Origin of the sequence: Pseudoalteromonas undina (assembly GCF_000238275.3) — a bacterium.
Taxonomy (GTDB): domain Bacteria; phylum Pseudomonadota; class Gammaproteobacteria; order Enterobacterales; family Alteromonadaceae; genus Pseudoalteromonas; species Pseudoalteromonas undina.
Window position 1 is genome coordinate 2,232,501 of the sequence record NZ_AHCF03000003.1, and the last position, 56,855, is coordinate 2,289,355.

A 56,855-nucleotide genomic window follows, 5' to 3' on the forward strand; every position below is an offset into this window, starting at 1 on the left:
CTAATATAGTGATTTAGATTATTCAGCTAGGCTTGCAGGCGGCCAATTTTCTAGGCGCATGCCTAGAGAAAGACCACGTGAAGCTAGCACGTCTTTTATTTCAGTTAGAGACTTCTTACCTAGATTAGGCGTTTTAAGAAGCTCAACTTCAGTGCGCTGAACTAAATCACCGATATATTGAATTTGCTCGGCTTTCAAACAGTTTGCTGAACGTACTGTTAATTCAAGATCATCAACTGGACGAAGTAGAATAGGATCGAATTCTGGCTTCTCTTCTTTCTCTTCTGGCTCAGTTACATCACGTAAATCTACGAATGCATCTAATTGCTCAGCTAAGATAGTAGACGCACGGCGGATCGCTTCTTCAGGATCTAAGGTGCCGTTTGTTTCCATATCAATGATTAACTTGTCTAAATCTGTACGTTGCTCAACACGGGCTGATTCAACCGAGTACGCAATACGTTCAACTGGGCTGAATGATGCATCAAGCAGCAATCGACCAATTGGACGCTCATCGTCATCAGAGGATAAACGACTAGATGCCGGCACATAACCACGACCACGCTCAACACGAATACGCATGCTGATCTCGCTGTTATTTGTTGTTAAATTACAAATAACATGATCTGGGTTAGCAATTGTTACATCGCCATCGTGCTGAATATCTGCCGCAGTCACAGGGCCTACACCAGATTTAGTCAGGGTCAGAAAAACTTCATCTTTGCCTTCTAACGTTACCGCTAGACCTTTAAGGTTTAGTAGTATTTCAATGATGTCTTCTTGTACGCCTTCTTTCGCGCTGTACTCATGCAATACACCGTCGATTTCAACTTCAGTTACTGCACATCCAGGCATAGATGATAACAGTATACGGCGTAAGGCATTACCCAAAGTGTGACCAAAGCCACGCTCGAGTGGTTCTAAAACTACTTTAGAACGCGTTGGGTTGATAGCGTCGATATCGACTAACCTTGGTTTTAGAAATTCTGTAACAGAACCCTGCATTTTATCCTCTCTTAACTCTTAACTTTACTTAGAGTAAAGTTCGACGATTAGTTGTTCATTAATGTCCGCAGACAGATCTGAACGCTCAGGTAGGCGCTTGAAGCTACCTTCCAATTTCTTACCGTCAACTTCAACCCAAGTCGGCTTTTCACGTTGCTCAGCCAACTCTAGAGCAGCGATGATACGTGCTTGTGTTTTAGACTTCTCACGGATTACAACAGTATCTTCTGGAGTAATTACGTATGAAGGAATATTCACAACACGACCATTAACTAGAATCGCTTTGTGGCTTACTAACTGACGTGCTTCAGCGCGTGTGCTAGCAAAACCCATGCGATATACAACATTGTCTAAACGTTGCTCTAAAAGCTGTAACAAGTTTTCACCTGTGTTGCCTTTAAGGCGAGCAGCTTCTTTGTAGTAGTTACGGAATTGCTTTTCTAATACACCGTAAATACGACGTACTTTTTGCTTTTCACGTAATTGTAAACCGTAATCAGATAAGCGTCCTTTACGAGCGCCGTGCTGACCAGGTGCAGTCTCAAGTTTACACTTAGAGTCGATAGCTCTTACGCCGCTCTTAAGGAACAGGTCAGTACCTTCACGACGACTCAGCTTGAGCTTAGGGCCCAAATATCTTGCCATGTTATTTCTCCTAACCTATTGTTAAACGCGACGTTTCTTCGGTGGACGACAACCATTATGTGGTATTGGCGTCACGTCAGTAATGTTGGTGATACGGTAACCAGCAGCATTCAAAGCACGTACAGCAGATTCACGACCTGGACCTGGACCTTTGATGAAAACTTCTAGATTTTTTAAACCGTATTCTTGAGCAGCAGTACCTGCACGCTCTGCAGCAACCTGAGCAGCGAATGGAGTAGATTTACGTGAACCACGGAAACCTGAACCACCGGCAGTAGCCCATGATAGTGCATTACCTTGACGGTCGGTAATCGTTACAATAGTGTTGTTGAAAGACGCATGAACATGAGCCATACCATCAGCAACTTGCTTTTTAACCTTTTTACGACGAATTGGTGTCTTAGCCATTTTACTATCCCCTTATCGCTTAATAGGCTTACGAGGACCCTTACGGGTACGCGCGTTAGTCTTTGTTCTTTGACCACGAAGTGGTAAAGAGCGACGGTGACGTAGGCCACGGAAACAACCAAGGTCCATAAGGCGCTTGATATTCAAAGTAACTTCACGACGAAGGTCACCTTCTACAGTGTACTTGCCAACTGCTTCACGCAGTACGTCAAGTGTTTCGTCTGAAAGTTCACCGATTTTTGTGGTCTCGGCGATACCAGTCGCTTCTAAGATAGCCTTAGAGCGAGTCTTACCTATGCCATAAATAGCTGTTAAACCAATAACTGCATGTTTATGATCAGGGACGTTAATGCCAGCGATACGGGCCACTAACACATCTCCTATATTTGAATTTGGTAATCATCTGTTTGAAAAGCCCGTAAGGATACTCAAACGAAGACCAAATCACAACTAAAAACACAGGCCGAGAAATCTCAGCCTGCACGACTGTTTACTTAGCCTTGCCTTTGCTTATGCTTAGGCTCACTGCAAATTACGCGTACTACACCAGCACGTTTAATAACTTTACAGTTACGGCATATTTTCTTAACGGAAGCACGTACTTTCATTGCTCAACTCCGTAAACTGACCTTATCGACCGTAGCCTTTAAGGTTCGCTTTTTTCAGCACAGAATCATACTGATGTGACATCAGATGCGTCTGTACTTGTGCCATAAAGTCCATGATTACAACAACGATAATCAAAATTGATGTACCGCCGAAATAGAATGGCGTTTGCCATGCCATAGTCATGAATTCGGGCACCAGACAGATAAAGGTTATATACAAAGCACCTGCCAATGTCAGGCGTGTCATCACTTTATCAATGTATTTAGATGTCTGCTCACCTGGACGAATACCTGGGATAAATGCGCCAGATTTTTTCAGGTTGTCTGCTGTTTCACGCGGGTTAAAAACCAACGCTGTGTAGAAAAAGCAGAAGAAGATGATAGCCGCAGCTAAAACCATTGCATACAAAGGCTGACCTGGAGTCAACGTTGTAGCAATTGCTTGTAGCACATCAGCAACCGGACCTTCACCCTGGCCGAACCAGCTTGCAATTGTACCAGGGAACAGAATTATACTGCTAGCGAAGATTGGTGGAATAACACCCGCCATATTTACTTTCAGAGGTAAATGCGTGCTTTGAGCAGCAAATACTTGACGACCTTGTTGACGCTTGGCGTAGTTAACAACGATACGTCGTTGACCACGTTCAAAGAATACAACAAGATAAGTAACAGCGAATACTATAACCGCAACCATCAACAGTACAAAAACATTCAAATCACCTTGGCGCGCCATTTCGGCTGTCGAACCAATAGCAGACGGCAGGTTAGCTACAATACCAACAAATATTAGAACTGAGATACCGTTACCGATACCACGTTCTGTTATCTGTTCGCCCAACCACATAAGGAACATAGTACCGGTTACTAAGCTCACCACTGCGGTGAAATAGAATCCCATACCTGGGTTAACAACTAACCCGTTCATCATGCCCGGTAAGCTTGTGGCAATACCGATTGATTGGATAGTAGCAAGCACAAGCGTGCCGTAGCGTGTGTACTGGCTTATCTTTTTACGCCCTTGCTCACCTTCTTTCTTAAGCTCTATAAACGGCGGATACATATGCGTTAATAGTTGCGTAATAATCGAAGCCGAGATATACGGCATGATACCCAGTGCTAACACTGAAGCTCGCTCAAGCGCACCACCGCTAAACATGTTGAACATCTCAACAATGGTGCCCTTTTGTTGCTCGAAGAAATCGGCAAGTACAGCGGCGTCAATCCCAGGGATCGGCACAAATGAACCTAGACGGTAAATTATGATAGCACCCAATACGAAGAGTAATCGGCGCTTCAATTCCGAAAGTCCACCTTGTGCACTTTGTGTATCTTGACCTGGTTTAGCCATTAGTACTTCCTTAGTCTTCTACCTTGCCTCCGGCAGCTTCGATAGCTTCGCGTGCACCTTTAGAAGCCTTAAGGCCTTTAACGGTAACAGCGCGTGAAACTTCGCCAGATTTAACAACTTTAACGAACTGAACGTTCTTTTTAACTAGACCAGCTGCTTGTAACGCGCTTAGGTCTACCACATCGCCTTCAACTTTAGCGATTTCGTATAGGTTAATTTCTGCAGATACTAAAGATTTGCGAGAAGTGAAACCGAACTTAGGTAGACGACGTTGCATAGGCATTTGACCGCCTTCGAAACCAACGCGTACTTTACCGCCAGAACGTGATTTTTGACCTTTGTGACCACGGCCACCAGTCTTACCAAGACCAGAACCGATACCACGACCAACACGTTTTGGAGCAGTTTTTGAACCTGCAGCAGGTGAAAGTGTATTCAAATGCATCGAATTACCCCTCTACCTTAACCATGTAATAAACCTGGTTAATCATACCACGCACACATGCTGTGTCTTCTAACTCAACAGTGTGATTGATACGACGTAAACCAAGACCGCGTAATGTAGCTTTATGCTTCGGTAAACGACCGATAGAGCTTTTTACTTGTGTTACTTTTACAGTTTTATTAGCCATGGTTTACCCCAAAATCTCATCTACTCGAAGACCACGTTTTGCAGCGATCGACTGAGGAGAATTCATGTTCTCAAGTGCTGAGATCGTTGCACGTACAACGTTGATCGGGTTAGTAGAACCGTAACATTTAGAAAGTACGTTCTGCACACCAGTCACTTCAAGTACTGCACGCATAGCACCACCTGCAATGATACCAGTACCTTCAGATGCTGGTTTCATAAACACTTGTGAGCCAGCATGACGTCCTTTAACAGGATGCTGTAATGTGTTGCCATTTAGGTCTACGTTGATCATGTTACGACGTGCTTTTTCCATTGCTTTTTGAATAGCAGCTGGAACTTCACGTGCTTTACCATAACCGAAACCTACTTTACCTGCGCCATCACCAACTACAGTTAGTGCAGTAAAGCTAAAGATACGACCACCTTTAACTACTTTAGACACACGGTTCACCGCGATTAGCTTTTCAGCTAAATCAGGCTGTTGTTGCTTTGCTTCTACGTTAGCCATTGTCTACTCCTAGAATTGCAAACCGGCTTCACGCGCAGCATCAGCTAGCGCCTTCACACGGCCGTGATATTTAAAGCCACTGCGATCAAAAGCAATCTTTTCGATGCCTTTGTCAGCCGCACGTTCAGCAACCGCTTTACCAACTGCTTGTGCAGCTGCAACGTTGCCTGTGCCTTTAACTGTTTCGCTAATAGCTTTCTCAACAGTAGAAGCAGCAGCCAGTACATTACCCTCAGCGTTTACAACTTGAGCGTAAATGTGACGTGGCGTGCGGTGGATAACAAGACGCGTTGTGCCTTGTTCAATATAATTTCTACGAGTGCGTTTAGCACGACGTAGACGAGCTGTTTTTTTATCCATCGTCTTACCTTACTTCTTCTTAGCCTCTTTACGGCGTACATTCTCATCTGAATAACGAACACCTTTACCTTTATAAGGCTCAGGTTTACGGTATGCACGAATGTTAGCAGCTGTTTGACCAACTAACTGCTTGTCTACGCCCTTAACTAGAACTTCTGTTTGGCTTGGAGTTTCAATCGTAATTCCTTCAGGAACTGCGAAATTAACTGGGTGCGAGAAACCAAGAGTTAAGTCTAAAACTTTGCCCTTAGCTGCAGCACGGTAACCAACACCTACTAACTGAAGTTTCTTCTCGTAACCTTCATGCGTACCAACAACCATGTTGTTGATTAGAGCGCGAGCAGTACCTGCTTGTGCCCATGCATTGGCTACGCCTTCACGAGGTAAAGTTGTAATAACGTTGTCGTTAACTTGTACTTCAACTGCATCGTTGATTGTACGAGTAAGTTCACCGTTTTTGCCTTTAACTGTGATTTCCTGGCCTTTTAATGTAACTTCTACACCGGCAGGAACGTTTATTGGTGCCTTTGCTATGCGAGACATAGTTCCCCTCCGATTAAGCTACAAAACCAATGATTTCACCACCAACGCCTGCACTACGTGCTGCGCGGTCTGTCATTAGGCCTTTAGAAGTTGATACGATAGCGATACCTAAACCACCCATTACCTTCGGTAATTCGTCACGTCTCTTATAGATACGTAGACCAGGGCGACTTACACGCTGGATATTTTCAATAACAGCTTTGCCTTCGAAGTACTTTAACTCGATAGAAAGCTCAGGTTTAACATCACCACTTACTGCGAAGTCTGCGATGTAACCTTCATTTTTTAATACATTAGCTACTGCTACTTTCAGTTTCGAATTAGGCATCGTTACAGATACTTTCTTCGCTGACTGACCGTTACGGATTCGTGTAAATAAATCCGCGATAGGATCTTGCAAGCTCATAGTCTTACTCCCATGATTCTATTACCAGCTAGCCTTTTTAAGGCCAGGAATTTCACCGCGCATAGCTGCTTCGCGAACTTTAATACGGCTCATGCCGAATTTGCGAAGGAAACCATGTGGGCGGCCCGTAATGTTACAACGATTACGTTGACGTGCAGGGCTAGAATCACGAGGTAAAGCTTGTAGCTTAAGTACCGCGTCCCAACGATCATCTTCAGATGTATTAACATCACTGATGATAGCTTTTAGTGCTGCACGCTTTTCAGCGTACTGAGCAACTAGTTTAGTGCGCTTTGCTTCGCGCGCTTTCATAGAATTCTTTGCCATAACCCTACCCTTATTTCTTGAATGGGAAGTTAAACGCTTCTAACAACGCACGGCCTTCCTCATCTGATTTCGCAGATGTAGTGATTGTGATATCCATACCGCGTACACGGTCTACTTTATCATAATCAATTTCTGGGAAGATGATTTGTTCACGTACGCCCATGCTGTAGTTACCACGTCCATCAAAAGACTTAGCACTTACACCACGGAAGTCACGGATACGTGGGATAGCGATTGAAACCAAACGCTCAAAAAAGTCCCACATACGCTCGCCGCGTAGGGTTACTTTACAACCAATCGGGTAACCTTCACGCACTTTGAAGCCAGCAACAGATTTGCGTGCTTTAGTGATTAAAGGTTTCTGACCAGAGATAGCTTCTAGATCCGCAACAGCGTTATCTAAAATCTTCTTGTCAGCTAAGGCTTCGCCCACACCCATATTTAATGTGATCTTCTCGATCTGAGGGACTTGCATGACAGAGCTGAAACCAAACTTCTCTTGAAGTTCAGCAACTACTTTGTCTTTATATACTTCATGCAGTTTCGCCATCATTCTACTCCAACTATTAGATAGTTTTACCAGTAGATTTAAAGATACGTAATTTCTTACCATCTTCAATCTTGAAACCTACACGATCTGCTTTGCTCGTTTCCGAGTTGTAGATCGCAACGTTTGATACGTCGATAGACGCTTCTTTCTCAACAATACCGCCAGCTTGGTTCAACTGTGGAACCGGCTTTTGGTGTTTCTTGATTAAGTTAATGCCTTCGACAAATACTCGACCAGACTCGGTTACAACTGAAAGCACTTTGCCGCGCTTACCTTTGTCTTTACCTGCTAGTACGATTACTTCGTCATCACGACGGATTTTTGCTGCCATGATAGACTCCTTACAGTACTTCTGGGGCTAGTGAAACGATTTTCATGAACTTTTCATTACGAAGTTCGCGAGTCACAGGGCCGAAAATACGAGTACCAATAGGCTGCAAGTTATCATTTAAGATAACAGCCGCATTGCTGTCGAAACGGATCAATGAACCGTCTGGACGACGAACGCCTTTTTTGGTACGCACAACTACCGCGTTTTTAACATCACCTTTCTTCACTTTACCGCGAGGAATCGCTTCTTTTACAGAAACTTTAATGATATCGCCAATCGCTGCATAGCGACGGTGTGAACCACCAAGGACTTTTATACACTGCACTTTGCGAGCGCCGCTGTTATCAGCAACTTCCAGCTGAGTTTGCATTTGGATCATGTTAATGACCTCCGGTGTAGTAATTACAACTTGTCTTAAATTTGTTTAAAATCAAGACATTTCGATTGAATTCCACTCAAAAAACATACTAGATGTCTCTTAAGGGCGGGCAATTGTATCAGCATTGAGGGGGGAGTGGTAGGTTATTTTTTAATTAATTTAATGCGGAGGCTAAATTAGAAACTGGTTATTTATGCTATCTATCTAAATTACAGGTGGTTATAAAACAAACAAGGCACCTTTACGGCGCCTTGTTTTATATCAGTAATTAAAATTAGCCAAACAAACCTTTTAATTTGTCTTTAATTTTGTCTTTAGCTTTTTCTTTTGCTTCATCTTTAACCGCACTGCCTATATCTAATTTTATACCAACATCATGGAATGGGCCTTTTATCCTCAGGGGAATTTTAAAGCCAGTGCTATCATCGGTAGTACCCTGACCTTCAATAGAATCAACTAAACCTGTTACTAGGCGGTAATTAACCTGAGTTTGCGGTAAATCAACGTCTCCTTCACCTGAAATACGTATTAAGGGGCTGATCAACGACAAATCAGTATTTTTGCCTACGCCATTGGTAAAGTTAAAACTACCAGAAAGTGCAGAGAAATCTGTTTTCTCAGATTCCTCAAATCCTGTATCTAATCCCTCAGACACGGCATTAAAGTTGCCTTTAACTAGCTCTTTCCCCTTACGCACCATTTCTGCTACGTTTGCTCCCTTAACTGCACCATCAGCGAACTTGAATCCTAGTTTACCATTAAGCGCGTTAATAAACGTTTTTTGGCTTTGCCCTGCTGTGGTTAGATTCCAGTTTAAAGAGCCCTTGCCCATTAGCTTATCAAAGCCTGCAGCATCGCTAAGTAATGGCTGTGCGTCTATTTTATCTAAATCGAAGTTGGTTGCTATTTTATAAGGGGTATTTTGAGCATTGATAGTCACCACCCCTTTACCTGTTCCTTCATAAGCCGCAAAGCTGTCTAAACTTAATTTAGCAACGCTATTTTTTAGTGCCACAGTAAACTGGTTGGCGCCGAGTTTAATATCGTTCGCTTTTAAGCCACTTGAACGAACAATCACATTTGCATCTAATGCATTCAAGCCACTTAAATCAATTTTAGTATCATCCCACACTATTGGCTCTGCAGGCTTAGAGTCGTCTTTTGCTGGGACTTCTTTTTTAGCTACGGTTTCAGGTAAGTAAGGATTTAAATCAAGCATGCCTAAGTCAATATCAGCATTAACAGCTAAGCGACTGCCTAAATTTAACTTACTTTTACCTTTAATCTCGAGTGCATCGAGCGTTGCTACTAATTCAGTTAAGTTAAACTCTTCACCGAGTAAGTGCATTTCGGCATTGATGCTAAAGGCGTTAAACGCATTGTTTTTAGCGTTTAAGTCAACTCCTTGCCAGTTAGCAATATTTTTAACCGAATCACCGTTAAGTGTTAAAAGTCCTTTAATGTCTTGGCCTTGTTTGGCTATGCTGCCATCAAACATTAGATCTACTAAACGTGAGTTAAGCGTTTGCTTTACATTAAATGTGGCGCCTTCAATCGCTTTTGCTGGTGTATTAAGTTTTACATCAAGCTCAAATCGCTCTTGCATATAAGTAATAGCACCGGTTACTTCAAGCTGTTTACGCAGTGAAGGCAGTAATATAGCCAGTTCTAAATCGCTAATTTGTTGTTTAGCACCCGTTTGACCATCTAAATAAGTAAATGACCCGCCATAAATAGCGACTTCACCTAATTGAATATCAAAGTTTTCAGGTAGTTTGACTGCCTCTCCCGCTTGAGTTTGTTGCTCTGGTTGCTTGGCCACTGCATCAAATAACTGCCAGTTTGCTTTGCCGCTTTTATCGGTTTCTAGCAAAATATCAGGCTCATTAATTACAAACTTTTCTAGCTTTAGTTCGCCACCGAGTAATGAAAGCCAAGGAATATGAACAGCAAGTTGCTGCATACTTGCCATATCAGCGCGAGAGCCACTGAGCATATTGGCAAAATGCACATCATTAAGCTCCAGCTTTAATGCAGGAAATACACTGAGGGTTTTATCTCCCTTTATCGTTAATGTGCGCCCAGTTGTTTTTTCTACCTGCTCAGACACTTTATTAAAAATGGTATCGGTAGGAATTAAAAATGGTGCAGCAACAATTAACGCTATGCATAGCAATAATATGACACCAATAACTTTAAATAAGGTCTTCATGATCATCCTTTCAAACGTGCAAATAATGCTCTTATCATAGCGGGAGTTAGCGCCAAAAGCATTGCCCAATAACTAAAAATCTACTTTCCTACATTCTAACGTGGGTATATGAATTGTAACTGAAACATTTTGATACCTTTAGGTTACAAAAAAATATTGACCAAATGATACCTACAGGTTACATTGATACCTACAGGTTACAAAATATAAATTAACACTTCCACAGGATGGACTTTATGAAACAACAAGATATTAAAACTGAAGAACAGTTTATGGGTCAAAACATATTTCTAAGTATAAGCACAAGTATGGTTTTTTTACTTCTCAGTGTTAACTCAGTAATAAAACAAGATATTGACGGGCTTTTAACTGTTGGAATGGGCGTTTTATTTTATATAGTTATAATAGCTATTTATATAACTAAAGCAGGCTTTCCATTAAAAATGTATTTTCAATATGCTTATAAAGATGAATTCCTAAATACTATCGACACGAGTGCCTATAAACATTCAATTTTTGCACTTGTTTTTTGCCTGCTTGGTGTTTTTTATAAAGGCGATGCTATTGCTAGTGAGGTTTCGCATGCAGCTATGGCAGTATTCTACTTAGGTATCATGCTCTTGGCATATGGCACTTCATTGTTTTGGCAAAGCCGCGATTAGGAAATAATGTGCAAAACCATATAGCTGAATTTCGTAAAGAGGCAGGGCTTTCACAGCAAGAACTGGCCGATGCTATTAATGTTTCACGAAAAACCATTAGCACGGTTGAAACATCTCGTTTTACACCCTCGGTGATCATTGCCTTAAAAATAGCACAGCACTTTAATACCTCAGTTGAACGGCTGTTTTCACTCGATGAACACGATTAATACAGTAATGATGCAATCTTGTGTTAATTAACTTACCAAGATTGCATCCCCTGTATTCTCCGGTATGATGCACGCCCCTGTTGCTGCTGGCTTATTTAAGCTAAAATGAAGCGACTAAAAAGTATATCTAACCGGAGAGTCTACAAGGCATGAAGAAACTGCTAATTTCACCGTCAAAAATGGCATTAGGCGAGCAAGAAAGTCAAATTTATCAAAACATTCTGAAGCAATCTTCAGAGCTAAGCCTAAACCTGATGGCTGTGAAAGTGGAAAACCATCCAGAAGACTTTTTAGGTTGGTGTTACGAGCTATTAAGCGCAAGCCGCGACCGCATTAATTATGACTTACTCGAAAGCCCACAATTACCATTATTGAAAAAGCTGCATGACCAACTTATTTCAGCCATTAGCTTTTTACAGTTAAAAACATTACGGGTAGCGCCTTGGCCAGTAGTGAGTATGTTTGTAGAGCAACATAAAGAACTGGTGGCACTTGATGAGCAGCTACGTTTAACTGCTTATATTGCAGGCCTGCGTGAAAAGCCGTTAAAAGATATGATCCCTGAAGACTTACTCGCTTTTAGCGGTAAGCATATGGCATCACTCAATCCGAGTACTTATAACTTTGATGTAGAATGGTTTGCCTCTACTAAAAGCGCCAAAGGTTTTCACCAGATGCTGGCTGATTTGCCAGGCGCATTCGACGATGCACTCAGCAACATTCCACTTGAGGGTGATGTAGCGCTAGGTAATTACCAACAATTTGTAATTGCTTATTTGAGTGCATTTAATGGTAGTGATGAAAAACCAACTCTGGCGCCTGCCACCCGTTTATTAGCAATGCGTCGCCCTGATGTGTTTACTCCAATTAGTAACAGTCGCTTAGATGCACTTTGCTCCGCACTTGGTATCACCAAATTAAATAACCGTGACTTTGAGCGTTACTGGCAAGATGTAGTACAAAGCATTCACGCTATGTCATGGTTTAAAATGGCCAATGCTGGTAATGAACTAGAAACACAGTTGGTGGACATTAAAGCGCTTATACCTTGCTTTTTTTACTATGCAGATACTAATACTGCAGATAACTCTAACTACATTAAGCTACTTAATAAACCTACACGTAGCAATTCTAGCAGCAGTAAAGCGCCACGCCGAGGCAAAGAATCTGCTGAGATTTTAGTGGATCGCGCTCTTGCTGCTGATGATGTTCCAGAGCATATTCGTGCTAAACGTGACTCTATTATTAGCGAAGTACAAAAAGGCCGCGGTGTTAACGAAACAATTACCCTAATGCGTGCCATTTTTGGTTAATTAACCCACAAGAAAAATAAAATAGCCTAGCAGCGCTTTGATGGTGCAGCTAGGCTGTTTTTTGCACCAGCAAAGTGAACCTGCTAAATAATTACTTTTCTATCCCTACCTCATATTATTTTCAATACATTGTTTTAAGTAATAAAAATAATTTATAAACGAATAAGTTTAATTTGGCACACACAGTGCAAATACCCCATTAGTAACATAATAAAATGCCGCCAAACAAAAGGTTGTAGTCGTTCATAATAAAAAGCCTTGGCGTGCAAAATCATACAATGGGAAATGAGACATGCTAAAACTACAAAAAACAATATTGATCAGTGCATTGGCATTAACAGGACTGACATCAACTGCTGCATTTGCTGAAGTAACAGCAAATGCAGCAGCCACTTCAAACTACTTATGGCGCGGACAAGAGCAAACTGGGGGCGATGCAGCTGTATCTGGCGGTATTGATTACGCTAATGAATCTGGCTTTTATGCGGGTACTTGGGCGTCAAATGCGTCTTGGGCCGATGAAATGACCTACGAGCTAGACTTATACGCAGGTTTTGGCGGCGCAATTAATGAAAGCGTGAGTTATGACGTAGGGTATATCTATTATGCGTACCCTGATGCGGCATCAGGTGCAGATGCAGATTTTTCTGAAGTCTACGGTAGCATTAGTGTGCAAGGCTTTACATTTGGTGCAGCCGTACTTGCAACATCTGCAGCCAGTGGTGATGGTACTGATTTTGGTGATTCATTGTATTTAAATGCCGATTACAGCTTCGCTGTTGGTAGCAATGGCACTGAAATGGCGCTACACATAGGGCATTACTCAGGCGATTTCATCGGTGATGACAATATTATTGATTATGGTGTATCGGTGTCTAAAGATGGTTTTACTTTTGGCCTATCTGATAACGACATGGATGGCTCTGATATAAAAGCCTATGTAGCCTACGCTGTAGACTTTAACCTATAAAAAGAATGTGTTACTTGCTGCAACACTAAGGGCCGCAAGGCCCTTTCTCGTTTAGAGCGGTTTAAAAATGCTCGTAATCCTCCCTAGGATTAGCTACTAAAGCACCCTACTATATTACCCGCCTCGGTCAATCAACGACTACCTAGCTACCGTTAAATATTTCCGCGTTATGCTAACTCGCTTAAATAAGCATTATTGTGTATTGGCATTATATTCTCTGTTTCAAATAAGCTTTTTATACCAATTCGCTAAAACAAAAGGCCGCACGAAATGCGGCCTTTAAATCACTTAGCGTTAAAACTTAGCTAAATTATTTTTATTGTCTTTATCTACAAGCTTAATGTAAGGGTCTATCCCAGCGTACATGGGTTTTTCTTTTACTTTAAGTTCGATGGTGTTTGCACCAGACACTATTTGATGTTTTTGTGAATAAATCACAAAGTCTTCAGCTAGAAGGTTTTCAGGATCATCATTGAATAATGCAATATCAATCATTTCATCAAGTGGTTGTTCGGTTTCTTCACCTTGGCCATCGGCACGCTGTTTCGTTGCTTCAACGCTCAGTGTTACCGTGTAAAAACCCTCGCTATCAGTGCTATCTGTAATCGATACCTCTTTCATTTCAAGCTCATAAAGTGTTATATACTTAAACTGATCATCAATAAAGCGTTGCTCTGCTTTTGTTGCATCTCGTTTTAAATAACTGAGTAAATCGAGTGTGGTGGGGTATGGCGTTGATTGGTATTTAAACTCATTCAAAAATGCTTTAAGTGCTGCATTTAAGCGTTTTTCACCTAAGCGATCATATAGCGCCATCATCACAACAGAACCTTTATTGTAGTGAAGATACTGCTGAGCCTGCGTTTTATACAGCGGCATTTCTTCAAACGCTTCCCCTGTACGACCCATTAAGTATTTGTCTAGCTCGTATTTTAAAAACTTACGTAGCTTCTCGGCGCCAAAGCGTTTTTTTAACACCATAAGCGCACTGTATTGGGAGAGCGTTTCTGATATAACGGCACTGCCCTCTACATTAGCCCCTGATACTTGATGTCCCCACCATTGGTGCGCCACTTCATGTGCGGTTACATAATAAGGGAGGTCAACTTTACTCTCATCCCTTAAATCTGTAACAAAACCAATACTTTCTGAGTAAGGCACTGTATTGGCAAAACTTTGCGCAAATGAGCGATATTTTGGAAACTCAATAATACGTAACTGCTTATGCTGATACGGGCCAAATGCTTGGGTATAGTAATCTATTGAGTCTTGTACCGACTCAATCATACGGTCAACATTCCATGCATGATCTTTGTGGTAGTACACTTCAATATTTACACCGTTATGCTCAACCTTTTTGCTTTCAAGTTCAGCCGAAAGCACAGAATAAAAGTTTAAAATAGGGGCATCCATTTCATAAACAAAAGTACGGCGCCCGTCTTTTACACTCTCACTTTTTAAGTAACCAGGTGTAATTGCAAATTGCGACTCATCGGTAGTTACCGTTGCTTTATAGCTTATAAACCCATTATCAGGACCAAACTCATTTTGCGTATAATAGCGGCTGTCTTCTAGTTTATGCGCACGTTCAAGCTCGGGTAAATCGTGCTTACGACGCTCATACTTATCCGCAATTTGAAAATACCTTTGATAACCAAAATTCGGTAATAACTCTCTATTATTTATAAATGTACCGTTATACACCAGCTGAGTATCTGAATACCTATCAACAAAACCTTTATGTTCTCGGGAAACTGAAAGCTCACCTTCGCGTACTTCATTAGGCATTAGCGGTTGTTCAAACTCAAACCATACCATATCAAACTCAGGTAAACGCTCTACTATTTTCCCGCCGGCCATTTTTACATCCCAGCTTTTAGCGTGGTTAGGCTCGTTAATTAACACACGGGCTATTGGCTCGTTAGCGGTATTAGTAAACTTAATTTTTGCAACGGCGGTTAATGCACGCTTTTTAGGGTAAATATCAATGTGTAAATTAACATCGGTTATTACAGGGAGTGGCAAATCTTTGTATTGTGAAAACTCTTGTTCATAGCTTACTTGAAGAGTTTCGTTATCATCACTTGTTACAAACTCGTTGAGCATACGGGTGTTGTGATAAATGTTATAACCTGCTCCCACAAATACCAATAAACTTATAGCGGCAGCAATTTGACCTTTTAAAGACATGTTGTAACGTATTAAAGATAAGCGAGTGCGCAATGTTTGCGACGGGCCGCGATGCCATAAAGCAAACCCAAAAATAGCCAAAAATACACTTAATGCGCCCCAATATAAGGTGTACCAATGCGCGCCTTGTAAAAAGTGTCCGTAACCGTTTATATCAGAATACGGTACGCTACTACTTTGCGAAAAGTGATACATGTGATGCTCAAATCCGTAAGCACCCATTACCATTTGGGCAATGTAATACAGAATAAATAACCCCATACCTATATATTTATTAGGGCTAATTATTTGCAAAAAGAACGCCAAAATAGCCATCATAATTAAAGGCAGTAACGTAAGATAACCTAACCTAAATAAGTACTGGCCAAGCTCTAGATTAAATTGCCCCTTAAATAGTTGTACTGCAATGGTAAACATCATACCTACTAAATAAAGACCACACACCGCAGTGATTAACGCAATAATTTTAGATACCCAAAACACACTGTTATGAACTGGGAAACTGTCAACAATATCGCCCATACCACTGTAGCGCTCCCGCCAAACCAGCTCTGCGCTGTAATAAGCAATAATGATAAACATAAATAAGCTAGAGGTGTTTTGAATGATGCTCACCATATTTTGTGTCAGTGGCCAATCCGTTGTGCCATACGCGCCAATAGGAGCAAAGAGTGGCACAAGCAACATCGTAATACTTACACCGGCTAAAATCATAAAAGGCGCACTTAATATAACCTGCTTAAGTTCAAATAAGCTGCGCATTACTAGTTGCGATTGCGTATTGATCCCTTTTGATTTGTAATTTTTAGCCTTGCTAATAAGTGCTGCTTGTTTATTTTTTACAAACGTAGATACAGCAAATTGTTTTTTTTGTTTTTTAGTTACTACGCGATTACCTAACTTCCCTAGACCAAAAAACATCGCTAAGCTTATTGCTACCCACAAAATACGGTTAATCAAAAAATCGCCCGAGAGCGTTAACACTTCGGTATTTTTATCACTTACAGTCCAATAACGGGTTAAGTCAATTAACGAACCTGACCCAAATGGATCGGCGTATACAACAATATCTCTAAATGCTAAGTCATCAAAGTAGATGCCCGCTATTTGATAGGTTATAAAAATCACTACAGCTGTAACATATACCGCCATCATGGTTTTAAAATACACAGCCACACTATTAAAAATAGCCGAAAGTACTAACAAGCTGGGTATTGCTAAAAATAAAAAAGGGGCTGTGTAATATATTAACTTATTAGGGCCTACTAGCTCACTATCGAGCCAGCCAACCAATAAACCAAATTGCGATCCAAAAAACACACCCAGCGGCACCGTTAAAAAAACAACTAGCACCACTAAGTAAGCACCAAAAAAACGCCCAGATTGATAAGCAAGAGGGTTAACCGGCTTACTAAACACCAACTCATCCATTTTGCTCTCACTGTTGCGAATAGCTGAGCTGGCAACAAAGTTAACCACTAAAAACATAGCAAGCGTACAAAAGGTAACCGTTAAAACCATAATGGTATAAGGCGAGTTCATATGAACATTAGCCCCGCCTAACGGAAGCTTACTACTAGAGCTTATAAAAAACGCCATAAAAAAGAAGATTAATGACGTCACATAAAACGAAGGTTGGCGCACAAAATAGCGCAGTTCAAACGCGAGCATATTAAAAAACATAGCGCCCCCTTATGCTACTTGGCTGTTACGATGATTAAGCAACGCAGAAAAATACACATCTTCTAGGTTTGCGTTACTCGTTTCAAAGCCTTCGGGTGCTTGCTCTGCTAATACATGTAATATGGTTTGCCCAGCAAATAAGCGTTTTGAAATAACAGGCAGTTGTGATTCAAGCTCTTGCGCTTCTTCTTGGCTCATGGCCTTGCGCCAAATTTGCCCTTGCAGTTTATCGGTAAGGGCAATTGGGTTACCCTCTAATAGTATTTTACCGCCAGCCAGTACAGCCATGTTTGGGCAAAGCTCTGCTACATCTTCAACAATGTGGGTCGATAATATAACTACTTTTTGCTCGCCTAAGCTTACTAACAAGTTATGAAAACGATTTCGCTCCTCAGGATCTAAACCTGCAGTTGGCTCATCAACAATTAGTAAATCAGGGTCGCCCAATAATGCTTGTGCAATACCAAAACGCTGGCGCATACCCCCCGAAAAACCACTAACGGCTTTTGAGCGATGTTGATATAAATTAGTATGTGCAAGCAAGCCTTCCACCGACTCTTTACGTTCTGCTTTGTTGTGAATACCTTTTAAAACAGCCATATGATCGAGTAAATCGTAAGCGTTAACACGCGGATATACACCAAAATCTTGTGGTAAATAGCCTAAACGCTGACGCAATGCTTGTGGGTCTTTAAACACATCAATGCCATCAAAAGTAATAGAGCCCTGATCAGCTGACTGCAATGTAGAAATAGTTCGCATTAACGACGATTTACCCGCACCATTTGGCCCAAGTAATCCGAACATACCTTTACCAATTGATAAATCAACACCTTGAAGTGCATGTACGCCGTTGTCGTAGGTTTTTGATAACCCTGTTATTGATAGCATTTTTTACTTCCTTGAATTGTAAGTATTATTTTTATGCTGCTTTATACCACATTAAAAACAGGAACATAAGTTAGTAACTAGTTAACTTTGTAACAATAAATAAACAGAAATTCATTCTAATAACACTTGCTTAGAAATGAGCCTCTCGGTATAAAAACAAAACACTCTAAAAATAAGAAGCGAACAGCCATGCAAGATCACAAAAGCCAACCATTAACCGATTTTATAGAATACCCGCCAGAGGCAATGCTCTCGCGCGCAAAGGAGTTTTTACAAACGAGCCAGCGCCGTCATAGTATTCGCAGTTTTAGTAACCGCCAGGTGCCAAAAGAAATCATTGAAACCTGTATAAAAGCAGCAGGTACAGCGCCTAGTGGCGCAAACCACCAGCCATGGCATTTTGTAGCCATTAATAGTAGTGATGTTAAAAAGCAAATACGAGAGGCTGCTGAAAAACTAGAGCGCTCTTTTTATGAAGGTCGCGCAGGCGAAGAATGGCTTGATGCATTGAAACCATTAGGTACCGATGCTAATAAACCCTATTTAGAGCACGCACCATGGTTGATTGCAGTGTTTAGTCAAAAAAAGGGGGGTGTAAATACGAACGATAAAAACACTAATTACTATGTACATGAATCGGTAGGGCTGGCCACTGGTTTTTTAATTCAAGCACTACATCGAGCAGGCCTTGCAACCCTGACCCACACCCCAAAACCAATGAGCTTTTTAACCGATATTTGTGGCCGTGATAAAGACAACGAACGTCCTTATATGCTATTAATTGCAGGCTACCCCGATGAGCATGCAACGGTGCCTCTGCATGCACTTGATAAAAAATCGCTGGATGAAATAGCCACATTTATTTAACCCGAACTCTGATTATTTAGTTATTGGTTGATAATCCACTGCTATTTTATCGCCAGCTTTAAGGCCCGTAATAACATGTTGCTGATTATCAAACTGCTCACCTAAGCGTACAAAGCGACGCTCAATTTTGTCAGCGCTAATGACATACATCATACTAAGCTGTCCAAAATCATGTATCCAACGAGGAGCTACCAGTACACCTTGGGTGCTTTTAAACGGTAAATGCAATTGTGCATATAACCCAGGGAGCATCCCTGGCTGTGGTTCAATTTCTAGTCGTATAAGTAAGCTACGTGCAGCGTTATCAACAACAGGTATAATTTCACTGATACTTGCGGCTGTTGTTATATCGAGCGAAGGCAAACTCACGTTTAAACGATCGCCTAATTTAAGCTTTACTGCTTGTTGCTCTCGTACATTAAAGGCAAGTTGAAGTTGCTTTGGATTGTAAAGCGTTAACAACGGTATACCAGGTGTGGCTGTATCGCCAGGTTCGGCTAAACGCTCAACAACGACACCAGATATAGGGGCTTTAATTTGCGTGTAGTTAAGTGATACTTGCGCCTGGATTTGCTGCTGCTTTGCTCCAGCTAAGTTGGCAGTTAAGTTATCAAATTTTGCTTTAGCATCATCAAGCTCACTCACTGGTACTAACCCTTTTGCCTGTAACTCAGTTACTCTAATAAGTTGCTTTTTAGCTTGGTTTAATGAGGCTTGCACCGCATTAATATTTGCCTCACTTTGTGCCAGCATCGCTTTAAAGTCATCTTGCTTAAGGGTGATCAATAAGTCACCTTGACTAACCTTATCACCGGCGCGCACTTTAAATTGCTTTACTTGTGCCATTACATTTGACGAAATTTGGGTGTTTTGTTTCGCAATTACACTCCCCGGTACATGCTCTGTTCGCGAAATAGTTTGCAGCTCAACAGTGACCACCTCACCTTGATATTGAGTAACTGGCATCTCTTTTAACCCTGCAGGTTGTTTATCACTAAAGCTACCGGCCATGTATAACACTGCTACAATAACCACAACCAATGCACTGATTGCGCCTAAAACTTTTGATTTACCCTGCATGTGCTTCTTCCTCTGGGTTTGTAAACACTAAATAATAAACAAGCGGTACAACAAATAACGAAAATACGGTAGACGCCACGATGCCAAAAATAATTGCTATGGCTAACCCGCTAAATACTGGGTCAAGTGTGATCACTAAGTTACCTAACAAAGTAGTTCCGGCGGTTAATAATACTGGGCGCATTCGTACCGTCCCTGCAGCAATAAGTGCCTCTTTTATTGCCATCCCCTGAGCACGTGCTTGGTTAATAAATTCGACTAAAATAAGTGAGTTACGAACGACAATACCTGCTAAGGCAATCATGCCTATCATCGCAGTAGCGGTAAATAATACCGGCTCAGGAGCCCCCGCTATGGTGCGTTCACCAAATTGATTGAGTAACCAAAACCCAGGCATAATACCAATCACAGTTAATGGAATAGCCGACATGATAATCAGCGATAAACTCGCCGACTGTGTTTGTACCCGTAAAATAATAAATATAGCACTGAGCGCAAAGGCAAAAGCAATGCCCATATCCCTGAACACATCAATGGTGATACGCCACTCACCTTCACCACTAAAGTTAACATCAGTTCCTTGCGGTAATTGCCATGGCGCGGTTCCACCATTATTAAAAAAGTGCCGTGTTAACCACGCGTTTTTTTCAAATCCTTCATTGCGTGCGTTCAAATCGGCATTTACATCCGCAATAACCTCTGCAGGCGTGCGTCCATTTAGTTCGGCCATCACATAAATAACGTCACGCTGATCTTTACGCATTAGTGTGTCGGCCACGTTTAATGGTTTAAACTCTCCCAGCTCTGAAAGCGACACTAAAGGTCTGGGGGCACTTGTTATACCTAACTCATTACTGGTTTTAGCTAAGTCCCTATCCCCTCTTACTTGCAGTGTAAGTAATTGTGAAAGCTGATTACGTTCGCTATAAGGCAATTGTAATTGTATAGGGACTGGCTGAGTTTCATCGCTTACGTACAACACTCCAACCTGTTGCCCCTGCGAAGCAATACTGAGTGTTTGTGCAATATTTTGGGTAGCAATAGCACTGAGCGCAGCTTTGGTTTTATCTGTAATAAAGCGCTGTAATGGCGCAGGAGCAACCAAAGAGGTATCAACCTCAACAACATGAGGTTCTTGGCGTAAACGTGCTGCAACATGTTGAGCAGCCTGCCTATGGGTATGCTCATCAACAAAGGGATCACGATACACTTCAGCAACTAAAGTACTCAACACCGGTGGCCCAGGTGGTACCTCGACCACTTTGATAACAATGCCATTTTTTGCTAAAGGAGCAAGTTGTTCGCGTAGCCGCATAACCACACCATGCGATTGATGATCTCGTGCTGATTTATCCACCAGCAATACTCTGAGCTCTGCTAAGTTAGCGGCTTCACGGCGATAATAACCACGCACCATGCCATTAAAATCCATACTGGAGGGCTGCCCAATATATGCGGCTATTTCACTTACTTCATTTAACTGCCATGTGAGGGTTTGAATCTGCTTAGTAAATGCAGCCGTGCTCTCTAGACTAGTACCCTCTGGCATATCTATAAGTACTTGCAGCTCATTTTTATTATCAAAAGGCAGGAGCTTTAATGGCACCAAGCGCATCACGGGTAACATGGCGCTGATAATAAACAATCCTAACGTTATCCATAGCACCCATTTAGCTCGCCCTTTTGAGGCAAGTAATGGACTGAGTAGTCTTTGGTATAAACCCGCTTTAGGTTCAAGATCAGGTTGTTCTAAGGTGTTTGGTTTAAGCAATTTCATTGCCAGCCAAGGAGTGACAAAAAAAGCTACCAAAGTAGACACCATGACACTAATGGGCACGTTGAACGCCATAGGTGCCATATATGGCCCCATCATGCCGGTAATAAACGCCAGTGGAATAAACGCCACCATTATAGTGAGTGTCGACATAAGCAAGGCATTTCGAATTTCGCTCATTGCGCCAACAACATGTTGTTTTTTATCGCCTTTATTATTTATGAAGCGACTAATATTATCAATACCCGTGATTGGGTCGTCTACCAGTAAGCCTAATGATAAAATAAGCGCAAATAAGGTCACCCGATTAATGGTGTAACCAAATGCAAAATCTAATGAGAGTGTAATGCCATAACAAATAGGAACCGCCAGCCCAACCACTACGGCAGGACGCCAACCTAAAAACACGCCAACAAATATCACCACAGTAAACACTGCAAACACTAAACTTGATGTGAGGTTATTTACTTTTTCATTCGCAGTTTGGCCATAATCTCTAAGTACTGTATAGCTAACTTCTGGTGGCAGTAAGGTATTTGCAAGTTCATTCATCGTGGTATGAACATCATTTGCAACAGCAACCGCATTAGTCCCTGTTTGCTTGGCTACGCTTAAAGTAACCATAGGCAGCTGCTGCTGATCAGTAGATTGCGCTAACCATTGGTAATGCTCAGTTTCACTAGGGCCATCGCTGACTGTTGCAATGTCCATCAAGTAAACACTTTTACCATTAACCACATTAACAACTAATTGCTCTACCGCTGATTGTGTTCTTAGTACATCACCTGCCTGAATTGCAATTTGCTGCTGATTATCAACCACACTCCCTACTTGAGTGAGTTGGTTTGATACATTTAATGCGTAAAAAACATCGTTTACCGTGGTTTGATGGGCAGCCAGTGCGCTGGCATTTAAATTGATGGTAAGAGTACGCGTACGCCCCGAAATTACTTTAACTTCACTGGTATGCTCAATGCGTTGTAAACTATTAGCAATTTCGTTAGCAAAACGAGTTAGTTCGTAATCACCATAGAGTTGCGGGTCTTTACTGTAGAGGCCTAACATCACAATAGGCACGTCATCTACTTCTATTGGACGAATTTGCCAACTTTTGATCACCGATGCCATTGTATGCTGATAACTATTTAATTTTGCATAGGTATCTAAAATAGCTTGCTCGCGGTTGTGCCCTACTTCAAAACGCAACGTAACCACTGTACTGTTAGTTTGTGTGGTTGAGTAAATATGCTCAACTCCCACCAGCTGAGCCAGTAACTTCTCGAGCGGTTGTGTTACTAACCTAGCGACTTCAGGCGCCTCAACGTTAGGTGCTGATACATAAATATCGAGCATGGGCACAGTAATTTGCGGCTCTTCTTCTCGAGGTGTTTGATTTAGTGCAAATACCCCAAGTAACAAAGACATCACAAAAATAACAATCGGAATGCGACCACTTAAACTACTTTTTACCGCATTGTCTATTAAGCTCATCGCACTTAGCCCTTACAAAATAACCCATACAAGGTACCAAGCAAAACGACTGCATTTTCATCAATGACACGATAATAAATTGTTTGGCTCTCGCGGCGCGTAGCCACAATATTTGCTTTACGCAACGCTGCTAAGTGCTGAGATAACGCAGACTGCGCTAATGGCACGGCTTCATTGAGCTGAGATACGCTCATTTCTGAATCTTGCAAAGAACATAAAATCATCAAGCGATTTTTATTGGCTAAAATTTTTAATAGCTGCTCGGCTTGTTCTACATTGCCGGCCATGGCAGTAAAGTCAATATTCATACTATGCTCTTATTCTAAAATAGAGTCTGAGTATAAGACGTTAGATTAGAAAAGTCTAATATTAGATTTTACTAATATAGATAAATCTAATATAGTGACTGTACTGAACTAAATAACTGGCCTACTATAATGAAGCTAAATAACGCACTCAGACTAATCGCAGGCATAATGATTATTGTGTCGCTTTTATTGCAAACTTATCATGATCCTAAGTGGATTTACTTTACAGCTTTTATCGCAGTAAATTTAATTCAATCAGCTTTTACTAGCTGGTGCCCAATGATCACTCTATTACGCAAACTTGGCTTTAAGGAATAAACACCATGCTTACCCCTATTCCAGATTTACTAAAAATAATTACTCCTAATCAGCGTCGTATTGATGCCGAACAAGCAAAGAAAGAGCTTGAGCAAAATAAAGGATTGTTGATTGATGTACGAGAACCCGCTGAACATGCCACCAAAGCAGCTATAGGCGCTATAAACATTCCTCGCGGGCTACTTGAAATGAAGCTCATGGAAATAGAAAAAGACGCAGCCCGTCCTATTTATTTACATTGCGCTAGTGGTGCGCGCGCAACATTAAGTGCTGAAGCGCTGACACGCGTAGGCTACGAAAACGTGACAGTTATTACCTGTAAAGCAGAAGATGTTTGTCAGGCATTTTAAATGCTAAGAATTAAATTACTCGGCGATCAACCGATCGCTGAGCTTTGTAACATAATCCAAATTAGAGAATTACAATGCTCAATTAAAATCAAAGATTGAAATTAATAAACTTCAAAGCTAGTGTATATAAAAAAGGAACACTCGTCTAAGGAAGACTTTATGAAAAAAGTTGCAGCTTTATTATTTTTACTCGGCATTGCTCACTCTGTAAATGCTGATGACAGCATAACCTTAATGGTATGTGAAGATTGTAATAATGACAGAGCCTCTGAACTAGCAAAAAGCAATGCACCATTAACTCAATGCCACACTACACTCTCTAATCAAAAAGCAGCGATTGCTGATCAAACATGTGATTCCAATCCGCATAAAGTTATTATTGTGGATGTCTCTGGTAACAACCATTCTGCATTTTTTGTAGGAAATCATAGTAAAAATGGGTCAGGTAAATATACAGAAGCTACGATATTAAATAAAAATGATCTTATTGCTATATCTAAACAAAAAGCAATTGATGAGCGTTTCTCAACATTTAAACACACTCTTCAGACTGAACTAGGCCTAATGTCATTTCATCAAATAAGTCAGCCTTCTCCTCTAGATAGACAAAACAACTGCCCCTCCCATATAAATAGTGCAGTAAAGGCTGTATTTGAAGAATATACATCATCACGAATTCAAAACTGGGTAAATCATAAAGTTGAAAAGAATATTAAAAACCCTGATAGCTTTTTTACATCAAAACCGATCATAGTTGGTGAAACCTTGTATCGGAATCCATGGAGTGAAATAAGTAAGAATTTAAATTTAGAAGTAAACCTTAACAACGGGAGCGACACGCAATACCGTGTTATTTTTTTAGCAAAGTGGATAAAAGAGCTAGGTGCGTTCACTTTATCGGTAAACCCTTATTTAACTTATTTAGACGGTATTGCATTAAATCACTTTAAAATATCGGCACCATCAATCTCCCATTGCTTAGAAAGTGCTCTAGATAAAAACCTGTCATCATCAATATCTTCATATATTTCGAATACTAATACTGAAGATACCTAGGATTAGCATGTTGTAGGCATCATCGGATGATGCCTACAAATAAACAAGCCAAAAAGTAATCTCTACTTAACCATATTCCATTAACTCCCTATTTAAATGACCTGATCATCTTTTTTCTTCAAGGAGTGTAACTAGCATTTGTTCGATATTTTTCACACTGTAGGCCAGCGAGCGAATAAGTTCGACTTGGCTTTGTGGCTCGTCTTGTTTTGCTTGAGCGGGTTGTTCTGCCGTGAGGTTATCTTTTTGAGTTAAAATGGCTTCACGAAATTCACTGGCATCAACTACCCCAAGTAACGATACCAACGCACCATGCCCCGACTGCCCTGCTGTTTCAAAACTTAACCGGTATAAGCCAAACATGCGCATTAGCGGCCCCTGACTCAACCCGACATCGGTGATTTTTTCTAGTGGAATCGATTTTTCTTCTTTAAATAAAATACCGCGCTTCACCACTAGCTTGCGCTCTAGTAAATCGGCCGACATAGCGGCTAATACTCGACTTGCGACTAGCCACACTAAAAGTAATACAACGGGTAAAAGCACAATAGTTACAACTGGAAAAAGGCTAAATATTGCAGCTAAACACATCCAGTACTGTTTGACTTTGCTATCAAAAGTAGCACTTTTTAAAATTATATTAGACATCGTTTTATCACTTTTAAATTATAGTTTTTTTAAGTTACATTAATTACCAACTGTACGCAATTCAATCACTTTGATAGTTAAAATCCAATAACCACTTTAATCGCAAGCGCGATAAATACCGCACCTAACAGCCTATCTAACCAGATATTTTGCTTAGTAAAACCAAAGCGCTTTTTAGACACCTCAGTAAGTAGAGCCACCAGTAGATACCAGCCAGTATCAATGACAAAAACCGTTAAGCACATAATAACGCCAATATTTAAAGTAAGGTTCTCTGGGTCGATAAATTGTGAAAATAACGCCAAAAAGAAAATTGCTAGTTTGGGGTTTAAAAATGCAATGGCAAAGCCATCTTGTAACGCCTTAGAGCTGCTCACTTCGCTTTGCTGAATGTTTAGCTCGCTGTCGTTGGGCTTTGAAAATAGTATTTTCAAACCTAAATATGCTAAATAGGCTGCCCCTAAATACACTAAAAATTGGTACACAGTAGGAAATTGCAACATCAATGCGCCTAACCCCAACAATGAAGCCGCTGCATATAATCCCACTCCAAAACCATGGCTTAACGCTGCCAGCATGCCATTTTTCATGCCACCGCTTAAGCTATGCTTTAATACCACAGCTAAACTGGGCCCGGGCGACATTGCGCCCATCATGCACACCAATGCTAAGCTCAACCATAATGATAACGCCATTAGTAACCCTTATATTTCTTCATTTTCAATAAGTAATGTATAACCATGCACTTGCCCATAAAAGCCTGTTAATGGCACTGCGTTTATTACTTTCCAACCGTCTTGGTTTAATTCCTGTATGCGATCATTTAGTGCGACTATATCTACCCCACCCAAAAAACGGGCCTTTCTGAATTCGATTACTTTTTGCATTATAAATACCTGCTTTATAGACTGTATTTAAAATCATAATGGTGAATACCTTGCTCTATGCGTATCGCCATACTGCCTGTTAATCCTGCGAGCTCATCAGTGCCTGAGTCGGGCACCACTTTTAAAATTAAGCTGTCTTGGCCTTTGTCCATAGTACCAAAGTGCTGCAGTACAAAACTGCCTTTCTTGCCCTCAAGCTCGCCTATCACTTGCTCTATTGCAACATAGCCAGCGCTGCCTTGGGTGGGAGTCATGGCGCTAAGCATTTCGCCTTGGCTAGTTGCCGTTAAGCTACCAGTAAATTGTTTATCAATCGACATCCGACCTAAATTAACGCCTTGCTGCCCATGTGCATACCCTTCTATAGGCGCTAATGTAACGGTAAACTCGCCTGTTATCTGTTTAGTTGTCATAATTTTTCCCTATTGATGATTTTTAATACTATTGATTTTTAATCTATTGATGCCATATCTATACCTTAATCATCAATAAGAATCTACTATGCCTACAGACAAGCCTGCTTCAGATAAAGCCGCCTTTAGCGCTTTATTCCCTATATTCAATTTTATTAAGCCTTATAAATGGGTGGTTTTAGGGGCTCTAGTGGCGTTACTTGCCACCGCAGGAGTTAACCTATCGTTAGGCCAAGGCGTTAAGTTTGTGATTGATCATGGCTTTATTGCCGGCTCGCAAGCGCAGTTACAACAAGCTGTTTTGGTATTAATTGGCTTGATCAGTTTATTGGCGGTGGGCACATTCAGCCGATTTTATTTAATGTCGTGGATTGGCGAGCGAGTCAGTAATGACATTAGAAAAGCTGTATTCAATCGTATTGTTACTTTGCATCCGAGTTATTTTGAAGAAAATCGCAGCGGCGAGCTGATGTCACGGCTCACCACCGACACCACCTTGTTACAATCTATTATCGGCTCATCATTTTCTATGGCGCTGCGAAGCGCGCTAATGTTAGTCGGTGGTTTAATTATGCTGCTTGTAACTAATTTAAAGCTTACCTTGGTCGTTGTGGCCTGCGTTCCTTTAGTATTGGTGCCTATGTTAGTTTTTGGAAAAAAAGTACGCAAGCTAGCAAGCTCGAGCCAAGATGCGATTGCAGATATCAGCACCTACGCGGGTGAGATCATTCAAAACATAAAAGTAGTACAGAGTTATAGCCATGAACAACAAGAGCAATCTGCTTTTGCACTTGAAACCGAAAAAGCCTTTAACGTTGCCAAAAGCCGCATTAAACAGCGCTCGTTTTTAATTGCAGCAGTTATTTTTCTTACCTTTAGTGCTATTAGTGCCATGCTCTGGGTAGGCGGTAGTGATGTGCTCGCAGGCACTATGACGGGCGGTGAACTTGGCGCGTTTGTATTTTATGCCATTATGGTGGCCATGTCGGTTGCCACCGTCGCAGAGGTTTACGGTGAACTACAACGCGCCGCAGGGGCCGCTGCCCGACTGCTTGACCTGCTCGCCGTTAAAAGTAAAATACAAAATCCCGAAATCCCACAAGATGATCAGTTGCATACAACTACCAGCAACAGTGCAATTTCACTTGAAGGTATTAGTTTTAATTACCCTTCTCGCCCAGATGTAAGCGCATTAAATAATATCAGCTTAAATATTGAAACAGGTAAAACTGTGGCTATTGTTGGCCCTTCCGGTGCCGGTAAAACCACCTTGTTTGAACTGTTACAGCGTTTTTATGACCCTGCCAGCGGAGCGATTAAGTTTCATAATATAAATATTAAACAGTTGTCATTAAATACCTTGCGTAACAAAATGGGGATGGTGGCACAAAACCCGATTTTATTTAGCTCTGATGTTATGCATAACATTCGCTATGGAAACCCAAGCGCCAGTGACGAGCAAGTTTATACGGCCGCCAAACATGCCCATGCTGATGAATTTATAAAACAGTTACCACAAGGCTATAACAGCTTCTTAGGTGAACAAGGTGTAAGGCTATCGGGTGGGCAAAAGCAGCGTATTGTTCTTGCTCGCGCCATTTTAAAAGACCCAGAAATACTGCTACTTGATGAGGCTACCAGCGCGCTTGATGCGCAAAGCGAGCATCATGTTCAGGCCGCACTTGAACACTTAATGCAAAATAGAACAACGCTGATTATTGCCCATAGACTGGCCACGGTAAAACATGCCGATATGATTGTGGTAATGGAAAATGGCGAAATAAAAGCTACAGGCACTCATCAGCAATTAATGGCAAGTAACCCTTTGTATCAAAAACTATGTGAATTACAGTTTAATTTAGATTGATTGCATTTTAGTTGCTACTTCTTTTTAAGCCATTTATTCATTGCGGTATCGTAAGCCTCAGTTAGCTTAGTTTTATCGCACTTTACACCAGCTATGTAACTTTCGGGCAAGTCATTTTTTGGCATAACCCCTGCACCAACGGATACCTTTCTAAAACAGCTATCACCTCGTCGATAAGTGGTAAATTGCATATTTTGCTGCTCTATTTTTAATAGTGGCTTTACCTTGCCTGCATGCTCTTTTGGGACTGTAATACGCTTTTTCTGAGGGTCACTCTTTGCAGTATCAGAATAGCCAGTTTGTTGCTGTAAAATACTGTTGAGTCCTTTGTTTAAATCGATCTTTTTGTAAGGCTTTAAAATTACAGACTGGGTATTTTTAGTGCTGATCTTTACCGGCTCAGTCGTTTTATCTGTTTTTTTATTAATCGCATTTAATGATTTTGATTGGGTTGCATTGTCAGGCTCAATTGAGTTGATTTCTGAATTCACATTTTTGTTAGCGCGTTGTTGTATTGCTTTAATTTTGGCAGGCACACTTACCATATAAGCTTTAATTGGGGTTGATTGTGGCGGCTTTATTTTAGGTGCTTTTAATGAGGCAACAAAAAACAAAACTAATCCATGTAAACATACCGATAAAATAATTGCCGTGCGCCACGCTGCCATAAATATGTCCTTATCGAAGAACTATTTGTGACAGCTAACGCAGGCAAAAGTGCCATTAAAATATACAAAACCACGCATTTGCGCGGTTTTAGCTATTAACCTTGTGTATTAGGCACTATTTGAATTTCGACGCGGCGGTTTTGCGCGCGACCATTCGCGGTATCGTTAGTGGCAATTGGGCGTGATTCACCAAAGCCGCTCGTGCTTACTCGTGCAGCCATAATTTGTTGGTTTACCAAGTAATTTTTTACACTTTGTGCACGCTGCTCTGAAAGAGTCATATTGTAACTATCTTTGCCCGTGCTGTCGGTGTGACCTTCAACACTTAAGTAGGTTTTTTCGTATTTATTCATTACACTTGCTATCGCATTTAGAGTGTCATGAAAGCCCGATGAAATATAAGATTGATCAGTCGCAAACGTAATATTAGATGGCATCACTAAGCGTAAGTTATCACCTTCACGTACCACTTCAACTCCCGAACCTGCTAGTTCATCACGAAAAGCAGCCTCTTGTTTATCCATGTAATCACCTACAGCTGCACCCGCTAGCGCACCAATAGCTGCACCAATAAAAATACGTTTATCTTTGTGGTTACCTGTAGCTTTACCTAAAATTCCCCCTGCTGCAGCACCAATGGCGGCGCCTTTACCCGTGTTATTCATTTCACAGCCAGAAAGTAATACAGCAACGACAGTGACACTTAAAAGTGATTTAGTTAACATCATGGTAATTTCCTATTCATTTAGAGTTTATTATTGCGATTATGCAAACATTTGTATGAACCAAAAATGAAGAGTAACGTAAAACACGTATTATTACTTACCTCATACGGACTAATGATAGCGTTTCATAAAAATGTCATACTTATTTGTGACAATTTAATGATTTATCAAAAAGGCGATGGCCACTATGTTAATTGCGATTTTTAGGCAGTTTTTTTTGCTTGGCTGCATGAGTTTTGGCGGCCCTGCCGCCCATTTAGGTTACTTTAAACATCACTTTGTTGATTCGCTGCGCTGGTTAAGTATCAGTCGCTATTCACAGCTAATAAGCCTCAGCCAAGCTCTGCCTGGCCCTGGTTCTAGTCAGGTTAGCTTTGCAATTGGAGTAGAGCGTGCAGGTGTAATCGGTGGTATCACCGCATTTATTGGTTTTACCTTGCCTTCTTTTTTAATAATGACACTGCTTGCTATTAGTGCTCACCAATTTGACGCCGTTTATTTTGCTGTGATCACCGGATTGAAGCTATTTGCCGTAGTAATTGTTGCCGATGCGACCCTTAGTATGGCCAAAAGCTTTTGCAGCAATCTAATCCTTAAGCTAATTGCAGTTATAAGCACCCTAGCTCTTGTTCTACTGCCGATGTTAAGTACACAAATTATTATTTTACTGATTGCGGCCGCAGTCGGCGCTATCTGGCCACTCTTAAAATTAAGTGATTTATCACAGCAAACTAGCAGTGATCAGAGGAAAGTTAACTGGGTTGCACTTAGTTTATTTGCGCTACTGCTTGGAGTTAGCTTTATTCCAATAGGGCAAGAATTTGCGTTATTTGCGCCTTTTTACCAAGCTGGTGCTATGGTATTTGGTGGCGGGCATGTTGTGTTGCCAGTACTTCAAGCGGGTGTGCCAACGTTAAGTGATGATCAATTTTTAACGGCTTACGCCAGTGCTCAGGCTATACCTGGGCCTATGTTTACAATAGCCACCTACTTAGGCGCGCAGCTAAATACCGAGCAGCCAATAATGGGCGCAATCATAGCTACATTATTGATATTTACCCCAGGGTTTTTACTGATGTTGGCATTTCAGAAAAGCTGGATTAATTTAGCCACTAAGCCCCGCTTTGCCAGCTCAATTGCCGCGCTTAATGCCGCCGTGGTTGGTTTTTTAGCTGCAGCATTGTATTCGCCCATTTGGACTTCAGCTATTAATAGTGTGTGGCATATTGCATTAGTGATTGCTGCATTTGCGTGGCTACGTATGAAAAAGCCACCTATTTGGTGGCTATTATTGCTCTTTATTGGTGTTGGCCTTGGACAGCATTATTGGGCACTTTAATACTAGGTTTGCCCGCCATATTCACCCCGTCAGCTGGGCTTAACTGCCCACTAACACTTTGATAAGCGCGCAGTCCAAACACCGGTAATACGGCCAGTAAATGATCCATAATTTCAGCTTGTAAATGCTCGTACGATATCCAACGTTTGTCTTCACTAAAGCAGTAAAACTCAATCGGGAGGCCATGGTTAAGCGGTTGTAGTTCACGCACCATGAGTGTGAGCGAGGTATTGATTTTACTGTGTTGTTTTAAGTAACCCTCTGCATAGCGACGAAATAGCCCTAAGTTAGACACCGGATCGGGAAGTGTGCCTAGTCGAATATATTCTTGCAGTGGTATTACCGCTTCTATTTGCGCTTTAAAGTCATCATCAACTAAAAAGATGCTGTTCATATCAATGTTTAAAGAACGTTTAATACGTCGCCCACCAGACTCCTGCATACCGCGCCAGTTTTTAAATGAACCGGCCACCAGCATATAAGTGGGTATAGTCGTTATGGTGTTGTCCCAGTTACGCACTTTTACAGTATTAAGTCCTAAATCAATTACTTCGCCATCGGCGCCGTAGTTATCTACTTGGATCCAGTCTCCATAGGTCACTAAGCGGTTGGCAGCAATTTGAATGCTGGCGACAAAACCTAATATGGTGTCTTTAAATACTAATAAAGTAACAGCGGCGATCGCACCAAAACCAGAAAGAATATAAGTCGGCGATTTTTCAAGCACAATACTAACAATTAATATTGAACACACAATAAAGGTGATCAGCTTCACTACTTGAATTAGCCCTTGAATAGGCACTTCGCGGGCAAAGTCTAGTTGGTTATAAATAGCGCCAGCAATGCTCACTATGCTGCTAATAATAAAACCTATATAAATAATTAATAATGCTTGGCCAATGGTTTTAAGGATCTCTTGGGCAATTTCATTAATGGGGTAAACACTATCAAATGTGGCTAAAAAAAGTACACAGCATAACAAGCAAGCAATTCGTTTATTCAGCTTGGTCAACATAGGTGACAATGAACCAATACGCTCAGGAGAGAGTTTAGTCACCACCTTTTGAATACCCGGTAACATTAAGCGACGCGTAAATAAGTAAACAAATAATAAAGAAAGGATGCCAATGGATGAGGCAGTGATTGCACTGAGAAAAAAAGCATCGGGGACTTTTTCAAACCAAGGAGTAATTAGCTCCTGTAGGTGTGTTTTGGTCATGGTATTTCAATTTCCTTACTGGGAGTTAATTCAGTACTAGCTTGCTGAATATGAAGAGCGCTTAATTGCTTATCTTTTTTTATCCATAAATTATTTAAATATTGCTGAAACTCGGCTCTAAATGCGTGATCTGTTTGGTAACTGCCAATCATTTGTGTATTTATCGGCATCACCTCAATTGTAATGTTAATAGACTCTAGTTCGCCTTTTAAAATATTACGACACACATGATCTGACTTACCGCTATACACTAAACTAGTGTTAAGCATAGCGTCAAATTGCTCGTTTAAAACTTCTAAGGCAAAAGCAGTTCCACCAGCCTTAGGCTTTAATAAATGCTGAAAAGGACTTTGTTGATGCTTATGCTTTTGCGCTGTAAAACGCGTACCTTCTACAAAGTTCACTATGGTTGTAGGGTGATGACGAAAATTACGGCAACTACGCTTAGTACGCTCGACATCTAGGCCTTTTAAACTGGGATTTTTTGCCAATTGCGCTTTGCTCACCCGTTTCATAAAGGGCATACCCATTGCCCACGCACCAGTGCCTATAAATGGCACGTATTTAAGCTCATCTTTTAAAAAAAACTTAGGAGCTGGTAATGCATTTAACGAGCTTAATACCGCAATATCAAGCCAGCTAATATGATTACTAATTAGCAAATACCAGCTATTAGCATTTACCTCCCCACTAATATTAATTTTAATATCATTACAGCCTAGCCAAAGCCCTAAGCGGTTACCTTTACACCACCCCTTGTACGCACCGTGTAATAATTTACTTACTACGGGTATGGGCAAAACCAATTTAATTAACCCAAGGGTAAGCACTAATGCGCCAAATATTATTAAATTAGCAAATAAAACACAGCCAACAATTAAGCCATTTAACCAATTAGGTAACCATTTTTTTAGCATAACTGTCAGCTCATTTTGTTATTTTTGTTTTAAATTAACCAACGTCTGGTTCTTTTCTTCCCACACGCGATTTAATTCCGTTTGAAAACGTACTCTAAAGTCAGGATCATTAGTGTAATCACCAATTAAGTCCTCACTAACGCCTTTTACTTCAACATGTACATCAATGTGTTTTACTTTACCGGCTGCAAAATCCATAAAAGTAGGAATGCCCTCAGGGTAATGAATAGTGACATTTACCACCTTAGAAATTTGCTCACCCATAGCTTGCATTACAAACGCCACACCACCCGCTTTCGGTTTAAGTAAGTGAGGAAACGGGCTATTTTGGCGCGCATGCTTTTGCGCTGTAAAACGCGTACCTTCAACAAAGTTAACCACACTAACCGGCATTTCTTTAAATTTTTCACACGCTTTACGAGTCGTTTCTAAATCTTTACCACGCAATTTAGGATTCTTTTTTAATTGGCTTTTACTGGTGCGGGTCATAAAAGGAAAGTCGAGCGCCCACCAACACAAACCTAAAACAGGTACGTAAATAAGCTCTTTTTTCAAAAAGAAATTTAAAAAAGGTATTTTGCGGTTAAACACTCGCTGTAACACTAAAATATCCACCCAGCTTTGGTGGTTCGCAATAACTAGGTACCAATCTTTCAATTTTAGCTCTTCTAGACCGGTTACATTTAGCTTTGTTGGCGTTAATAACGTTTGATTTAAGGTGTTAAACGTCACCCAAATAGAGGCACATTGCTTGGCTGTCCAGCTCATTAATTTTTGAAGTCCCTTAATTGGGATTAGCTTAACGATGCCACAAATAAAAATAGGTACAAACCAAAAAAGAGTGTTTATTGTGTAAAAGAAAATACTAAATACACTGCGAATAACTGACATTACTTCTATTCCTTTAAACATCGCGCAGCCACAAATGACCGCGCTTAACTATGCAACTAAATTAATCTTCAAAATAGGTGTAGCCTTCAAGCCCTGCATTGAGCTCGGCTAAGTAACCTTCTTTACAGTGATCTGATACATCAAGTTCGTTAATTTGAGTGGCAAAGTTATCAGCTAATAACTCGCTATCATAATCAACAAATTTTAATACATCCTTAACGCTGTCACCTTTGATGGCATTGGTTAATACATACCCTTGCTCATTAAGCTCAACATGAACTGAATCGGTATCACCAAATAGGTTATGTAAGTCACCTAAAATCTCTTGGTATGCCCCTACCATAAACATCGCAATATGATACTGCTGACCTTGTGTATATTCAGGAATAGGTAAACTGGTTTCAATTCCTGCACCTTCAACGTACTCACGTATTTGCCCGTCAGAATCACAAGTAATGTCTTGGATAATAGCGCGCTGAGTAAGCGGCTGCGTTAGGTTTTCGATGGGCATAACCGGAAATAACTGCTGAATGCCCCACACATCGGGTAACGACTGAAATAATGAAAAATTCACAAACAGTTTATCAGCTAGTTTTTCGTTTAAATCATCCAGCACTTCGCGGTGAGCTCGTGCATTAGAGCTTAATGAAGCTCGAACGCGATGTAAAATAGTAAAGTAAAGCTGCTCTATTTTCGCCCACTCTAGCATGCTCACTAAACCATGTACGTATTGATCGTGTGCTTCACTAAATAAGTGCATTGCATCATGATAAATCTCTAATGCCATACGCGGGTTCAAACGTTGTAAACACTGCCACATTTCATCCAATACTAAGGCACTGTTTTTAACAGGTGGTTCTGGGTTTAAATGATTTGGCGCTTTTTCAACATCAATCACATCGGTAATAAGCACCGCATGATGTGCAGTAAGAGCACGGCCAGATTCGGTAATAATTGCAGGGTGAGCTAAGTTATGTTGGTCGCACACCTCGGCAAATGCATTTACTACATTACGCGCATATTCTTCGACTGTGTAGTTCATTGAGCAAGCACTACGTGAGCCTGAACCTTCGTAGTCAACGCCAAGCCCGCCACCCACATCAACAGTATTGAGCGGTACACCGTATTGAGTTAATTCAGCAAAATGGCGAGCACATTCGCGCAAAGCACGATGAATATCGCGAATATTGGCAATTTGAGAACCAATATGAAAATGTACCATCTGCATTAAATGCAACTTGTTATGTTGCTTGAGCACTTCCACTGCACTGAGTACTTGTCCTGCAGTTAAGCCAAACTTACCTTTTTCACCACCGGTATTTTGCCATTTACCTTTACCAACCGAATTTAAGCGAATGCGAATACCAATAGCAGGCTCAATACCTAAATTATCAATTTCTTCCAGCAGTGTGGTTAGCTCAGAGAGTTTTTCAACCACAATTTTAACGCTGTGCCCCATTGCTTGACCAATACAGGCTAAACGTAAAAATTCACTGTCTTTGTAGCCGTTACATACAATAGTAATAGGCTCTTTTGCCACACCTAAAATTGCCATTAGTTCAGGTTTAGAACCGGCTTCAAGCCCCACTAAACCACTTGGGTGTGCTAAAAGCTTACTTACTACAGAACGCTGTTGATTTACTTTTATAGGGTAAACACAGGTGTATTTACCATTATATTCACGGTTGCTTCGCGCTTGAGTAAACGCATTGGTGAGCGTATCTACACGGTTTTTTAAAATATCGGTAAAGCGCACCAATACTGGTAAGGTTAATCCTTGCTGTTTAAATTGCTCAGTAAGCTGGCTTAAAGAAATGGCAGGTTTTGTTTGGTCGCCATCCGGATAGGCTATCAATTCACCTTGTGCGTTAATATCAAAATAACCATCGCTCCAATGAGCAACATTGTATGTAGCACGTGCTGTTTCTAAACCCCAAGTCATGGCAACTCTTCTTTATTAAATTAGGTGTAAAGGGGCATTTTAATACGTCACTATCTGCTAAGCTAACAAAAATTGAACTTTCCCCTCTTTATAGCTAACTTTATTCGCTAAAGAGAGTAAAATTTGATTGAGCAATAGCCCAAGCACTGGCAGAATTGCCTCCTTTTTTCATACTCAACCAAAAGTGTAACAACAACTATGGCAAATTTAGATCAAAGTAAGTGGTTTACTGAAATTAGCGACCGCGATGGCAGCGCATTTTCATTACGTATTAACAAAAAGTTAGATGAAAAACAGTCTCCTTTTCAAAAAGTAGAAATGTTTGAAACCACAGACTTTGGTAATTTAATGATCATTGATGGTTGCACTATGGTGAGTAGCCGTGAAAACTTTTTTTATCATGAAATGATCAGCCACCCAGCATTACTAGCACACCCAAACCCTAAAAATGTGGTTATTATTGGCGGCGGCGATTGCGGTACATTACGTGAAGTACTCAAGCACCCAAGTGTAGAAACTGTGACACAAATCGATATTGACGAAGTAGTTACCCAAATGTCGTTAAAGTACTTCCCAGAGTTATGTGAATCAAATAACGATCCACGTGCCACTGTGATGTTTGACGATGGCATTAAATATATGCGCGAAGCAGCTGGTGAGTCTATTGATGTGGTGATTGTTGATGGAACTGATCCGGTAGGCCCTGGTGAGGGTTTATTTAACCATGCGTTTTATACTAGCTGTTTAAACGCACTTCGCCCTGGTGGAATACTCGTACAACAAAGTGAATCGCCATTAATGCATATGCCACTTCTGGTTGAAATGCGCGAAGCGATGCTAAGTGTTGGTTTTAACGACTTGCAAACTCTTCCATTCCCACAACCTATTTATCCAAGTGGGTTGTGGTCGGTGACGCTAGCTCGCAAATCTGAAGTATTTAACGGTTTTAGAGAAGACGGCGCAGCCATAATTGCTGAGCATAGTGAATACTACAATGGCGGCATTCATCACGGTGCACTCGCAACACCTAATTACATGAAACGCGCTTTTGACAAAAAATAAAAAGCCATTAATACAAAGTAGGGCTCACAAGAGCCCTTATCTGTTTCAATTTGTTATTCTTCCAACTAAAACCGAAACTGAGCATTTAATGCTATTTGCTGCTGCGATATTCTCGATGCTTTATTCATAGCTACTCGGTTATCTGCTTGGCTATGAAGCGCTGACCCCTCAACACCTATTTGCCATTGTGGTGTAAGCTGATAACGCCAAGTTGCTGTTAGTCCCTCGCCATGACTAGCATTAGGGTCAAACTTCCAATCGTCTTTGTCTGTCACCTCAAAATAATCGTAACGTACTGAGAAACGGTGGCGTTTTATTTTATGACTCAATAATGCAAAATGACTATAAAATCGAGTATCAACGCCGCGGTTTTGACCCATAGCCGTACCACCCGACATTATTTGGATAATTAATCGTGTTTTCGGTGTAAATTTATTTAGCCATGCGACACTTAAAAATCGAGTATCCCAGGCATATTGACCCGTATTATAATTAAGAGCGCCAGGGTCACCATTGTTATCATAGTAGTACACTCGCAACTGAGACTTTTTTAAATAATCCCAATGTCCACCAACGTAATAACCAAATCGCCCATCGACCTCTTCAAACGGTAAAACTTGGTTTGCTTGAAATTGTAACTGTGGAGTATTTAAAGACGCAACAGGCGCAAAAGCGAGAGCCTCATTAAGTGTTGTTTGGCGATCATGCAAAGCAAAGCCTCGCCAAGCGAGTAATGTCCCCGCAGGATCGTTACCTTTAAATGTCGCACCAACCAAACTAAAACTATGGGCACTATTAAAATTACGGGCTGGGCGTTTAATTGTTGCTTCAACACCTAGCGTTCGCAGCTCTTCACCTACCCAAGAGTTAATTGCCGAATTGGTATAGTTATATGCAGATAACCAGCCCATATCAGGGTTTTCTAATGACAATTGTGGATAAAAGCCACCCACTTTAATATGCCATTTATAATCACTGCGAACTAAAGGTTTATATTGCAGATAAGCCTGACTAACCCCCAAGGTACTTTTTGGGTCTTGATATAAATTAACTACAGCATGGGCAGACCAACTAGAACTTATATCTGCACTTAAATCAATAATTCCCTGAGATAAAACCACACCTTGATTAGCCGCATCATGGCGATATAAACCAATTCCACCCTCTTGCCAGCTTAGTTGTGAATCAGCTTGCACTGCCCTTACTTGCAGCAAACCTTTAACTTGTGCGTTGGCTGAAAAAACACTCAACAAGCAAATAACAACGGCTAAGCCCAATAGACTATTCATAATCGTCAAACTCATCAACTTCAACCCTAATAGGCAAAGTTAGTTTTTGTTTTAACTGATAACTTAATTTATTGTTAGTTATAACAACTTCTTGCGACTCTATGTTGCTAATATCTCTAAAGCCTTCATGCCAAACATTTAGTTTATAGGCTCCATTTGGGATATCGAACGATGCAAGGCCCTGCTCATTGGTGATTGCATAATATGGGCTATCTACAACAACAATGTAACCCAACATCCAATCATGAATATTACAACCAAGCTCCACAACTCCTGTTTGTTCAAATGTAATTGGATCTTGTGGTTGTTCTCGATAAAGCTTTAATTCAAATGTTTTGCTTTTAGAAAATGAATACACGTGATGCATTATCGAGTCAGCATTAGGAAATTCAACTTGGCTGTTTTTTTCAACGACTAAGATATGTGGTGTAAATTGGCGATTTTTTTGTGTCATAGTGAAAAGTGATTTATTTATATTCACGCCAGAGGCTTGCTCTGGAGCTAACCAAACAACAACATTTTCTTGAACTTTTTGGTTGTTATTATAAACAGTAACCGTTGCTGCACTACTCTTAAAAACAATGATACAACCTAAAATAGCGAGTAAAATTTTCAGCATATTTTCTTCTTGTTAAATTCTTTTTATTTATTATAGAACTAATTACATAAAGTTTTGCAGATTAATTAACACACTCTTTTTTAGCTAATTAATTGAATACGTATGCAGCTATCTCGTAATAGTGTGTTCATCACTTTATGCTCATAACCTACGGTTTGACATCAAGGACACACAATGAGATTACCTTTACTACTAGTTGCTTTACTTGCAAGCAGTGCTTTTGCAAAAGAAGCCACGCTGAAATCACCTGATCAAAAAATTAAAATTACCATTTCTGATCAATCATCATCCCCTCATTACTCTATTAGCTTTAATGGTAAGCCTGTTATTGAGCAGTCACGCTTAGGTTTTAGGTTTAAAAGCCAAGCACCATTTGATGACGGTTTTGTTATTAGTGAAGTAACTCGTTCACAAACCGATAGCCAATGGCAGCAACCTTGGGGAGAGCGTCAAACCGTTGTTGATAAGCACAATGAAATTGCCGTTACCTTCAATAAACCTGCGCCCCACGCTGGCACATACACTGTACGATTTAAAGCCTTTGATAGCGGTGTAGGTTTTCGCTATGAAGTCCCTAAGCAAGCCGGTTTTGAACAAACTGAAATTACTAAAGAACTGACCGAATTTGCTATTGCCGCAAAAGATAAAACCACCGCATGGTGGATACCTGCTCGCGGTTGGAACCGTTATGAATATGTCTATAACACTACAGACTTACAAGATGCTGCACTTGTTCATACCCCTTTTACCTTTAAAAATGGTAACGGTGTACATGTCAGCATTCATGAAGCAGCTCTGGTAGATTATGCAGGGATGGTGCTTAACCAGCGTCGCCCAGGTACGTTTAGTGCCGATTTAACACCGTGGTCTGATGGCATTGCGGTTAAGAAGCGCGGCGCATTCAATACTCCTTGGCGCACCATTCAAATAGGTGAGCGAGCGATAGACTTAGTTAATTCAGATATTATTTTAAACCTGAATGAGCCAAATAAACTCGGTGATGTGTCGTGGGTTAAACCAGGTAAATATGTAGGTATTTGGTGGGGAATGCACATCAATGAAACAACTTGGGGCAGTGGCGAAAAACACGGTGCCACCACAAAAAATACTAAATACTATATGGACTTTGCCGCTGAGTATGGCTTTGACGGCGTATTAGTTGAAGGTTGGAACACAGGTTGGGATGGCGACTGGTTTTATAATGGTGATGTATTTAGCTTTACTCAGCCTTATGACGATTTCGATATTGCAGCGCTTACACAGTACGGTAAAGAAAAAGGGGTGCAGTTAATTGGTCATCATGAAACCTCTGGCAATGTTAGTAATTATCGCGACCAAATGGAAGATGCTTTTGCGCTTTACGAAAAATCAAATGTAAGCCAAATAAAAACTGGTTATGTGGCCGATGGTGGCAATATAAAACGCATAGATGAAAACGGCATTGCCCGCTTTGAATGGCATGACGGCCAATTTATGGTAAATGAATACTTACATAACATTAAACTTGCCGCTAAATACAAGCTAAGCATCAACACCCATGAACCAATAAAAGACACGGGTCTGCGCCGCACTTACCCTAACTGGATTGCCCGTGAAGGTGCGCGTGGTCAAGAGTTTAACGCATGGGGCACACCGCCCAATCCACCAGAACACATTCCCATGCTTGCCTTTACGCGTATGCTGGCAGGACCAATGGACTTTACCCCAGGTATTTTTGATATGAGCTTTAATGGCTTAGGGGACGAGACAAATCGCCCACAAACAACACTGGCAAAGCAATTAGCATTGTATGTGGTGATGTATAGCCCAATTCAAATGGCGGCGGATTTACCACGGAATTATTTAGCTAAACCCGATGCTTTTCAATTTATTCAAGACGTACCAACCGATTGGCAACAAAGTATTGCGCTTGATGGCGAAGTAGGCGACTTTATTGTATTTGCACGCAAAGAGCGCAAGCGCGATAACTATTCAGGGAACGATTGGTACTTAGGTGCAGTTACCGATGAAAATGCCCGCACCATTGAGGTTAAACTCGACTTTTTAGATAAAGATAAACAGTTTGAAGCGCAAATCTACCAAGACGGTAAAAACGCTGAGTGGAAGAACAATCCTTATGATTTAAGCATTGAAAAACGTACTGTTACCGCAAATGATAAACTCACATTAAAATTGGCCACCAGTGGCGGTACAGCCATTCGTTTTAAAGCCCTCTAGTAGTTAATCTGAACTCTAGATAATAAATTAACGCTATCTGCAACCATGCAGATAGCGTTATTAGCTTGGATTAGTAACCTTTATCGGTAGGTATATTTGCGCACTTAAACCACCTTCAGGGCGATTAGAGAGCACGACCTTGCCGCCATGCATATCGATAATACGCTTAATAATTGCAAGGCCTAGGCCGCTACCTTCACTACCGCGAGCTGCATCACCTTGTTTAAACGGTTCAAATACTGACTCCAACTCGCTTTCAGGAATACCCGGACCACTATCGTTGACCGCAATAACCACATATTTTTTATTGGAATTAAAATAACTGAGTACTTCAATATCACCCTCTGAGTAGCGTAGTGCATTTTCTATCATATTGGTCACTACTCGCTTAATCGCGACACTACTTATGGGAATTTTTCCAATATTAGGATTCGGTTTAAACGTGATCACCCGTTGATGCTTAAGCTCACTTTGTACGACTTCACCAAGGAGCGCATTAATATCTTCGCAGGTTTGTTCTTCACGTTTATGATGGCGTAAATATTCGATAAATTGATCGATAATGCCATTCATATCTTCAATATCGTAAATAATGCCTTCACGTAAATAATCATCTTCATCAACCATCATTTCTGTGGCTAAACGAATACGCGTAAGCGGTGTGCGTAAATCATGAGAAACACCGGCCATAAGTAATCGACGGTCGTTTTCAAGGGCAGCAATACCTCGCGACATTTGATTAAAGGCGCGCGTTACCTCAATAACCTCACTCGACCCTTGCTCTTGTAACTTGGTACTAAAGTCGCCTACCCCTACTTTTATCGCAGCTTGTTGTAATGCTTTTAGTGGTCGGTTCAAATGCCTGGCAAATAACCAACCTCCTAGTACACTTAAAAAGCCGATACTAGAAAGATAAAAGGTTAAAAACTCAAGGTTACTTTCTTTAAATCCGGTGAGCGGCACTTTGACCCAATAACCCGGCGCCTGCGGGGCTTCTACCCAATAAATAAGCGGATCAGTTTGACTAATGCGCACCCGAGAAAAGCCATTTAATTGCTCAGACATACTACGCGATAGCCCAGAATACTCACGACTTTGGCCTAAACCATGACGCATAGCTTCACGCTGAGTCATTACTTCAATGCCGGTTATTTCAAAAAACTTCTCAGAGACTTCATCGGTGACTTCAACGCCATCTTCCCAATCAATAAACACGGTTTTAATTTGCTTAGCCAGCATTAAATTAACTTGTTCAATGGTGGGTTTAACTACATATAAACTTACCGTGACGTAGGAAACTATTTGGTTAATAAGCAGCAAAGCGGCAACCAAAAATACGGTTTGTCCAAACGCACTACGCGGAAACATTCCCATAATGATTACTTTTCACCGTCAGGAACAAATACATAACCTAAACCCCATACCGTTTGAATATAGCGTGGGTTAGCGGCATCGACTTCGATCATTCTACGAAGACGTGATACTTGAACATCAATACTGCGCTCAAGCGCACTGTAGTCTCGCCCTCTAGCTAAGTTCATTAATTTATCACGACTTAATGGCTCACGCGGGTGAGACACTAACGCTTTTAACACCGCAAATTCACCACTGGTGAGTGACACCGTGTTATCGCCTTCACTCATTTCGCGGGTGGCTAAATTTAGGGTAAATTTACCAAACGCAATTAAGTTCTCCTCAGCTGAAGGCGCCCCTGGTACTTCTTTTGATTGGCGACGTAAAATGGCTTTTATGCGCGCTAATAGCTCGCGAGGATTAAACGGTTTCGGAATATAATCGTCAGCGCCGAGTTCTAGGCCAATAATGCGGTCTACTTCATCGCCTTTGGCGGTCAGCATAACAATAGGAATTTGGTTTTCTTTTTGGCGTAAACGTCTGCAAATAGAAAGCCCATCTTCGCCGGGCAGCATTAAATCAAGCACCATTAGATGAAAGTTTTCACGCTCAATTAGTCTATCCATTTGCTCTGAATCAGCAGCTGTTCTCACAATAAACCCTTGCTCTACCAAATAACGTTCCAGCAAACTACGCAAACGTTTATCGTCATCAACCACCAATACTTTTACTGTCTCTTGTCCCATAATCTGTTGCTTATTTTTATAATTTATTAATCGTTAATATAAATGAAAAACTTAATAATAAAAAACTAATTAAGTGCTTAGATTGTTACTGAACATTTCAAATTCATTGATAGCTATTTTATCTCGACAAGCTGCCTTTATTTTAATACCTTGCCACTCATGAAGATTAAACAAGAACTCAGCGTGAAAACAAACTTAATTACTCGCGAAGGTTATTTACAATTGCAGCAAGAACATGATCATCTTTGGAATGAAAAACGTCCAGAAGTGACTAAAATTGTGAGTTGGGCTGCTAGCCTAGGTGATCGCTCTGAAAACGCAGACTATCAGTACAACAAACGTTTACTACGTCAAATTGACCGTCGTGTTCGCTATTTACGAAAACGCATCCCCGATTTAAAAATTGTTGACTACTCACCCGTACAAGACGGCAAAGTTTTTTTTGGAGCGTGGGTAGAAATAGAAAACGAGGCCGGTGAGTGTAAAAATTTTAGAATTGTCGGCCCCGATGAAATTTATGATCGCAACGACTATATTTCTATCGATTCACCAATGGCTCGAGCGCTATTAAAAAAACAAGTAGACGATGATTTTGAGGTCATGACTCCGCAAGGTGCTAAGCAGTGGTACGTAAATAACATTACCTATCAAAAATGACAGCGCTTAGTTTTGATTCAGATCATATTAACTTTTTATTGTTTATATTATCTGAGTAAGCTATAACTAAAGTTACTCAAGTAATGTTGTATTAACTCGAGAGTAGTTAATTAAGGTCACCATTATGTCAAACATAACAGCGCGCATATTACAAAATGCCCTCGTGTTTGCACTCTTTATGAGTGTGAGTTTGACATTACATGGCGCACCTAAAAATAACAAACTTGATGCTGGTTTTGCTCCAGCTGAATTTATTGTTTGTGACTCCCCTGACCAAGCAAACCTCGACACCGATTTAGATTCTCATGTTGGTGTTATTGCGCTTAGAGAAATCCAACCACTTCCTTTAGCGTTTTTCTTTCATTATGAAAGTCGATTTTTAGCCACTGCCTACAGTCATGCAAACCCGCGAGCGCCACCCGTTATTTAATTTAATAACTTGCTTTTAAACATTATTAAATTTGTATAACTATTTATTTAGGTGGATATTATGTCTAACTTTAAAGAACTCCGTACCCAAGATATTTCTCATGGCACTATTGCTGATACTTTTACTAATGAGGCTGTGATCGATTTAACCTCTCCAGCAACACGTATAGTAACTAGCTTTACTCAAACAAGTCCTATGCGCGCAGCGTTTGATACAACCATTGAACAAGCATCAAAACAACTAAATACTCAGCCTTCTGATTTTATTTTAGTAACTGATGAGCATCAAAAGCTAATTGGTATTGTCGCAAGTGCAGATTTACAAAGCTCAAAAATCATGATTTTATCGCAGCGTTTAGGCTTGCCTCGTAGTGAAATTAGCTTACGCTATTTAATGACACCGCTGAGTAACTTAATGGGTGTAAGTATGAAAAGCTTAAGCTACTCATGTATCGGTGATGCACTGCAAACTATGGAACATCATGGTGCTATGTTTATATTAGTTACTGCGGCTAATAATGAAATAAGTGGTTTAATTTCAGCACGCGATATAGCACGTAAGCTGCAAATTCCTGTTCATATTAGCCCAATAGCGCACACATTTAGTGAAGTACTCGAAAGTGTAGAGCACCCTCACTAAATCCGCTTTTTATTGCCCCAGCAATGGCATCTTAAAGCAAGTAAAATAGCTTGCTTTAAGAGCTTTTTATTACCCTCCCCTGTGATATTATTCAAGACATTGACGCATCAGTTAACTTTTTAGCTGGTCTTATTTTTTGTATTAAAAGGTTTTTGCATGAGCGATATCTCTGCACGTTTAGCAACGGAGCTAAATGCACAGCAGCAACAAGTGGTTGCAGCAACAAAGTTACTTGATGAAGGCGCAACAGTCCCCTTTATTGCCCGTTACAGAAAAGAAGTGACCGGTGGATTAGATGACACCCAACTACGCCTTCTAGAACAACGTTTATCTTATTTGCGTGAACTTGAAGAGCGTCGTGGATTTATCCTGTCGACGATAGAATCACAAAATAAGCTTAGTGCTGAATTAGCGGCTGATATTAAAGCTGCACAAAGTAAAACCGAACTAGAAGACTTATATTTGCCTTATAAAGCAAAGCGCCGCACTAAAGGTCAAATAGCTATTGAAGCTGGTTTAGAACCACTAGCTGATGCGTTATTTAACGATCCAATGCTTGACCCAGACGCTGAGGCTGCAAAATTTATTAATGCCGAAAAAGCGATTGTCGATACTAAAGCAGCGCTTGATGGTGCTAAGTTTATTTTGATGGAGCGCTTTGCTGAAGACGCTAAATTACTCGCTAAATTTAGAAGTCATATTAGTCAAAATGGAGCGATTGAAAGTAAACTTATTGATGGCCAAGAACAAGCGGGGGCTAAATACCGAGACTACTTTGAACATCAAGAACCATTAAAAAAAGTCCCCTCGCATCGAGCATTAGCCATGCTAAGAGCACGTAACGAAGGTATTTTACAGTTAACTATTAATCCTGAGCCTAACGCTGAAAACCCAGCGCAATTGTGTGCACAGATGATCAGCGATCATTACCGCCTAGATATTAAAAACAAACCTGCCAGCGCTTGGTTATTAACTGTAGTGCAATGGGCGTGGAAAATTAAGCTTGGATTACATTTAGAAAATGAATTTTTAGCCGCAATGCGTGAAAAGGCCGAAACCGGTGCCATTGATGTATTTGCTAAAAACTTAAAAGACTTATTAATGGCAGCCCCTGCAGGCCCTCGTACTACGTTAGGCTTAGATCCTGGTTTACGTACTGGTTGTAAAATTGCCGTGGTTGATAGCACAGGTAAACTGCTTGCTACCCAAACGATTTTCCCACATGCACCACAAAATCATTGGGATAAATCATTACGCACGCTCGAACAATTATGTCGCCAACATAAAGTTGAGCTCATTGCGATTGGTAACGGTACCGCTTCTCGCGAATCAGATAAACTAGTTGGCGAACTTATCAAAGCCAATACTGAGCTTAAACTAAATAAAATCATGGTCAGTGAGGCCGGCGCTTCGGTTTACTCTGCTTCTGAGTTTGCTGCTAATGAATTTCCAGATCTAGATGTATCTTTACGTGGTGCCGTATCTATTGCGCGTCGCCTTCAAGACCCATTGGCTGAGTTGGTTAAAATAGAGCCTAAGTCTATTGGTGTAGGCCAATATCAACATGATGTATCACAAAGCCAACTAGGACAAAGTCTAATCTCAGTGGTAGAAGACTGTGTAAACAGTGTGGGGGTTGATTTAAATATGGCCTCTGTACCTTTACTTGCACGTGTTTCTGGTTTAAACAAAACCTTAGCGCAAAACATTGTAAGCTACCGTGATACAAACGGGTCATTTACAAAACGTAGTCAGTTGAAAAAAGTAGAGCGCTTAGGGCCAAAAGCATTTGAACAAGCAGCCGGCTTTTTACGCATTAACAATGGCAGCGATCCACTAGACAACTCATCAGTTCACCCTGAAGCATACCCTATCGTTAAGCGTATTTGTGAGCACAATCAGGTAGACGTAAATAACCTCATTGGTAACAAAGAGTTTTTAAATAAGCTCGCTGCAAATGACTATATTGACGATAAATTTGGTCTGCCTACTGTGACCGATATTATTAGCGAGCTTGATAAGCCGGGTCGCGATCCACGCCCTGAATTTAAAACTGCTGAGTTTAAAGCAGGCATTGAAAAAATTAGTGATTTAAAACCAGGAATGATTTTAGAAGGCGTGGTATCGAACGTAGCTAATTTTGGCGCATTTGTGGATGTTGGCGTACATCAAGATGGACTAGTGCATATTTCGGCTATTACTAATAAGTTTATTTCAGACCCACGAGAAGTGGTTAAAGCTGGTGACATTGTTAAAGTGAAAGTGGTTGAGGTTGACGCTGCACGTAAACGTATTAGCTTTACCATGCGCCTAGATGACGAGATAGACACTAGCAATAAAGCTGCCCCTGCGGCGCCGCAAAAGCCACGTGGTAACAATGCAAACCAATCGCGAGCGCCCAAACCTAAGCGCGACACAGGCAATGCCATGATGGGAAATGCGTTTGCTGATGCCTTTGCCAATGCGAAAGTGAAAAAATAAAATGACCCCATAAAAAAACCGCTTAGGCGGTTTTTTTATGGCTATTAAATATAAGGTTTAGTTTAAATTTGTGCTGAGAATTGGCTTTGAGTCGCAGGTGATGTAGCCAGTTGATAAAAACTAGCAATGCGCCCAGCACGCGCTTCTACTTCAACATCACGCGATTGCTCTTCGCTTTTAGCAGTTTTTACTTCTGAACTTTCACTGTTAGAAAACGACGCACTGACTCTGCTTTTATCTTCGCTGCTATCTTCGTCATCAGCTGAAGCTAACTCAGCTTGTGCTGCGGCTATCTTTTGAGTGGCATCTGCCGCAATTGCCCTATCGGCACCTGAAGGCTCAGCCGGCGCGAGTGCTGCAGCACGTACCGTTTGCATTTTATCAATAGTTGCTTGAGGGTCGCCATTGATAACCCCAACATCTATCGGTACTTCACCACCTACCGCATAGTTAGTACCATCGGGCCCTCTTTGATATTCGTAGCTAGGAGAGCCCGCATATTGTCCACCCACAGCGGCATGCGCTTGCTCATGTGTTCGTACTTCAGTGTCGCGCGCTTTAAGTTCTTTAATTTGCTGTAATTCTTGCTCAAGTTGCAGTTCTTCTTGCTCACTAACTTCTTCTGCAGCTTGTTGTTTTTCTTGCTCGGCATTATCTTGATCGCTATCTGCATTGCCTTCGCGTTGCGCAATCGTTTTATCGTCTGCAATTTTGCCACTCGCATTGTAGGTTGAGCTGTCGCTATTACCTGGCAGTTTGGCTTTTTCTGCATCACTTTGAGCTTTGTTTTCAGTGCTACCTGCGGTGTTTGCAGCGGCTGGGGGAATGACTTCACGTAGCTGGTTGTCACGCCGAGCAGTCTCCGTATAAACATTTGCGGTGTTTATATTAATAGACGGAAACGGCGTGACGATATTCATGAGAAATTACACTTTAATATCGACTAAAGTGCCTAATACGTCATCTGCAGTTTGGATAGATTGCGTGTTTGCCTTAGCATTAAACTCTTCAACTTTTAAGTTTACTAACGCATCATCAATTCGTGCAGGTTGAGATACTGGCGCGGTGACTGCTTCTTCAGGGCGAGCGGCCGTTAATTGACGTTGCTGCGCTAGTTGAGAGTCGTCTTGCTGCTCTATGCTGGCACGATTAATCTCAGCGCTGGCTTTTTCAATTCCTTGGCTGGCTCTATTAAACCCTTCAACACCACTATTGAATACAGATCCTATTAGCATAATAATAAACCTCCAGCAAATAAATATTGTTTAATTATCGCTCAAAAATCACGCAAAATAAAGCTTTAAACCGCAGTAATCATGGCTTTGCTTCAAAGCATTGATTTAACGGCAGATAAAAATTCACTTTTATGAGAAATAAAAGGCGCATGCGATGCTTTGTCTATCACTTCGTACTCAAAGTCAGCATTAAGTGCCACCATTTTCTCAATAACCCGATAAGGAACAAGAGAGTCTAAGCGCCCAAAAATGCCGCGTATAGTCACTGGGCATTGAGCAAATAATTCGCGTAAATCTTCATTTTGCAATATTTCCAGCCCTGCACTTAAAGCCTCGTTATTCGGAGGCGGTGACTGACTCAATAACTGCTTTAGCTGTTTTATATCATCTCGAGCAGACTCACTGCCCATTGCCTGAATTGCCAAAAAACGCTCTATCGTTTTTGAACGCTCTTGCAACAACTGCTCTTTGAACTGTTTTAATACTTTAGGCTTAATGCCAGCCCATGGTAATTGCTCTGCAAAAAAGGGCGTTGAAGCAACTAAAATGACTTTTGATACTTTTTCTGGCCAATGTTTGGCAATATAAATAGCAAACAACCCACCTAAAGACCACCCCATTAGTACCGACTGTGGCTTTAACTGCTCACTCACCTGCTTTGCAGCATCGTGTAATGTATATGGGCTTAAAGAGGCGTTATTATCACCATAACCGGGTAAATCCAAACAGCGCACTTTACCTGAATATAAAAACTCTAATTCTGGTTTTATTAACTGCCACACACCTTGGCTCATTCCCCAACCATGTAACAACACACATTCATTTTGCATATTTGCCTAACCTTAACCAAACTTGAGTTCTATGATAGCGCTTTAAAAGGAGTTTGTAATGAGGATCATCAGCGAATGAAACTCAGCCTAAGTGATTGGCTATTCCCCTCTTACTGTGTGTTATGTCAAAGTCAAATTCATAGCTCAATGGGACTGTGTCAATTTTGTTTAGATGACTTGCCATTGCTAGATTTGGCCGAGCATGACAATTTATTTTACCGCCCTGATATTGTAGAAATGTTTCCTAACTGCAACTTTGAAAAGCTGTTTGCCTGTGCTTTTTACCAGCCCCCTTTTGATTTATGGTTAAAGCAGCTTAAATTTAATAATCAAATCCATTATAAAAAAGCACTACAGCAAGTCATAAAAAAACAACTTAGGGTTTTTATGACTAAACACCCTGCCGCTGTTGATGCATTTATAATTTTACCTTTACATAAAGCGCGCTTTTTAACGCGTGGGTTTAATCAAGTCACCCAAGTATGGCAGCCCTGTTTAGGGTCAAATAAAGTATTAAATAATGCGTTGCTTCGCCATAAACACACCTCGGCACAATCACAATTAAGCAAAGCTAAAAGAGTTAAAAATTTACAGCAGGCTTTTTCATGCAAAATTAATTTAGAGGGAAAAACGGTAGTAATTATCGATGATATTATGACTACAGGAGCAACTCTTAATGCAGCCACCTTATCGTTAAAAGAAGCCGGCGCTAAACACGTATGGGCATTTACCACGTGCTTAACGCCACTTTAGGGCGTGTTAGTTTCCACTCACGCGAAAGGTGTGACCAAAAAATAAAGCATTACTTAATAATCGGCTGGTACCATACCAGTACCCTCTAAATACAGGGTTATCTGTCATCGCAATAACACTACCTCGACCATAAGAGTGTGCCATTAACGCTGCCCCACCAGCCACTTGCTCTACATTTATTGCATCAGTAAAACCAGCAAGTAGCGGCTGCTGTGTATAGGTAAGTATATTTACAAATGGTGCTTCAGAGGCTTCAAGTAGCCAAGTACTATTTTTAAATACGGGTAGTGTGTCACGCTTAAATGAAAACATTAGTGGGTGAGTTGTATCTACCTTGGTATTAAATATCGCACCTGCAATACGCTGACGACCTGCTAGGTGGTCTTTGTCTGCATACTTTAAACCTTGAGTATCAAATGCACTAGCCACATCTCTACGCGATAAGTAGCTTGCTTTTAATAGCTGTTGATCGGCTAAAAACTTAGCTCCGCCTTTGTGCCCCCAAATAACACCACCTTTCCTTACCCAGCTTTTTATAGCAACTTTATCGGAATCAGATAAAGTAGAATAGTTACCATGTGGCAACACAATATGGCTGTAATTACTGAGCTCTAAAGACGCTAAACGCTCCATTTCAACAATGGTTGGCGCTACACCCACAAAACGGTCTAGGTAGTACCACACTTCACCCGCTTCATATTGGCTCACGCCTTTACCACCAACCAATAACACCTTAGGTGCAGAAACCACAGCCATAGAGCGAGACCCTAAATCAGCACCTTTACTAGTTAAACCGGTAGTAATTGGTTTAACTTCAATCCCAAACTGGCTTTGTGCTTGGTTTAACTTTGTCACCCAGTTGGTGTCAGTTTGAAGTCCTGCTGGAATAATAATACTACCTGCGTCAAAGTTTACTTCTGCATTGGTTGATACTGCTGTTAATGGTTTTAATGCAACACGAGCTTTAATGCCTTGCTGTAACAGACTATTGAGCATTTTGGGAGCTTGCATGTCATTCCATGCAAATCCATAGGCGTAATTTTTAGTCAGTGACGCTAACTCTGGCTGCTTTGGTTTTTGCCAAGCTGTTTTTTCTACCTCTAATCCCCAGCGGCTGTTTACTTTAGCAAATGGTAAATTAAACGCATGCGCTAATGTCCAACCCGACACATCGTAAAAGGTGTTATCGGCAAAGTTTTGTTGCTCACTAAAAATAGCTTTAACTAATCGATATTGTGGTTGCGCAAGCGGCACAAAATAACTATTAGCGGTAAAGTTTTTACCTTCAGCTTTTAGCCCTTCTTTCACTGGGTAGGCATTAATTTGATGTTGTTTAAGTATGCTTAAAAAATCGTTAGTACGGGTATGATCTTCATCTGCTTGAACAATATAGCCCTGATAGTCTTCATCTTTGGCAAGCTCAACTGCTTTGTTATAAAAGTTAGCTTGGTACTCTAGCAAAGCTTGGCGGTTATCAATCGCTGCTTTAAACGTTGATAAGCTCGTTAACAGTTGGTTTTTAATCGTAAACGCAAAAGTTAGCGGGCCATTGATCGTTTCTCGAATATGGCCACGAGAACTTGCTTGTTCAAATAAAATACCCACACCACCATTTACATCGGGGTAGGTAGAGCCTTTACCATAATAAAAGTCATCAAAGCTTTCTTCGGTGAAGTATAACGCGTTGTTTTCATCTAATGTTTTAGCGTGATAATTTGCAATCGCTTTAGTTAGACTTACATTTTCTTCAGGGGTAATTGGGTGTTTACGACTTGGGATACCCGGTTGAAAAAAGTAGCTACTATTTGGCCCCATTTCATGAAAGTCAGTTAAAATATTAGGCTTCCAATAATGAAACTTAGCAATCCTTGCGCGCGACTCTGGGTGCTGTAACAGCAACCAATCACGGTTTAAATCAAACCAATAATGGTTTGTTCGACTGCTTGGCCAGCTCTCTACATGCTCTCGGGTTTGCGGATCTGACGATAAGTTCATTCCACGATTACTATTAGCCCAATTTGCGAAACGTGCTAAGCCGTCAGGGTTAAGCGACGGGTCGAGTAAAATAACCGTGTTGTTAAGTAGCTCATTTATTTCATCCCCTTGCGCTGCCGCTAAATAATAAGCGACTAGTAAAGCTGCATTACTACCTGATGATTCATTCCCATGAACACTGTAACCCATCCATACAACACTTGGCTGCTCCGCTGTTTTATTGTTTGAATTATTTAGGCGAGCTAAGTGCGCTTGGCGAGTTTTTTCTATATTTTTTAATTTGTTAGCCGCAGTAATCGTTAGCATAACTAACGGGCGCTGCTCATGAGTACGACCTATTACTTCAAAATTAATTCGATCGCTTTTTTGAGCTAAAATTTCCATGTAGCGAACAAGTTGGTCATGTCTCACATGCCACTCACCCACTTGATAACCCAGCACCTCTTGTGGTGTTGGTATGGTAGAATCGAATTCAACCTGTTGCTCAAAATAATAAGACAGGGGCTTTGCCATACTTGAAAAACTGGCCAGCACCATCATTATTGTTAATATGAAGCGCATATAAATCACTCTAAAAATGTTTGTTAATTGCACGCTACCATTGCTTAAAATAGATGCCAACTTTTTACGCTCAACACTAGCCGCAACACGATGAGCGGAGTATGATATGCAGTATCCGAGTAATTTAGTCAAGTATAGACGGTATTATGATTTCTATTTCCGAAACAGCGCAAGCGCATTTTGCTAAGCTATTAGCAGATCAATCTCAACAAACGAATATTCGTGTGTTTGTTGTTAACCCTGGTACATCACAAGCTGAATGTGGTGTTTCTTATTGTCCAGAAGACGCGGTAGAAGAGAGCGATATTCGCCTAAATTTTAACGGCTTTGATGCGGTTGTTGATGCTGAAAGCGCGCCTTTTTTAGCCGAAGCTGAAATTGATTTTGTTACCGACAAAATGGGCACACAGTTAACTCTTAAAGCACCTAATGCTAAAGCACGTAAACTAGGTGAAGATGCCAGCTTGAATGAGCGTGTGCAGCACATGCTAGAAACTGAAGTAAACCCACAACTTGCCAACCATGGCGGCCAAGTTAGCTTGGTAGAGATCACTGCAGCTGGTGTTGCTGTACTTCAGTTTGGTGGTGGTTGTAATGGGTGTTCTATGATCGATGTCACACTAAAAGAAGGCATTGAAAAAGAAATGATTGCTAAGTTTGATGAAATCACCGGTGTGTCTGACATTACCGATCATGAAGCAGGCGAGCATTCTTACTACTAAGCATTAATTCATTATGCTAAAGCCACTTATTTACCGCTTAGGGAGCGACCCTAAGTTGAGTTTAAAGCGCTTTTTTCGCGGGCTAGCACTGTTTGTGCTAGCCGTGATATTTATCGCTGTGGGCTATTACAGCCATTACAGTTTGCAAGTTATCGGCTTGGTTATTTTAGCCCCCGCTTTATTTTTTGCTTTTTGGGGCTATGCGGGTATTTTTGCTAACCGCTTTTCTCAAGTATTAAAAAATATCCCTTCCAAAAATAACGACCCCGACCTTTGGAAGTAACGGTTTATATCAATTCGCTTATTTAAGTAATTGATTGTTAGCTTTTAATTGTTGATATTTAACGATAAGCGTAACGCCTCGCATAAGCATAAAACAACTCATAGCTAACCATAACCCATTATTTTGCCAATCCTGAAATAGCCAAAACACCCCAAAAAAGCCTACAACTGCTGAAAGCAACATACTATTTCGCATCGCTTTAGCGCGGGTCAGGCCAACAAAAATACCATCAAACAAAAAGCAGCTCATAGCTAAAATAGGCAATGCAATTACCCAAGGTAAGTAGTGAATGGCCTCGTCAATAACCTCTGGTACATTAGTTAATAGCTTAATAATGCTGCTGCCAAATACTATAAAAAACACACTATATAAAATGCCAAATAACATGCCCCAAAATACACTGATTTTTACCCATAGCCTTATCTTCTCGACACTTTGTTGACCTTTAGCTTGACCTACTTTGGCCTCACTTGCATAGGCAATTCCATCAAGTGCAAAGCTAACTAACATTAAAAAATTGAGTAGGACTGCATTAGCGGCCAATGTGGTTTCACCTAGGCGAGCAGCATAAAAGGTCATAAAGCTAAAGCATAACTGCAGCACTAAAGAACGAATAAAAATATCGCGGTTTAAGCTCAGTAGTCCTGCCATTTTTTCCACACTAAACCAATTTGCTACAGCCAAACTCATACCATGCTTTTTAGCAAGTTGAGCCACTAGCAATAAGGCAAATACAAGCGCGATATAGTCAGCAATAAGTGATGCCCACGCAGCCCCAGCAACCGCCCAATCAAGGTACACTACAAAATAAATATCGAGCACAATATTAGTAATGTTAGTGACTAACAGTAAATAAAATGGCCCTCGCCCATAGTGCACGCCCAACATCCAGCCTAGTAAAACTAAGTTGCATAGCGCTGCAGGGGCGCTATAAATACGAATACTAAAATACCGATAGGCTTCATTGAGCACATCGCTATTGGCAGCTGATAAATACGCAATAGCATGTTTTATAAGGGGTGACAGTAAAATAAGGAGTAAGGCAACCGAAGTGGCTAACAATAAACTGCGTTTAAGTAAGGCTGCAAGCTGAGTTAAATCATTTTTACCATAAGCCTGAGCCACCAGCCCAGTGGTACTCATTCTCAAAAAACCAGCAAGCCAAAATAAAATGGAGATCACAGTAGAGCCTAAGGCTATTCCCGCTAAATAATGCGCACTCCCCAAATGACCGATCACTGCCGTATCAACAATTCCTAACAACGGGACGGTAATATTTGATAATATCATCGGACCGGCTAACAACAACAAGCTTTTATGGTGTGCTTTATTATGTATAAGAAATTGTTTCATTTAGTATTATTATTCCTGATTTGTGGTTCTTTACGCGCGCAAGCAGCTGTTATTCTACAGTATCATCACGTCAGTGAAACCCTTCCCGCTGTCACCAGCGTGAGTGCCAACACTTTTACAAAACACTTAAATTATTTAAAAGAGCATAACTTTAACGTTATTCCATTAAATGAACTGATTAGTGCATTACAACAAGGTAAGGCTTTAGAGAACAAAACAATCGCGATTACCTTTGATGATGGTTACAACAATAATTACGATCAAGCAGCTCCTATTCTTGAGAAGTTTGGTTACCCGTACACTATTTTCGTAAACCCAAAACTCATTGATGAACAAGCGGGTTATGTTATGGGGTGGGATAAGCTCAGGGAGCTTGCCAAAAAAGGAGCACTCATTGCTAATCATAGTGCTGAACATAACTACCTACATAAAAAGCGCGAGAATGAAACGCCTAGCCAATGGCGCGAACGCACTAAAAAAGACATTCTTAGTTCACAACAGCGTATTAAAGAGGAAATAGGTCACGATTATAAATATCTTGCCTACCCATACGGAGAGTTTAACAACCAACTGCAAGCACTCGTTACAGAACTAGGCTTTATTGGTATTGGCCAGCACTCAGGAGCCGTTAATCAACACTCTAACTTTAGTCGCTTACCGCGCTTCCCAGCTTCAGGTTTTTATA

General features: G+C 40.9%; 61 protein-coding genes (1 of these 61 only partly in view). 20 read left to right on the forward strand and 41 right to left on the reverse strand.

The genetic code is table 11. The annotated features are described in order from the left end of the window. Positions 1–18: 18 nt before the first annotated feature. The 17 genes from PUND_RS13915 to PUND_RS13995 form a co-directional block, all read right to left on the reverse strand. A complete protein-coding gene (locus PUND_RS13915) occupies positions 19–1,005 on the reverse strand; it encodes a DNA-directed RNA polymerase subunit alpha (protein WP_008115371.1) in 987 nt (328 codons plus the stop codon). A gap of 24 nt (positions 1,006–1,029) precedes the next feature. Beyond that, a complete protein-coding gene (rpsD, locus tag PUND_RS13920; RefSeq protein ID WP_002959461.1) occupies positions 1,030–1,650 on the reverse strand; it encodes a 30S ribosomal protein S4 in 621 nt (206 codons plus the stop codon). A 21-nt stretch (positions 1,651–1,671) separates the two neighbouring features. Next, positions 1,672–2,058 (reverse strand): 30S ribosomal protein S11, encoded by a 387-nt coding sequence (gene rpsK, locus PUND_RS13925; RefSeq protein ID WP_002959471.1) that lies wholly within the window; start codon positions 2,056–2,058, stop codon positions 1,672–1,674. Between the two features lie 12 nt (positions 2,059–2,070). Beyond that, on the reverse strand, positions 2,071–2,427 hold the full coding sequence (gene rpsM / locus PUND_RS13930) for a 30S ribosomal protein S13 (protein ID WP_008115377.1): 357 nt from the start codon (positions 2,425–2,427) through the stop codon (positions 2,071–2,073). A 125-nt stretch (positions 2,428–2,552) separates the two neighbouring features. Beyond that, complete coding sequence (gene rpmJ, locus PUND_RS13935; protein ID WP_002959476.1) at positions 2,553–2,666, reverse strand: 50S ribosomal protein L36; 114 nt, start codon at positions 2,664–2,666, stop codon at positions 2,553–2,555. 22 nt (positions 2,667–2,688) lie between these two features. Next, complete coding sequence (secY, locus tag PUND_RS13940) at positions 2,689–4,017, reverse strand: preprotein translocase subunit SecY (protein WP_008115380.1); 1,329 nt, start codon at positions 4,015–4,017, stop codon at positions 2,689–2,691. Positions 4,018–4,027: 10 nt separating this feature from the next. Beyond that, complete coding sequence (rplO, locus tag PUND_RS13945) at positions 4,028–4,462, reverse strand: 50S ribosomal protein L15 (protein WP_008115382.1); 435 nt, start codon at positions 4,460–4,462, stop codon at positions 4,028–4,030. A gap of 4 nt (positions 4,463–4,466) precedes the next feature. After that, positions 4,467–4,649: a 50S ribosomal protein L30 gene (gene rpmD, locus PUND_RS13950; protein ID WP_008115384.1), complete on the reverse strand. Its 183-nt coding sequence runs from the start codon at positions 4,647–4,649 to the stop codon at positions 4,467–4,469. 3 nt (positions 4,650–4,652) lie between these two features. Then, positions 4,653–5,159: a 30S ribosomal protein S5 gene (gene rpsE / locus PUND_RS13955; protein WP_008115387.1), complete on the reverse strand. Its 507-nt coding sequence runs from the start codon at positions 5,157–5,159 to the stop codon at positions 4,653–4,655. 9 nt (positions 5,160–5,168) lie between these two features. Next, on the reverse strand, positions 5,169–5,519 hold the full coding sequence (rplR, locus tag PUND_RS13960) for a 50S ribosomal protein L18 (protein WP_008115388.1): 351 nt from the start codon (positions 5,517–5,519) through the stop codon (positions 5,169–5,171). A gap of 9 nt (positions 5,520–5,528) precedes the next feature. Further along, on the reverse strand, positions 5,529–6,062 hold the full coding sequence (rplF, locus tag PUND_RS13965) for a 50S ribosomal protein L6 (RefSeq protein WP_006794247.1): 534 nt from the start codon (positions 6,060–6,062) through the stop codon (positions 5,529–5,531). A gap of 13 nt (positions 6,063–6,075) precedes the next feature. Next, positions 6,076–6,468 (reverse strand): 30S ribosomal protein S8, encoded by a 393-nt coding sequence (gene rpsH / locus PUND_RS13970; RefSeq protein WP_008115392.1) that lies wholly within the window; start codon positions 6,466–6,468, stop codon positions 6,076–6,078. A 21-nt stretch (positions 6,469–6,489) separates the two neighbouring features. Continuing rightward, on the reverse strand, positions 6,490–6,795 hold the full coding sequence (rpsN, locus tag PUND_RS13975) for a 30S ribosomal protein S14 (protein ID WP_006794245.1): 306 nt from the start codon (positions 6,793–6,795) through the stop codon (positions 6,490–6,492). Between the two features lie 10 nt (positions 6,796–6,805). Next, positions 6,806–7,345: a 50S ribosomal protein L5 gene (gene rplE, locus PUND_RS13980; RefSeq protein WP_010392500.1), complete on the reverse strand. Its 540-nt coding sequence runs from the start codon at positions 7,343–7,345 to the stop codon at positions 6,806–6,808. Positions 7,346–7,361: 16 nt separating this feature from the next. Next, positions 7,362–7,676, reverse strand: coding sequence for a 50S ribosomal protein L24 (gene rplX / locus PUND_RS13985; protein ID WP_004589210.1), 315 nt, complete (start codon positions 7,674–7,676; stop codon positions 7,362–7,364). 10 nt (positions 7,677–7,686) lie between these two features. Then, positions 7,687–8,055, reverse strand: coding sequence for a 50S ribosomal protein L14 (gene rplN / locus PUND_RS13990; RefSeq protein WP_008115397.1), 369 nt, complete (start codon positions 8,053–8,055; stop codon positions 7,687–7,689). A 274-nt stretch (positions 8,056–8,329) separates the two neighbouring features. After that, positions 8,330–10,267, reverse strand: coding sequence for an AsmA family protein (locus PUND_RS13995; protein WP_010392495.1), 1,938 nt, complete (start codon positions 10,265–10,267; stop codon positions 8,330–8,332). A gap of 236 nt (positions 10,268–10,503) precedes the next feature. On the opposite strand from PUND_RS13995, the gene PUND_RS14000 reads away from it, so the two are divergent. From PUND_RS14000 to PUND_RS14015, 4 genes are all read left to right on the forward strand, one after another. Further along, entirely contained in the window at positions 10,504–10,929 is a 426-nt protein-coding gene (locus PUND_RS14000; protein WP_010392493.1) for a hypothetical protein, read from the forward strand. An 8-nt stretch (positions 10,930–10,937) separates the two neighbouring features. After that, the gene (locus PUND_RS14005) at positions 10,938–11,138 is read left to right on the forward strand and encodes a helix-turn-helix transcriptional regulator (protein WP_010392491.1); all 201 of its coding nucleotides are present in this window, start codon (positions 10,938–10,940) and stop codon (positions 11,136–11,138) included. A 149-nt stretch (positions 11,139–11,287) separates the two neighbouring features. Next, on the forward strand, positions 11,288–12,451 hold the full coding sequence (locus PUND_RS14010) for a hypothetical protein (protein ID WP_010392489.1): 1,164 nt from the start codon (positions 11,288–11,290) through the stop codon (positions 12,449–12,451). Between the two features lie 292 nt (positions 12,452–12,743). Then, positions 12,744–13,421 carry a TorF family putative porin gene (locus PUND_RS14015; protein WP_010392487.1) on the forward strand — a complete coding sequence of 226 codons (678 nt, stop codon included), beginning with the start codon at positions 12,744–12,746 and terminating at the stop codon, positions 13,419–13,421. 294 nt (positions 13,422–13,715) lie between these two features. Here the strand turns inward: PUND_RS14015 and PUND_RS14020 are convergent, their stop codons facing one another. After that, positions 13,716–17,294 (reverse strand): ABC transporter permease/M1 family aminopeptidase, encoded by a 3,579-nt coding sequence (locus PUND_RS14020; protein WP_010392486.1) that lies wholly within the window; start codon positions 17,292–17,294, stop codon positions 13,716–13,718. A gap of 9 nt (positions 17,295–17,303) precedes the next feature. Beyond that, on the reverse strand, positions 17,304–18,185 hold the full coding sequence (locus PUND_RS14025) for an ABC transporter ATP-binding protein (protein WP_010392484.1): 882 nt from the start codon (positions 18,183–18,185) through the stop codon (positions 17,304–17,306). Between the two features lie 189 nt (positions 18,186–18,374). Here PUND_RS14025 and PUND_RS14030 point away from each other — a divergent pair, with 189 nt between their 5' ends. Further along, on the forward strand, positions 18,375–19,052 hold the full coding sequence (locus PUND_RS14030) for a nitroreductase family protein (protein ID WP_010392482.1): 678 nt from the start codon (positions 18,375–18,377) through the stop codon (positions 19,050–19,052). A gap of 12 nt (positions 19,053–19,064) precedes the next feature. Here PUND_RS14030 and PUND_RS14035 read toward each other — a convergent pair whose 3' ends face one another. Genes PUND_RS14035 through PUND_RS14045 form a run of 3 tightly spaced genes read right to left on the reverse strand, consistent with a single transcriptional unit; the run spans position 19,065 to position 23,705 of the window. Next, complete coding sequence (locus PUND_RS14035; RefSeq protein WP_010392480.1) at positions 19,065–20,132, reverse strand: efflux RND transporter periplasmic adaptor subunit; 1,068 nt, start codon at positions 20,130–20,132, stop codon at positions 19,065–19,067. Then, the gene (locus tag PUND_RS14040; protein ID WP_010392478.1) at positions 20,122–23,397 is read right to left on the reverse strand and encodes an efflux RND transporter permease subunit; all 3,276 of its coding nucleotides are present in this window, start codon (positions 23,395–23,397) and stop codon (positions 20,122–20,124) included. Before PUND_RS14040 ends, PUND_RS14035 begins: the two co-directional genes overlap by 11 nt. 5 nt (positions 23,398–23,402) lie before the next feature. Continuing rightward, the gene (locus tag PUND_RS14045) at positions 23,403–23,705 is read right to left on the reverse strand and encodes an ArsR/SmtB family transcription factor (RefSeq protein ID WP_010392476.1); all 303 of its coding nucleotides are present in this window, start codon (positions 23,703–23,705) and stop codon (positions 23,403–23,405) included. A 129-nt stretch (positions 23,706–23,834) separates the two neighbouring features. Between PUND_RS14045 and PUND_RS14050 the strand changes: the two genes are divergently transcribed. The 3 genes from PUND_RS14050 to PUND_RS14060 all read left to right on the forward strand — a co-directional run bounded on the left by PUND_RS14050 (position 23,835) and on the right by PUND_RS14060 (position 25,429). Continuing rightward, positions 23,835–24,023, forward strand: coding sequence for a YgaP family membrane protein (locus tag PUND_RS14050; RefSeq protein WP_010392474.1), 189 nt, complete (start codon positions 23,835–23,837; stop codon positions 24,021–24,023). 5 nt (positions 24,024–24,028) lie between these two features. Then, complete coding sequence (locus PUND_RS14055; RefSeq protein ID WP_008115421.1) at positions 24,029–24,373, forward strand: rhodanese-like domain-containing protein; 345 nt, start codon at positions 24,029–24,031, stop codon at positions 24,371–24,373. 159 nt (positions 24,374–24,532) lie between these two features. After that, positions 24,533–25,429, forward strand: a complete 897-nt coding sequence (locus tag PUND_RS14060) for a hypothetical protein (RefSeq protein ID WP_010392471.1) — start codon at positions 24,533–24,535, stop codon at positions 25,427–25,429. 105 nt (positions 25,430–25,534) lie between these two features. On the opposite strand, the gene PUND_RS14065 is transcribed toward PUND_RS14060, so the two are convergent. From PUND_RS14065 to PUND_RS14080, 4 genes are all read right to left on the reverse strand, one after another. Next, the gene (locus PUND_RS14065) at positions 25,535–26,077 is read right to left on the reverse strand and encodes a PH domain-containing protein (protein ID WP_010392469.1); all 543 of its coding nucleotides are present in this window, start codon (positions 26,075–26,077) and stop codon (positions 25,535–25,537) included. A 77-nt stretch (positions 26,078–26,154) separates the two neighbouring features. Then, the gene (locus tag PUND_RS14070; RefSeq protein ID WP_010392467.1) at positions 26,155–26,772 is read right to left on the reverse strand and encodes a LysE family translocator; all 618 of its coding nucleotides are present in this window, start codon (positions 26,770–26,772) and stop codon (positions 26,155–26,157) included. 9 nt (positions 26,773–26,781) lie between these two features. After that, positions 26,782–26,964 (reverse strand): hypothetical protein, encoded by a 183-nt coding sequence (locus PUND_RS14075; RefSeq protein ID WP_010392465.1) that lies wholly within the window; start codon positions 26,962–26,964, stop codon positions 26,782–26,784. A gap of 14 nt (positions 26,965–26,978) precedes the next feature. After that, positions 26,979–27,377, reverse strand: a complete 399-nt coding sequence (locus PUND_RS14080) for a DUF3224 domain-containing protein (RefSeq protein ID WP_010392463.1) — start codon at positions 27,375–27,377, stop codon at positions 26,979–26,981. An 88-nt stretch (positions 27,378–27,465) separates the two neighbouring features. On the opposite strand from PUND_RS14080, the gene PUND_RS14085 reads away from it, so the two are divergent. Then, entirely contained in the window at positions 27,466–29,244 is a 1,779-nt protein-coding gene (locus PUND_RS14085) for an ABC transporter transmembrane domain-containing protein (RefSeq protein ID WP_010392461.1), read from the forward strand. A gap of 14 nt (positions 29,245–29,258) precedes the next feature. Here the strand turns inward: PUND_RS14085 and PUND_RS14090 are convergent, their stop codons facing one another. Further along, complete coding sequence (locus PUND_RS14090) at positions 29,259–29,912, reverse strand: hypothetical protein (protein ID WP_010392459.1); 654 nt, start codon at positions 29,910–29,912, stop codon at positions 29,259–29,261. Positions 29,913–30,007: 95 nt separating this feature from the next. Beyond that, complete coding sequence (locus tag PUND_RS14095; RefSeq protein ID WP_010392457.1) at positions 30,008–30,640, reverse strand: YiaD family glycine zipper/OmpA-like lipoprotein; 633 nt, start codon at positions 30,638–30,640, stop codon at positions 30,008–30,010. 184 nt (positions 30,641–30,824) lie between these two features. Between PUND_RS14095 and chrA the strand changes: the two genes are divergently transcribed. After that, a complete protein-coding gene (gene chrA, locus PUND_RS14100; RefSeq protein WP_010392455.1) occupies positions 30,825–31,976 on the forward strand; it encodes a chromate efflux transporter in 1,152 nt (383 codons plus the stop codon). Here the strand turns inward: chrA and PUND_RS14105 are convergent. The 4 genes from PUND_RS14105 to speA form a co-directional block, all read right to left on the reverse strand. After that, entirely contained in the window at positions 31,936–33,195 is a 1,260-nt protein-coding gene (locus tag PUND_RS14105; RefSeq protein ID WP_010392453.1) for a mechanosensitive ion channel family protein, read from the reverse strand. The genes chrA and PUND_RS14105 overlap by 41 nt on opposite strands. Then, a complete protein-coding gene (locus PUND_RS14110) occupies positions 33,192–34,112 on the reverse strand; it encodes an acetyltransferase (RefSeq protein WP_010392451.1) in 921 nt (306 codons plus the stop codon). Before PUND_RS14110 ends, PUND_RS14105 begins: the two co-directional genes overlap by 4 nt. Positions 34,113–34,130: 18 nt before the next feature. Continuing rightward, complete coding sequence (locus PUND_RS14115) at positions 34,131–35,003, reverse strand: acyltransferase (RefSeq protein ID WP_010392448.1); 873 nt, start codon at positions 35,001–35,003, stop codon at positions 34,131–34,133. Positions 35,004–35,064: 61 nt separating this feature from the next. Further along, positions 35,065–36,945, reverse strand: coding sequence for a biosynthetic arginine decarboxylase (gene speA, locus PUND_RS14120; protein ID WP_010392446.1), 1,881 nt, complete (start codon positions 36,943–36,945; stop codon positions 35,065–35,067). A 198-nt stretch (positions 36,946–37,143) separates the two neighbouring features. On the opposite strand from speA, the gene speE reads away from it, so the two are divergent. Next, entirely contained in the window at positions 37,144–38,007 is an 864-nt protein-coding gene (speE, locus tag PUND_RS14125) for a polyamine aminopropyltransferase (protein WP_010392444.1), read from the forward strand. 65 nt (positions 38,008–38,072) lie between these two features. Here speE and PUND_RS14130 read toward each other — a convergent pair whose 3' ends face one another. Together PUND_RS14130 and PUND_RS14135 are read right to left on the reverse strand one after the other, a co-directional pair. Further along, complete coding sequence (locus PUND_RS14130) at positions 38,073–39,311, reverse strand: hypothetical protein (RefSeq protein ID WP_010392442.1); 1,239 nt, start codon at positions 39,309–39,311, stop codon at positions 38,073–38,075. Then, the gene (locus PUND_RS14135) at positions 39,289–39,915 is read right to left on the reverse strand and encodes a methylamine utilization protein (RefSeq protein ID WP_010392440.1); all 627 of its coding nucleotides are present in this window, start codon (positions 39,913–39,915) and stop codon (positions 39,289–39,291) included. Before PUND_RS14135 ends, PUND_RS14130 begins: the two co-directional genes overlap by 23 nt. 174 nt (positions 39,916–40,089) lie before the next feature. Here PUND_RS14135 and PUND_RS14140 point away from each other — a divergent pair, with 174 nt between their 5' ends. Beyond that, the gene (locus PUND_RS14140; protein ID WP_010392438.1) at positions 40,090–42,132 is read left to right on the forward strand and encodes a glycoside hydrolase family 97 protein; all 2,043 of its coding nucleotides are present in this window, start codon (positions 40,090–40,092) and stop codon (positions 42,130–42,132) included. 60 nt (positions 42,133–42,192) lie between these two features. Here the strand turns inward: PUND_RS14140 and envZ are convergent, their stop codons facing one another. Together envZ and ompR are read right to left on the reverse strand one after the other, a co-directional pair. Then, the gene (gene envZ / locus PUND_RS14145) at positions 42,193–43,506 is read right to left on the reverse strand and encodes a two-component system sensor histidine kinase EnvZ (RefSeq protein ID WP_010392436.1); all 1,314 of its coding nucleotides are present in this window, start codon (positions 43,504–43,506) and stop codon (positions 42,193–42,195) included. Between the two features lie 5 nt (positions 43,507–43,511). Continuing rightward, complete coding sequence (ompR, locus tag PUND_RS14150) at positions 43,512–44,231, reverse strand: osmolarity response regulator transcription factor OmpR (protein ID WP_010392434.1); 720 nt, start codon at positions 44,229–44,231, stop codon at positions 43,512–43,514. A gap of 183 nt (positions 44,232–44,414) precedes the next feature. Between ompR and greB the strand changes: the two genes are divergently transcribed. The 4 genes from greB (at position 44,415) to PUND_RS14170 (ending at position 48,438) form a co-directional block, all read left to right on the forward strand. Further along, positions 44,415–44,888 (forward strand): transcription elongation factor GreB, encoded by a 474-nt coding sequence (gene greB / locus PUND_RS14155; RefSeq protein ID WP_010392431.1) that lies wholly within the window; start codon positions 44,415–44,417, stop codon positions 44,886–44,888. Positions 44,889–45,012: 124 nt separating this feature from the next. Beyond that, a complete protein-coding gene (locus PUND_RS14160; protein ID WP_010392429.1) occupies positions 45,013–45,318 on the forward strand; it encodes a hypothetical protein in 306 nt (101 codons plus the stop codon). A 60-nt stretch (positions 45,319–45,378) separates the two neighbouring features. Beyond that, positions 45,379–45,957, forward strand: coding sequence for a CBS domain-containing protein (locus PUND_RS14165; protein WP_010392427.1), 579 nt, complete (start codon positions 45,379–45,381; stop codon positions 45,955–45,957). Between the two features lie 156 nt (positions 45,958–46,113). Further along, the gene (locus PUND_RS14170; RefSeq protein WP_010392425.1) at positions 46,114–48,438 is read left to right on the forward strand and encodes a Tex family protein; all 2,325 of its coding nucleotides are present in this window, start codon (positions 46,114–46,116) and stop codon (positions 48,436–48,438) included. Between the two features lie 62 nt (positions 48,439–48,500). On the opposite strand, the gene PUND_RS14175 is transcribed toward PUND_RS14170, so the two are convergent. The 3 genes from PUND_RS14175 to bioH all read right to left on the reverse strand — a co-directional run bounded on the left by PUND_RS14175 (position 48,501) and on the right by bioH (position 50,503). After that, complete coding sequence (locus PUND_RS14175) at positions 48,501–49,358, reverse strand: putative metalloprotease CJM1_0395 family protein (RefSeq protein WP_010392423.1); 858 nt, start codon at positions 49,356–49,358, stop codon at positions 48,501–48,503. Positions 49,359–49,364: 6 nt separating this feature from the next. Further along, positions 49,365–49,673 (reverse strand): hypothetical protein, encoded by a 309-nt coding sequence (locus PUND_RS14180; RefSeq protein ID WP_010392421.1) that lies wholly within the window; start codon positions 49,671–49,673, stop codon positions 49,365–49,367. A gap of 92 nt (positions 49,674–49,765) precedes the next feature. Beyond that, positions 49,766–50,503 carry a pimeloyl-ACP methyl ester esterase BioH gene (bioH, locus tag PUND_RS14185; protein ID WP_010392418.1) on the reverse strand — a complete coding sequence of 246 codons (738 nt, stop codon included), beginning with the start codon at positions 50,501–50,503 and terminating at the stop codon, positions 49,766–49,768. A gap of 75 nt (positions 50,504–50,578) precedes the next feature. On the opposite strand from bioH, the gene PUND_RS14190 reads away from it, so the two are divergent. After that, a complete protein-coding gene (locus PUND_RS14190) occupies positions 50,579–51,256 on the forward strand; it encodes a ComF family protein (RefSeq protein ID WP_010392416.1) in 678 nt (225 codons plus the stop codon). Positions 51,257–51,262: 6 nt separating this feature from the next. Here PUND_RS14190 and PUND_RS14195 read toward each other — a convergent pair whose 3' ends face one another. Next, positions 51,263–53,812, reverse strand: a complete 2,550-nt coding sequence (locus PUND_RS14195; protein WP_010392414.1) for a M14 metallopeptidase family protein — start codon at positions 53,810–53,812, stop codon at positions 51,263–51,265. A gap of 146 nt (positions 53,813–53,958) precedes the next feature. Between PUND_RS14195 and nfuA the strand changes: the two genes are divergently transcribed. Both nfuA and PUND_RS14205 read left to right on the forward strand, forming a co-directional pair. Continuing rightward, a complete protein-coding gene (gene nfuA / locus PUND_RS14200) occupies positions 53,959–54,534 on the forward strand; it encodes a Fe-S biogenesis protein NfuA (protein ID WP_008465569.1) in 576 nt (191 codons plus the stop codon). 13 nt (positions 54,535–54,547) lie between these two features. Next, complete coding sequence (locus PUND_RS14205) at positions 54,548–54,817, forward strand: hypothetical protein (protein WP_008465571.1); 270 nt, start codon at positions 54,548–54,550, stop codon at positions 54,815–54,817. Positions 54,818–54,835: 18 nt separating this feature from the next. On the opposite strand, the gene PUND_RS14210 is transcribed toward PUND_RS14205, so the two are convergent. Beyond that, positions 54,836–56,170, reverse strand: a complete 1,335-nt coding sequence (locus PUND_RS14210) for an MATE family efflux transporter (RefSeq protein WP_010392411.1) — start codon at positions 56,168–56,170, stop codon at positions 54,836–54,838. Between PUND_RS14210 and PUND_RS14215 the strand changes: the two genes are divergently transcribed. Beyond that, positions 56,150–56,855, forward strand: partial view of a polysaccharide deacetylase family protein gene (locus tag PUND_RS14215; protein WP_041709588.1) — the 5' portion only. 320 nt of this gene lie beyond the right edge of the window; the window shows 706 of its 1,026 coding nt (coding positions 1–706); the start codon lies at positions 56,150–56,152; the stop codon falls past the right edge of the window. The genes PUND_RS14210 and PUND_RS14215 overlap by 21 nt on opposite strands.

What these genes read in the sequence shown, in the direction of transcription:
- PUND_RS13915 (WP_008115371.1), bottom strand. Translation starts at nt 1,005, where the DNA reads ATGCAGGGTTCTGTTACAGAATTTCTAAAACCAAGGTTAGTCGATATC.
- rpsD (WP_002959461.1), bottom strand. Translation starts at nt 1,650, where the DNA reads ATGGCAAGATATTTGGGCCCTAAGCTCAAGCTGAGTCGTCGTGAAGGT.
- rpsK (WP_002959471.1), bottom strand. Translation starts at nt 2,058, where the DNA reads ATGGCTAAGACACCAATTCGTCGTAAAAAGGTTAAAAAGCAAGTTGCT.
- rpmJ (WP_002959476.1), bottom strand. Translation starts at nt 2,666, where the DNA reads ATGAAAGTACGTGCTTCCGTTAAGAAAATATGCCGTAACTGTAAAGTT.
- secY (WP_008115380.1), bottom strand. Translation starts at nt 4,017, where the DNA reads ATGGCTAAACCAGGTCAAGATACACAAAGTGCACAAGGTGGACTTTCG.
- rplO (WP_008115382.1), bottom strand. Translation starts at nt 4,462, where the DNA reads ATGCATTTGAATACACTTTCACCTGCTGCAGGTTCAAAAACTGCTCCA.
- rpmD (WP_008115384.1), bottom strand. Translation starts at nt 4,649, where the DNA reads ATGGCTAATAAAACTGTAAAAGTAACACAAGTAAAAAGCTCTATCGGT.
- rpsE (WP_008115387.1), bottom strand. Translation starts at nt 5,159, where the DNA reads ATGGCTAACGTAGAAGCAAAGCAACAACAGCCTGATTTAGCTGAAAAG.
- rplR (WP_008115388.1), bottom strand. Translation starts at nt 5,519, where the DNA reads ATGGATAAAAAAACAGCTCGTCTACGTCGTGCTAAACGCACTCGTAGA.
- rplF (WP_006794247.1), bottom strand. Translation starts at nt 6,062, where the DNA reads ATGTCTCGCATAGCAAAGGCACCAATAAACGTTCCTGCCGGTGTAGAA.
- rpsH (WP_008115392.1), bottom strand. Translation starts at nt 6,468, where the DNA reads ATGAGCTTGCAAGATCCTATCGCGGATTTATTTACACGAATCCGTAAC.
- rpsN (WP_006794245.1), bottom strand. Translation starts at nt 6,795, where the DNA reads ATGGCAAAGAATTCTATGAAAGCGCGCGAAGCAAAGCGCACTAAACTA.
- rplE (WP_010392500.1), bottom strand. Translation starts at nt 7,345, where the DNA reads ATGGCGAAACTGCATGAAGTATATAAAGACAAAGTAGTTGCTGAACTT.
- rplX (WP_004589210.1), bottom strand. Translation starts at nt 7,676, where the DNA reads ATGGCAGCAAAAATCCGTCGTGATGACGAAGTAATCGTACTAGCAGGT.
- rplN (WP_008115397.1), bottom strand. Translation starts at nt 8,055, where the DNA reads ATGATCCAAATGCAAACTCAGCTGGAAGTTGCTGATAACAGCGGCGCT.
- PUND_RS13995 (WP_010392495.1), bottom strand. Translation starts at nt 10,267, where the DNA reads ATGAAGACCTTATTTAAAGTTATTGGTGTCATATTATTGCTATGCATA.
- PUND_RS14000 (WP_010392493.1), top strand. Translation starts at nt 10,504, where the DNA reads ATGAAACAACAAGATATTAAAACTGAAGAACAGTTTATGGGTCAAAAC.
- PUND_RS14010 (WP_010392489.1), top strand. Translation starts at nt 11,288, where the DNA reads ATGAAGAAACTGCTAATTTCACCGTCAAAAATGGCATTAGGCGAGCAA.
- PUND_RS14015 (WP_010392487.1), top strand. Translation starts at nt 12,744, where the DNA reads ATGCTAAAACTACAAAAAACAATATTGATCAGTGCATTGGCATTAACA.
- PUND_RS14020 (WP_010392486.1), bottom strand. Translation starts at nt 17,294, where the DNA reads ATGTTTTTTAATATGCTCGCGTTTGAACTGCGCTATTTTGTGCGCCAA.
- PUND_RS14025 (WP_010392484.1), bottom strand. Translation starts at nt 18,185, where the DNA reads ATGCTATCAATAACAGGGTTATCAAAAACCTACGACAACGGCGTACAT.
- PUND_RS14030 (WP_010392482.1), top strand. Translation starts at nt 18,375, where the DNA reads ATGCAAGATCACAAAAGCCAACCATTAACCGATTTTATAGAATACCCG.
- PUND_RS14035 (WP_010392480.1), bottom strand. Translation starts at nt 20,132, where the DNA reads ATGCAGGGTAAATCAAAAGTTTTAGGCGCAATCAGTGCATTGGTTGTG.
- PUND_RS14040 (WP_010392478.1), bottom strand. Translation starts at nt 23,397, where the DNA reads ATGAGCTTAATAGACAATGCGGTAAAAAGTAGTTTAAGTGGTCGCATT.
- PUND_RS14045 (WP_010392476.1), bottom strand. Translation starts at nt 23,705, where the DNA reads ATGAATATTGACTTTACTGCCATGGCCGGCAATGTAGAACAAGCCGAG.
- PUND_RS14050 (WP_010392474.1), top strand. Translation starts at nt 23,835, where the DNA reads ATGAAGCTAAATAACGCACTCAGACTAATCGCAGGCATAATGATTATT.
- PUND_RS14055 (WP_008115421.1), top strand. Translation starts at nt 24,029, where the DNA reads ATGCTTACCCCTATTCCAGATTTACTAAAAATAATTACTCCTAATCAG.
- PUND_RS14060 (WP_010392471.1), top strand. Translation starts at nt 24,533, where the DNA reads ATGAAAAAAGTTGCAGCTTTATTATTTTTACTCGGCATTGCTCACTCT.
- PUND_RS14065 (WP_010392469.1), bottom strand. Translation starts at nt 26,077, where the DNA reads ATGTCTAATATAATTTTAAAAAGTGCTACTTTTGATAGCAAAGTCAAA.
- PUND_RS14070 (WP_010392467.1), bottom strand. Translation starts at nt 26,772, where the DNA reads ATGGCGTTATCATTATGGTTGAGCTTAGCATTGGTGTGCATGATGGGC.
- PUND_RS14075 (WP_010392465.1), bottom strand. Translation starts at nt 26,964, where the DNA reads ATGCAAAAAGTAATCGAATTCAGAAAGGCCCGTTTTTTGGGTGGGGTA.
- PUND_RS14080 (WP_010392463.1), bottom strand. Translation starts at nt 27,377, where the DNA reads ATGACAACTAAACAGATAACAGGCGAGTTTACCGTTACATTAGCGCCT.
- PUND_RS14085 (WP_010392461.1), top strand. Translation starts at nt 27,466, where the DNA reads ATGCCTACAGACAAGCCTGCTTCAGATAAAGCCGCCTTTAGCGCTTTA.
- PUND_RS14090 (WP_010392459.1), bottom strand. Translation starts at nt 29,912, where the DNA reads ATGGCAGCGTGGCGCACGGCAATTATTTTATCGGTATGTTTACATGGA.
- PUND_RS14095 (WP_010392457.1), bottom strand. Translation starts at nt 30,640, where the DNA reads ATGATGTTAACTAAATCACTTTTAAGTGTCACTGTCGTTGCTGTATTA.
- chrA (WP_010392455.1), top strand. Translation starts at nt 30,825, where the DNA reads ATGTTAATTGCGATTTTTAGGCAGTTTTTTTTGCTTGGCTGCATGAGT.
- PUND_RS14105 (WP_010392453.1), bottom strand. Translation starts at nt 33,195, where the DNA reads ATGACCAAAACACACCTACAGGAGCTAATTACTCCTTGGTTTGAAAAA.
- PUND_RS14110 (WP_010392451.1), bottom strand. Translation starts at nt 34,112, where the DNA reads ATGCTAAAAAAATGGTTACCTAATTGGTTAAATGGCTTAATTGTTGGC.
- PUND_RS14115 (WP_010392448.1), bottom strand. Translation starts at nt 35,003, where the DNA reads ATGTCAGTTATTCGCAGTGTATTTAGTATTTTCTTTTACACAATAAAC.
- speA (WP_010392446.1), bottom strand. Translation starts at nt 36,945, where the DNA reads ATGACTTGGGGTTTAGAAACAGCACGTGCTACATACAATGTTGCTCAT.
- speE (WP_010392444.1), top strand. Translation starts at nt 37,144, where the DNA reads ATGGCAAATTTAGATCAAAGTAAGTGGTTTACTGAAATTAGCGACCGC.
- PUND_RS14130 (WP_010392442.1), bottom strand. Translation starts at nt 39,311, where the DNA reads ATGAGTTTGACGATTATGAATAGTCTATTGGGCTTAGCCGTTGTTATT.
- PUND_RS14135 (WP_010392440.1), bottom strand. Translation starts at nt 39,915, where the DNA reads ATGCTGAAAATTTTACTCGCTATTTTAGGTTGTATCATTGTTTTTAAG.
- PUND_RS14140 (WP_010392438.1), top strand. Translation starts at nt 40,090, where the DNA reads ATGAGATTACCTTTACTACTAGTTGCTTTACTTGCAAGCAGTGCTTTT.
- envZ (WP_010392436.1), bottom strand. Translation starts at nt 43,506, where the DNA reads ATGGGAATGTTTCCGCGTAGTGCGTTTGGACAAACCGTATTTTTGGTT.
- ompR (WP_010392434.1), bottom strand. Translation starts at nt 44,231, where the DNA reads ATGGGACAAGAGACAGTAAAAGTATTGGTGGTTGATGACGATAAACGT.
- PUND_RS14160 (WP_010392429.1), top strand. Translation starts at nt 45,013, where the DNA reads ATGTCAAACATAACAGCGCGCATATTACAAAATGCCCTCGTGTTTGCA.
- PUND_RS14165 (WP_010392427.1), top strand. Translation starts at nt 45,379, where the DNA reads ATGTCTAACTTTAAAGAACTCCGTACCCAAGATATTTCTCATGGCACT.
- PUND_RS14170 (WP_010392425.1), top strand. Translation starts at nt 46,114, where the DNA reads ATGAGCGATATCTCTGCACGTTTAGCAACGGAGCTAAATGCACAGCAG.
- PUND_RS14175 (WP_010392423.1), bottom strand. Translation starts at nt 49,358, where the DNA reads ATGAATATCGTCACGCCGTTTCCGTCTATTAATATAAACACCGCAAAT.
- PUND_RS14180 (WP_010392421.1), bottom strand. Translation starts at nt 49,673, where the DNA reads ATGCTAATAGGATCTGTATTCAATAGTGGTGTTGAAGGGTTTAATAGA.
- bioH (WP_010392418.1), bottom strand. Translation starts at nt 50,503, where the DNA reads ATGCAAAATGAATGTGTGTTGTTACATGGTTGGGGAATGAGCCAAGGT.
- PUND_RS14190 (WP_010392416.1), top strand. Translation starts at nt 50,579, where the DNA reads ATGAAACTCAGCCTAAGTGATTGGCTATTCCCCTCTTACTGTGTGTTA.
- PUND_RS14195 (WP_010392414.1), bottom strand. Translation starts at nt 53,812, where the DNA reads ATGCGCTTCATATTAACAATAATGATGGTGCTGGCCAGTTTTTCAAGT.
- nfuA (WP_008465569.1), top strand. Translation starts at nt 53,959, where the DNA reads ATGATTTCTATTTCCGAAACAGCGCAAGCGCATTTTGCTAAGCTATTA.
- PUND_RS14205 (WP_008465571.1), top strand. Translation starts at nt 54,548, where the DNA reads ATGCTAAAGCCACTTATTTACCGCTTAGGGAGCGACCCTAAGTTGAGT.
- PUND_RS14210 (WP_010392411.1), bottom strand. Translation starts at nt 56,170, where the DNA reads ATGAAACAATTTCTTATACATAATAAAGCACACCATAAAAGCTTGTTG.